We start from the raw sequence: 57,671 nt of genomic DNA, 5'->3' as shown, positions 1-57,671 counted from the left end.
CCAGCTTTCAGCATTACTGCCATCCAATCGTATGGCAGCGTTGAAATCATCAAAAGCATTATCCCAGTCGCCAAGTGCTGCGTAGGAGAGACCACGTCCATTATAAGGGGCAGGCGCATTGGGTTGGCGCGACATGGCTGCACCGAAATCGGCAATGGCCTGTTGCTGGTCACCGCGTGCCTGTTCGATAAGTGCGCGGTTATGCCAGGCACGTCCATCGGTTGTGCCGGCCTGAATGGCACTGTTGAAATCATTATAGGCAAGATCAAGCTTGCCACTCAAACGATAGACATTGCCGCGTCCGATCAAAGCAACATCATAATTTGGGTTGATTGCCAAAGCACGGTTATAATCGGCAATAGCAGCCGACATATTTCCCGTATTACGATAAATCAAAGCACGATTGGCATAGGCTTTATAGAAATTGGAGTCGAGCGCTATAGCGGACGTAAAATCGGCAATGGCTTCTTTGTTTCGACCTGCGCGCCCATAAGCCGAGCCGCGCACATTGTAACCGTCAGGGTCGCGTGGATTGGCTTTTATAACGGCTGTCAGAGAAGAGATATTCTCATGCGAGCCCTGGGCAACATCTTCAGGATCAAGAACACCGCTGGAAGACGTACAACCGGCCAAGGCGATAGCCGCAAAAAGAAAGACTGCTGATAGTTTCAATTTTTTCATCGGGCACGATCCTGATACAGACAATTCCACGGGGTCAAATGCGTCATGTCTGACGACTTGGATACAACAAAAAAGTGGAAATGCACGGCGCATCTCCACTTGAAGTCAGGCGAAATTCAGTTTCGCATAAATTGGTCTTTCCCGAAATAAATTAAACCATACGAGAGTAAACTCTACAAATCTGGCAAAAAATTTCAGCAAAATTCCGAATATCAATGAGCAGAACCGCGCCCGCTCACCAAACCTTCACGTTGTGCACGCTTACGTGCCAACTTACGAGCACGCCGAACAGCCTCGGCCTTTTCACGGGCACGCTTTTCCGACGGCTTTTCATAATGGCCGCGCATCTTCATTTCACGGAAGATGCCTTCACGTTGCATTTTCTTTTTGAGCGCACGGAGCGCCTGGTCAACATTATTATCGCGAACGAGTACTTGCACGTTTAATCCTGCTTTGTTTTTACTATCTCTGTTAAATGGGAATATCCCAAAACGACCAAGCCTTTTCAGGCAAGGTTTTAAATGATTGTGGTGCCAATACCATAAAAACGGTTCGCTTGTCTATATTGGTTTTCTAAAAGCTGTGTTTTTTAAAAAAATAGCTGTCTTTTTATTTCTCTATTCCCGCTTTTCGATAAAAACCGGCAAAACAACGCGAAAATGACGTTAAAATTGGCATCATTTCTATAATAATTTTTCCTGTAACAGACATTCAAATAAAAATTGTGACGGGGCTGACCAGATCTAGAATGAAAACAATGAAAATCGACTCGCTTCTACAGTTTTGGTTCGAGGAATGAATCGTTGAAAAATAATCGCCTTTGTTAAAAATTTATCCGGCAGCAATAGATCCGCCCACACTATATCCGGTCCAATAGAGTTGAAGCGGAAAAGGGATAAATCAGCAAGAAAAACCGCAAAATGGAAGAAAATATTGGCAAATGCCCGCTGTCACCGGATTGATCAAACCCTTTTTTGTCAATGATATTGCAATACGGAAAGCCATTTTAACATGTCGAGACAGAAGTGCTTGAACTTTGCAAGGCAGTAAAAGCACTGTTGCCGGAAGGGGCCTCGTTACTTTTCTTTCACGGGAAAAAGAAATGTCCCATTCAAATAAAAACAGGTCTGCCAGATATGCGCTGCTTAAAGTTACAAATCTGAGCTGGTCAAAATTACAAATATGTGCAGCTCAATGTGACGAATATGCACTGCGCAAGAATTACGAAGCCTTTGGCGGAACCATGGCAATTGTAATCCAGTCGGCAGTCAAAGCCGGTTTTTTCACATTTTCGATTTCAAGAGTGACAGCGTAATGAAAAACAATTCTGCCCGAGGGGCGAATTTCGGCATCACTTAAAACAAAATGGGCGCGAACTTTTGCACCGGTTTTGACGGGGCTCATCAAACGCACTTTGTCAAAACCGTAATTGATACCCATTGTTGTCCCCTCAAGCTCGGGGAGCGCCTCATAAGCCAAAGTCGATAGCAGCGAAAGGGTTAGAAAACCATGGGCAATTGTGCCGCCAAAGGGCGTTTCTTTGGCACGTTTTTCGTCAACATGAATCCATTGATGGTCATCGGTTGCATCGGCAAACTGGTTAATCATTTCCTGTGTGACAGTACGCCAATTCGAAACGCCTACTTCTTTGCCGATTGAAGCGGGAATATCGTCAACAGTCACTTTGCCGGGCATGAGTGTTTTTCCTTATCAATATTTTTTGCGGTCGCCTCTTATTGGCGAAAGACCGCTTATGTCATGAATTCAAGCTGCTTATACAGGGCAAATAATTTTCGCGCAAATTTTTGTTTGGAAAATGTGGAGCTTTGTTATTCTGCACTCTGCTCCTAACCCTCCGTTCTTTGTCGTCAATCAATGACGAGCCTTGCAATTCTTTAGCGTTGTTATTAGACCTTTGAAGAAAGGATTATGCGCTGAACGACTGGCAAAACCCGATGATAGAAATATTTTGTCGGGTTGATGAATGATCGTTTTTTACCGGAGAATTTTTTGAAATGACAAGCAATGTAGCCCTTATCGGTTTGGCCCGCGACCTCAAAAAACGCGAAGACAGTGGCAAGCCTATCCGTATAGGGCTTGTCGGTTGCGGGGAAATGGGAACCGACCTTTTAACAGGCGTCGCCCATATGGATGGTATAGAGGTTGCAGCGGTTTCAACACGCACACCCGAACGGGTGCTTGATGCGGCAAAAATTGCCTATGATGAAACGGGGCATGCAAAGGAAGTTTCCAACGCGTCGGAAATGACAGCAGCAATCGAAGAGGGAAAAATTGCCGCCACCGACGATCTTGATATGTTGCTAAAAAACGAGCTTGTAGATGTTATCGTCGACGCGACAGGCTATCCCGAGGCAGGAGCGGAAATCGGTTATAAAACGCTGCAAAATAACAAACACGTTGTTATGATGAATGTCGAGGCTGATGTCACAATTGGCCCTTATCTTAAACATGAAGCCGAAAAACGCGGCCTTATCTACACACTTGGAGCTGGTGACGAGCCGTCTTCCTGCATGGAGCTTATCGAATTTGTTTCGGCACTCGGGCATAATGTTGTTGCAGCCGGAAAGGGCAAAAACAACCCGCTCGATTTTGATGCAATTCCCGATCATTATGAAGAAGAGGCACAAAAACGCAATATGAATGTGCGTATGCTTGTCGAATTCATTGATGGTTCAAAAACCATGGTCGAAATGACGGCCATTGCCAATGCAACCGGCCTTGTTCCCGATTGCCCCGGCATGCATGGCCCGAAAGCCGACATAGATCGCCTGAACAAGGTGCTCATTCCTGAAAAAGATGGTGGCGTTTTATCAAAAGCCGGCGTTGTCGATTATTCGATCGGGCGGGGCGTTTCACCGGGGGTTTTCGTGGTTGCAGAAATGCGCCATCCGCGCGTTTGGGAACGTATGGAAGACCTGAAAATTGGTGAAGGGCCTTATTTCACGTTCCATCGTCCTTATCATCTCACAGCTATGGAAGTGCCGCTTACTTGCGCACGGGTCATGCTTTACGGAAAGGCCGATATGGTGCCGCTTGACCGGCCGGTTGCGGAAGTGTGTGCCGTTGCCAAAAAAGATTTGAAACCTGGTGACAAGCTCGATTTTATCGGACTTTATACCTATCGCGCATGGAATATGACAGTCGAGGATGCAAGGAAGCACGAGGCAATTCCCTGTGGTCTGCTTGAAGGGGCAACAGTTACCGCACCGATCAAGAAGAATGAATTGATTACTGCAAAAAATGTTGCAATCAATGAAGACCAGTGGATTGCACGCTTGCGCAAAAAACAGGATAAACTCATTTACGGCTGATCGGGATTTTTAAAAACCGGTCACTCATAATCGTTCCAATTGCGATCTTTATTGATCGAAAGTTGGAAATCGCAGGTTTTGTAATGGGGAAAGCCTCCTTTCGTTGCATTTTTTATTCTTCAGAACGGCAACGAGAGGCTTTTGCATCGTCCGGTAGGTCATATATTTTATGGATGTCATCCGGATAATGGCAGACGAATTTCAAAAACAGATCTGCAAAACGTGCGGCAAGTTGCGCATCAATATGCGATAAAGGGGCTGGTTCAAATATCCAAGCACGATTTATAAGCGCAAATGTATGAGTGCAAATGCGCTAAATTATCTCTCAAGAAAGGTGGAAGCTTATAATGCCGCCGCAAAAAAGACGATTGCGGCGGGTATTTCCGATCATCAATGTCAATTCGGAACGCGGGGTTTGCGCGGTTTGGTAAGCACATTCCAATAGAGCACAACGAAACCTAAAAAAGCCAGAATCCATAAAGTTCCGGCAAGGTGAAGTGTCGGCAGATTGTTATTGGCAATGCCGGCAAAAAGCCGCAGCCAGACCGATAGAAACAGTGCAAGGTAAACCAGCACAACAGGCCAGGAAACTGTAAGCGGGCGGCCTGCGTGACCAAGGCTTGCGCGTGTCATAACGGCCATTGTCATCATGCCGATACCACCGGCCATCCATAAATGTTGCACAGGTGCGCGCCCTCCCGGAATAATTCCGAATGTACCGAGCGCCAAAGCGATAAACCCTAATGGAATAAACAAAAAGCCGACATGAAGTACAAAAACCAGCGGTTCTTTCAAAGTTGCCAAACCACGCCAACGTTGCAGCCGGTAAAGATTCGCAATGCCACAAAGGCCGCACAATAGGGCGGTCAATTTTGTGTCGGGAAAGAGAATCCACAGAACGAGGCAGATAGCCGTAAAAACCATGATGGTCTGGTCAACGCGCCCGTGTGGAGCCGGTAGTTTTGTGTTCCCGCGTTTGGCAAGCCAATTACGTGTAAAACTTGGCACAATCCGTCCACCGATAATGGCAATAAGGAAAACCGCAATGGCAAGGGCAAGGCGAGCTCCATAACCGTCGGCAGCATAAACGCCATTGAAAGCTTCACAATCGAAAATCAGATTGGCGCAGAAAAGCAGAACAAGCAGAATAAGCACTTTGAGATTACGCCAGTTTTTTCCATATATAATTTCGCGCCCGATTGCGATGGTGAAAAGTAGCGGAAACAGCAAATCAAGACCGACTGTTACTGTTGCAGGCAGATCGGATGAAAGCACCATGGCAATGCGCCCGATAAGCCAGATGGATACGAGGCCCAAAAGCGGCCAGCCAACAATGGGCAATCGTCCGGTCCAATTGGGAACGGCAGTCATTAAAAAACCGGCAATGACAGCCCATAAATAACCGAAAAGAAAGCTGTGGGCATGCCAGGAAAACGGATCAATCCCGATTGCCAGAACATCTTTGCCGGAAAAAAGGAAAATCCAGATAAACAGGCTGAATACAGCCCAGATACTTGCAAACAGAAAAAACGGACGATAACCATAACTCAAAAGTGCCGGGCCTTGCCACGCTCTCATCTGTTCGGCTGAACTTGCCATGATTGTTCCTCTAAAAAAATGCCGCCTTGATGGCGGCATCTTAAGGTTTATTCCATGGCTTTGACAATGCTTTCGACCATTTTTTTGGCATCGCCAAAAAGCATCATGGTGTTGTCACGGAAAAACAGCTCGTTCTCAACGCCCGAATAGCCTGTTCCCATACCACGTTTCAGGAACAGAACTGTTCCTGCCTTCGACACATCGAGAATCGGCATGCCATAAATCGGCGAAGATGGATCCGATTTTGCGGCAGGGTTGGTCACGTCATTGGCACCAATGACAAAAGCAACATCTGCTTCGGCAAATTCGGAATTGATATCGTCAAGCTCGAAGACTTCGTCATAAGGCACATTGGCTTCGGCAAGCAGCACATTCATGTGACCGGGCATACGACCGGCAACCGGATGAATGGCATATTTGACTTCGACACCGTTTTCCTTGAGCTTGTCGGCCATTTCACGAAGTGCATGCTGGGCCTGCGCAACGGCCATACCATATCCCGGTACGATAATGACCTTGTTGGCGTTTTTCATAATGAATGCGGCGTCGTCTGCCGAACCCTGTTTGACAGGGCGGCGTTCAACTTCATTATTTCCGGCAGGGCCGGCACTTTCACCACCAAATCCGCCGAGGATCACGGAAATGAACGAGCGGTTCATGCCTTTACACATAATGTAGGAAAGAATAGCCCCCGATGAACCAACCAGTGCACCGGTGATGATCAAAGCCATATTTCCGAGAGTAAAACCGATACCTGCGGCAGCCCATCCCGAATAGGAATTGAGCATGGAAACAACAACCGGCATATCCGCGCCACCGATCGGCACAATCAGTGTGACACCGATAACGAGCGATAAAAGCACAATAAGCCAGAAAACCAGATGGCTTTCGGTTCCGACAAGTGCGGCGATGAGAACAACGATTGCCACTGCAAGAACAATATTGATCAAGTGACGGTTCGGCAAAATAATCGGTTTACCGGACATACGCCCGTCAAGTTTTAAAAACGCAATGATGGAACCGGTAAAGGTTATCGCACCGATTGCAACACCGATTGCCATTTCAACAAGTGCTCGCCCATGGATGGAGCCGATTTCGCCGATACCGAATGAATGCGGCGAATAAAGCGCACCGGCGGCCACCATAACGGCAGCGAGACCGACGAGTGAATGGAAAGAGGCAACAAGTTGCGGCATTGCTGTCATGGCAATGCGGCGGGCAATGACTGCACCGATAGCACCACCAATGGCAAGACCTATAATAATAAGGACAAGGCCACCAAAGCTTGGACGGGCAAGCAGCAATGTTGTGATGATGGCAACGGCCATGCCGACCATGCCATAGGCATTGCCTTTCCGGCTGGTTGTCGGATGGGAAAGTCCGCGCAGTGCCATGATGAACAGAACACCGGAGACGAGATAAAGGAAGGCTGCAAAATTAACACTCATAGGTTCAAGCCTCACTTATCTTTTTTCTTGTACATGGCAAGCATGCGCTGGGTAACGAGAAAGCCGCCGAAAATATTGACGCTTGCAAGTACCAGTGCGATGAAACCGAAAGTGCTTGCAAGACCTGAAGCCGAAAGGCCGACAGCAAGCAGCGCACCAACGACGATAACCGAAGAAATTGCATTGGTAACAGCCATGAGCGGTGTGTGGAGAGCCGGTGTGACGGCCCAGACAACATAATAGCCGACAAAAATTGCCAGTACGAAGATCGCAAACTGGAAAATGAACGGGTCAATAACACCGCCTGTCGCATTGTGGACGGCTTCAACGGCATTATTGGAAATTTGGCCGCCAGCTTCGCGCACAGCGGCAATGGCCTGATCGAGACCTTGAAGGGCTTTGTCGAGAGCCTCGTTAGACATTATTTGGCTCCTTTTTCATTTGGTTTTTTATCCGCTTTTGCGGCTGGTTCTTTAGATTTCGAGGATGTACGCTTTGCCGGTTTTTCGCCCTTTTCATCGGCTTTTTTTGCCGGAGCGGGTTTTTTATCGGCGTCTTTTTTTACCCCTTCTTCTGCAAAGCGGGGATGAACAACATGACCGTCGAAAGTGAGCAATGTGGCTTTCACGAGTTCGTCATTCCGGTCGATTGTAAATGCCTTCGTCTCCTTGTTTGTCATGATATCGACAAAGGCATAAAGATTGCGCGCATAAAGCTTTGAAGCGGTAGCGGCAATGCGGCCCGGAACATTGGTAAAGCCGATAATCTTCACCCCTTCGACTTCAACAACCTTATTGGCAACGGCGCCTTCGACATTGCCGCCTCTTTCAACGGCAAGATCAACCACCACCGAACCTTGGCGCATGGTTTTGAGCATTGCTTTTGTGATAAGGCGCGGTGCCGGACGACCGGGAATCAACGCGGTTGTAATGACGATATCCTGTTTGGCAATATGCTCGGCAGTCAAAGCCGCCTGTTTTTGCTGGTATTCCTTCGACATTTCCTTGGCATAGCCACCAGCAGTTTCAGCAGCTTTGAATTCATCATCCTCGACGGCGATAAATTTTGCACCGAGTGAAGCGACCTGCTCTTTTGCCGCAGGACGGACGTCATTTGCCGTAACAGATGCACCAAGACGCCGCGCAGTGGCAATGGCCTGAAGACCGGCAACACCGGCACCCATAACGAAAACCTTGGCAGCCGGAACGGTTCCCGCAGCTGTCATCATCATGGGGAGGGCGCGGTCATAATATTCGGCAGCATCAATCACTGCCTGATAACCGGCAAGATTTGCCTGTGATGACAGAACATCCATGACTTGCGCACGCGTAATGCGCGGCATGAATTCCATTGAAAAAGCATTCAGTCCGGCTTTGGCCATGGCCTTGACATCATCCTCGTGACCGAATGGATCAAGAATGCCGATAAGGTTGGCACCCTTTTTATAGAGGGATATTTCCTTGGCATCCGGACGGCGCAATTTCAAAATGATGTCGGCTTTATTTGCCTCGTTCGCACCAACGACTTTTGCACCGGCTTCCTTGTAGTCCTCGTCACTTATCAAGGACTGGAGACCGGCACCTTTCTCGACCGACACATTATAGCCGAGATTGATAAGCTTTTTGACAGTTTCCGGAGATGCGGCAACGCGCGTTTCCCCTTCGGCTGTTTCTTTGGCAACAAAAATTGTTTGACCCAAATGTTATCTCCTTGAGTTTCAGGGAAGACAGGCTGTCTATCGACAGTCTCTTCTCCCCACTTATTCACAATGCCGGATTATTTCAGAAAAATCGAAACGATTTAGTAGTAACGGTAAAACCACATTATTTCCAGTGCTTTTGCTAAAATTTCGTTTTTCACTTCTCTGACCGTGGATAGTTCAGGAAAAAACTTTTTCAAATGTGCCTGTCTTAACGAAAACCGGTCATTTGACAAAAGCTTGTTTTCCTTAAATATTGATCCGATAATATAAAAGGGAACACAAATGGCTGAACATTTAAAACCGCTTATTGCGGTACCTGCCGATTGCCCCGCTTTTGACGGTTATGTCTGGCATGGTGCACCTCAGCAATATCTTGAAGCCGCGTCGAAAGTGGCCGATGTTGCCCCCCTTATCGTGCCATCGCTTGGGGCCGGAGCCGATGTCCAGTCTATCCTTGCGGTGGTTGACGGTGTTCTCATCACCGGCGCAAAATCCAATGTAAATCCGGCACGTTATGGTGAAAAAGCAACCGCCGACCACGAACCGTTCGATTTTGCCCGAGACGAAACATCTTTTTTTCTCATTGATGCAGCAATCAGGCAAGGTTTGCCGCTTCTTGCCATTTGTCGCGGAATACAGGAACTCAATGTCGCTCTTGGAGGAACACTTTCACCGGCGCTACAAAAAATACCCGGAAAGCTCGATCATAGAGCCAATGATAAAAGTGACAGTGATAAAAAGTTTGCCATCAGGCAACCGGTTCGAGTGAACGAAAATACGGTGCTTGCAAAAATTGTAGGAACTGGCGAAATCATGGTGAATTCTGTTCACCAACAGGGAATCAACAAGCTGGCGCCACATCTTGTTGCCGAAGCAACAGCTCCCGATGGCACAATAGAAGCTGTCAGTGTGAAGGATGCAAAAGGCTTTGCACTTGGCGTCCAATGGCATCCCGAATATTGGGCAACAAGCGATATACCATCAAACAAGATATTTAAAGCATTCGGCGAGGCAGTGCATCAACATAAAGATCAGCGTCTTGAAAAAACCGTGCCGTGAAAAAACAGCTACCCTCAAAAAACAGGTGTCTTGAAAAAGCGTATTTCGGAAAAAGAGAAAACAGTTAAAAAACGAAACCCCGCTTATGATGTCAGAATGACAGGATATCAAAATTTAAAGTTTTCAGATTTTTCTCGGTACCATGCGACCGGTTGATTGGCGAATGCGCAATTCCGGTTTAATGAGATCATGGCCATTTTTGACTTCGATGCCGTTTAAAAGGTCAAGGAGAGCACGCGCTGCACGCCTTCCCACTTCCCTCTGACCGTTCCAGACTGTGGTGAGCGAGGGTGTGGCAATTTCGGCTTCCTCAAGATCATCATAGCCGGTCACAGAAATATCCCGCCCTGCAACAAGGCCGGCACGGGCAATTCCGTTCATCAAGCCGATTGCGGCAAGGTCATTGAAACAGACGGCAGCAGTCGGTTTATCTTTGAGAGCCAGAAATTGCGGTGCTATCTCGAAACCTGCCTGTTTTGTCCGAGGTCCTTCAAGGCGCCATTCCGGTTTGACCTCGAGTCCGGCAAGTTGCATGGCATGGCGATAGCCTTCATAACGGTCATGTCCGGTCGAGGTGTAATCTGTACCGCCAACCATAGCGATGCATTTATGCCCGAGAGAAATGAGATGGTTGGTGGCAAGAGAAATGCCGTAAGTATCGTCGCCGCGAAACACCGGTACGTCCACTCCTTCAACATGGCGCGCAACAAAGACAACAGGCAAACCGTTATTTTGTGCCATTTCAATGTCTTTTGCAGGGGTTCCGATTGCCGGTGACATGATAACGCCATCAGCTCCGAGCTGAAGAAGCGTTTCCAGAAAATTGCGTTGCTTGTCCAACTGGTCATAATGGTTGGAAAGGATGAAAGTTTGCCGTGAACGGTCGAGTTCCGTCTCGATCGAGCGCAATATTTCGGCAAAAAACGGATTCATAATGTCGTGGACAACAACCCCCACAATGCCGGAGCGCGATGTGCGCAAACTTGCTGCACGGCGGTTATAGATATAGCCGATATTACGGGCGTAATCCTTGATTTTTTCACGTGTATCATCTGCTACCAGCGGGCTGTCACGCAGTGCCAACGAAACTGTGGCTGTCGAAACATTTAACGCATCAGCAATCGTGGAAAGTTTAATTTTTTGCGCCAATGCTCATTATTCCTCGAAAATGAATTAAATTTTAGCGTTTAAACCGTCAAATCGGAAGAACGGGAATTTCCCCGATTGGTTCGAGAAAAGTCGCCAAGCTTCAGGAGTGATTGATAAACGTCTATTTTAAAGGAAACTATAGTCATTTTAAACTGTTTTGTTCAATGAACAATTCATTGGAATAAGGGAAAACAGTGTATTTTTTAAAATTCGCTTCGCCGTTTTATCGATTATTTAAAAGTCGATCATTTGAAAGAGGTGGAAAATTTTGTTTTTCCACCTCCCGATAATCAAGTGAAATTCGACTATTAGTTTTGTGCCAGCCGGTTTTTAAATAATGTCGGCATGTTCATCGGCCGGCATGTTCATCGGTATGTATCGGTTAAAAGTGATTGTTGCTGCTCAAGATTTTTATGGATTCTGTCCATGAGGGTCAGCAAAGTAAATTGCTCTTGTTCATCAAGACCACCGGTCACTTCCCGCTCGGTCTCTTCAAGTGCCCTTTCGATGAGGTCGACAATATTATGGCCGTCTTTCGTAAGAAAAATATGAAATTTGCGCTGGTCTTTGTGTGATCCACGTTTGGTAACAAAACCTTGTTCCTGAAGACGCGCTATCGTTTTTGTGACTGTAGGAAGTTTTACGCCCAAGCGTTTGGCCAGGCTTCCGGGCGATTGCCCGTCTTTCATCGCCAACAACAAAATTATTCTATCTTGACCGGCATATAAACCAAATTCATAAAGACGACGAGCCAATAAGGTCTTCATCATTCTTGCTGTTGATTGGACGATCTCTAACGCTGGTATCCGAGTTTTGTCTGGCATTATATCTTTGTCTCCCCGAAGACGTTTTTGGAAGAAATAACGATTCACTTGTCTAGTATATCAACCTGATTCGTTAATTTTCACAAAATGGTGAATTTATCTATAACATGTAAGGGCAACAAAATCTGTGTATAGCCAAATAAAAATAATTCGATAAGGATTAAAATAGTGAAAAAAGAAGATCAAATAATAGCAATTTTGCCTTTGGGTGCCCATGAATATCATGGTCCTCATTTGTCACCGACGACGGATGCTGTCATTGCCGGGGCTTTTGCTGAACGTCTTGCATCTTTGTTTCCAACCGCCCCGAAACGTTTGACTCCACTGGAGGTTGAATCTATCGGCTATTCAATCGAACATAAAGGTCGGCCGTTTACAAAAACATTGGAATATTCACAAGCTATTGACCGTTGGATTTCGATTGGTGCCGATTGTTATAAAAAGGGAATAAAAAAAATTCTCGTTCTCAACGCTCATGGTGGCAATTCGCCATTGATGAATATTGTCATCACCGAATTGCGTTGTCGCTTCAAAATGCTTGCTGTAGCGACCAGTTGGGGACGCTTCGGCCTGCCGGAAGGTTTGATGACGGTCGAGGAAAAAGCCCTTGATATTCATGCCGGCTTTATTGAAACGTCACTTATGCTTTATCTTGCGCCCGACACCGTCAATATGGAAAAAGCACAAAAATTTTCCAACTGGCAAAAAAAATTACAAGAAAAATTCAAATATCTCCGGGCTTATGGGCCATTTCCTTTCGGCTGGAAAATGGCGGATATCAATAGATTGGGTGCGGCCGGAAATGCACTTGCCGCAAATAGAGAGGCAGGAAAAGCGATATTCGATCACGCAATCGAAGGTTTTCGCGGCCTTGTTGAGGATATGTTCGCTTTTGATATTGACGAACTCTCCTAGAAAGCCTCTTTTCCAAAGCTAGAAATTGTTAGCGACATTGCTTATATCGACAACAGTAAAAATTCCCGTCATTTGAAAGGTCATGCTATGAGCGAGACTGAAAACACTCCCCGCAAAATTCCGGTAACTGTTCTGACCGGTTATCTGGGGGCAGGAAAGACAACGCTTCTCAACCGGATTCTGACAGAAAATCACGGCAAACATTACGCTGTCATTGTCAATGAATTCGGCGAGATCGGCATCGACAATGATCTGATTGTCGAATCCGACGAAGAAATTTACGAGATGAATAATGGTTGTATCTGCTGCACAGTGCGCGGCGACCTTGTCCGTGTTGTCGACGGTTTGATGCGACGTCCCGGCCGGTTTGACGGTATCATTATCGAAACCACCGGTCTTGCCGATCCGGTTCCTGTTGCACAGACATTTTTCATGGATGATGATGTCAGGGCAAAATCGCAACTCGATGCTGTTGTGGCGCTGGTCGACGCAAAACATTTGCCGTTAGAGTTGAAAGACAGTCGTGAAGCGGAAGACCAGATTGCTTTTGCCGATGTTGTCCTTTTGAACAAGACCGATCTTGTCAGCCCGCAGGAACTTGCCGATGTCGAAGCAACAATACGCGCAATCAATCCTTCTGCTGTTATCTTTCGCACCCAACGTTCCAATGTCGATTTGAACGAAGTGCTTGATCGCGGTGCATTCGATTTAAGCCGTGCGCTTGAAAATGACCCGCATTTTCTCGATCATGACGAGGAAGAGGAAGAGCATGTATGCGGGCCTGAATGCGACCATGATCACGATCATGACCATCACCACCATCATCATCATGACCACGAGCATCACCACCATGACGGGGACGAGCATGTCCATGGAGCAGCCCTTCATGATGTAACGGTGAAATCGGTTTCGTTACGTGCAGGCGAACTTGATCCGGGCAAGTTTTTCCCGTGGATCCAGCAGATTACCCAAACACAGGGGCCGGATATTTTGAGACTTAAAGGCATTATCGCATTCAAAGGCGATAAAGACCGTTATGTTGTGCAAGGTGTCCATATGATTTTGGAAGGCGACAGCCAGAGACCATGGAAAGAAGGCGAAAAGCATGAAAGCCGTCTGGTCTTTATCGGCCGTAAACTTGATGCCGAAAAGCTCAAAGCCGGTTTCGAGAAGTGTGCCTGAGTTTTGAGAGGAACCTATGCCGACAATTGCACATTGTGACCTCGACAGCTATTGCCTGTTGGCGGGGTTTTTGGATGACCAGCCGGTCTTTGTGACAGCAAATGGTGAAATTACCCTGCTTGGCGAAAAACAAAAAGTGGTCGAGGCACATGAAGGGATTGCCTCTGTTGCTTTATCAAGAGACAAGAAATCGATTATTACCGGCGGTGAAGATGGCCGGATTTGCCGGACAACCAGTGCTCTTCAGTGTAGCGAGCTTGCCCGCCATGAAAAAAAGTGGATCACCTCGGTTGCAGCCGGTCCCGACAATTCTTACGCCTTTGCTTTTTCACGCACGGCATGGGCTGATGGTGGCAAGGGGCTTCAGGAGTTCGATCACGAGCGTAGTGTTGAAGATCTTGCTTTCGCACCAAAGGGTCTAAGATTTGCTGTGGCACGATATAATGGTGTGACATTGCATTGGCTAGGTGCCGACACAAAGCCCACCGACCTTACATGGAAGGGCGCACATTTTGCCGTTACATTTTCGCCCGATGGCCGTTATGTCATTTCGTCGATGCAGGAAAATGCCTTGCATGGATGGCGGTTGAGTGACGAACAGCATTTGCGCATGAGCGGCTATCCGGCAAAGGTCAAGAGTTGGTCATGGAGTGCGAAAGGCAAATGGCTTGCGACTTCCGGCGCTCCGGCTGCCATTGTCTGGCCGTTTCAGGCGAAAGACGGCCCGATGGGAAAAGCACCCCTTGAACTTGGCACCCGTGCCGATGCCATGGTCACATGCGTGTGCTGCCATCCGGAAGAAGACATTGTTGCTGCCGGTTTTAATGACGGCATGATTTTGTTCATCCGCTTTGCCGATGCGAAAGAAGTACTTTTGCGCCGTCCCGGAAAAGGTGCCATTTCAACCATGGCCTGGGATGATAAGGGCTATCGGCTGGCATTCGGCTCAGAAAGCGGGGAAGCTGGTATTATCGATATTTCTGCCTAAGAGCCGGAGAATAAGTTTTTAATAAAAATAAAACCACCTGCTGCGCGCAGGTGGTTTTTTAATTGAAAGGCTTGAACCAATCAGCCCAAAGTCGGGTAATCGGTATAGCCTTTTTCATTGCCGCCATAGAGTGTTGTCTGGTCGACCTCGTTCCATGGAGCATGCTCTTTGATACGGCGGACAAGATCGGGATTGGCAATAAACGGACGGCCGAAAGACACAATATCGGCATAGCCCGACCCGACAGCTTTTTCAGCCATTTCGGCGGTATAGCCATTATTGACCATCCACGCGCCATTGCCACCGGCATCGCGATAGACGTGTTTCAAACGCTTATAGTCGAAGGCATAATCGGCTTCCGTATAATTGCGGTCGCCTCCTGTGGCACCTTCGATCAGGTGGATGAAAGCAAGCTCATAGGCTGCCAAAGCATCAACATAAAAATCGAAAAGCGGCTGCGGGTCCGGATCATGGGCATCATTGGCAGGTGTCACCGGAGAAATGCGGATACCTGTTCTGCCACCGCCGATTTCTTTTGCAACGGCTTCGGCAACAAGGAGCGGAAAACGGCAACGATTTTCAATCGAACCGCCGAATTCGTCGGTGCGGTGGTTCGATTCGGAGCGCAGGAACTGGTCAAGCAAATAGCCATTGGCCGAGTGAATTTCCACGCCGTCAAAACCGGCAATATCGACAGCATTGCGTGCGGCTTTACGATAATCGTCGATAATGCCGGGAATTTCGGATGCGTCCAATGCACGTGGTGTCGATGTTTGTACAAATTCACCCTGACCATTCTTGTCTTTAATATAGGTTCGGGCTTTTGCCTGAAGGGCGGAAGGGGCAACAGGCGGTTTGCCTGCAGGTTGCAATGAACTGTGGGAAATACGTCCCGTGTGCCAAAGCTGGGCAACAATTTTGCCGCCTTCTTCATGAACGGCATCGGTTACTTTTTTCCAGCCGGCAAGCTGGGCTTTTTCGTAAAGGCCCGGAACGTCGATATTGCCTTGTCCCTGTTGTGAAATGGCCGTACCTTCAGAGACGATAAGGCCGGCGGTCGAACGTTGACGATAATAGACAACATTCAAATCATTGGGTGTTGCATTGGGCGAGCGAGCGCGAGTCAACGGCGCCATGGCAATGCGGTTTTTTAAAACAAGGTCTCCTGCCTTGATCGGGTCAAAAAGTGATGTCATGAAAAGCCCCTTTCATAATGGCTGCAAATTTAAACATAAGGTGAACCGGCCCGATTAAAAAGGGCTTGATTAATTTTTATGAGGGGAAGAATTGCGGTTGCGTTCCGGTTTGCAATCCGTAATCTCTCCTTGAAATTGAAAGAATCTGGTAAATAGAATGACTACAATTGCGCAATCAATCTGCCAAACAATTGCTGGCGACATCAAGGCAAGTCAATCTCAGGTTGCTGCCGCCATCGGCCTCATTGACGAGGGGGCAACCATTCCCTTCATTGCCCGCTATCGCAAGGAAGTAACCGGTGGCCTTGATGATGGCCAATTGCGCCTGTTATCGGAACGGCTCATTTATCTTCGTGAAATGGAAGCACGTCGCGAAGCGATTATTCAAGCAATTCGCGAGCAGAACAAGCTTAGTCCGGAACTGGAAGAATCTTTAAGGAAAGCAAGCTCGAAGGCTGAATTGGAAGACCTTTATCTGCCGTTCAAGCCGAAGCGGCGTACCCGTGCCGAAATTGCCAAAGAAAACGGATTATTGCCGCTTGCGGAGGAAATTTTGAAAAACCGCAAGGAAGAGCCGGAGCTTCTTGCCAAAGATTATATCAATGACAAAATTTCCGATGTCAAAGCTGCTCTTGACGGTGCTCGCGATATTATTTCGGAAACCATGGCGGAAAATGCCGAACTCATCGGAAATTTACGTCACTATATGCAATCACATGCCTTTATCCATGCCAAGGTTGTTGCCGGTAAAGAGCAGGAAGGCGCGAAATTTTCCGATTATTTTGACCATAGCGAAAAATGGTCGACTGTGCCAAGCCATCGCGCACTGGCAATGTTTCGCGGGCGTAACGAAGAAATCCTGAATGTCGATATTGAAGTCGACGAGGATATTCCAAATGGCGAAAAACCGGTCATAAAGCTGATTAAACAGGCCTACAAAATCGGCAATCAGCTCCCCGGAGATATTTTTCTTGTGAGTGTCGCTGTATGGGCATGGCGGGTAAAGCTATCTTTACATCTTTCGCTTGACTTGATGCGCGATTTGCATGAGCGAGCCGATGAAGAAGCAATTTCTGTTTTTGCCCTTAATCTTAAAGCACTTTTATTGGCTGCACCGGCGGGTGAAAGGGCAACAATGGGGCTTGATCCGGGTATCCGCACCGGTGTCAAGGTTGCAGTGGTCGATAAAACCGGAAAACTCAAGGAAACCGCAACCATCTATCCATTCCCGCCGAAAAATGATGTTCGCGGTGCAGAGGCGGTGCTTGCCGCTCTCATTAAAAAACATCAGGTTGATCTCATCGCTATCGGCAACGGGACAGCAAGCCGCGAGACAGAAAAACTTGTTGGCGATTTGTTGAAACAGATGCCAGCACCCCGTCCGACAAAAGTCATTGTTTCGGAAGCCGGTGCTTCTGTCTATTCGGCTTCCGAACTTGCGGCCAACGAATTTCCCGATCTTGATGTGTCACTGCGCGGGGCAGTTTCAATCGCCCGGCGTTTGCAGGATCCGCTTGCCGAATTGGTTAAAATCGAACCGAAATCTATCGGTGTCGGGCAATATCAGCATGATGTCGACCAGTTCGAGTTGATGCGGGCGTTAGACGGTGTTGTCGAAGATGCGGTGAATGCCGTTGGCGTTGACCTTAACACCGCTTCGGCCTCTCTGCTTGCCCGTGTTTCGGGAGTGGGTGCATCATTGGCCGATGCAATTGTTGCTTATCGCGATGAAAATGGCCCGTTCAAAAATCGTAACGGGTTGAAGTCGGTACCACGCCTCGGTGCAAAAACATTCGAGCAATGCGCAGGTTTCTTGCGTATCCGGAATGGCGACGAACCGCTTGATGCTTCGGCAGTGCATCCTGAGGCCTATAGTGTTGCACGAAAAATTGTCGCCGCGTGTGGCTGTGACTTGCGGTCATTGATGGGCGATAGCGCTGCTTTGAAAAAACTTGACCCGAAAACATTTATTGACGAGCGGTTCGGCCTGCCGACCATTAAAGATATTTTGAGCGAATTGGAAAAACCCGGACGTGATCCGCGGCCGGAATTCAAAACCGCAACTTTTGCCGAAGGTGTTGACGAAATTTCGGACCTCAAACCGGGGATGAAGCTTGAAGGAACCGTGACCAATGTCGCGAATTTTGGAGCATTTGTCGATATAGGCGTGCATCAGGACGGGCTTGTCCATATTTCGCAACTTGCCGACTCTTATGTGAGTGATCCGCATAAAGTGGTGAAAGCCGGAGATATTGTTTCTGTGACAGTGCTTGATGTTGATCCAGCACGCAAACGCATCTCGTTAAGTATGAAAAAACAACCCGACAATCCGGATAGTCGCGCAAAAGCAGCGTCTTCGGAAAATTCGGGACGCAATCAATCGCGTAATATGAAAAATAAAAAGCCGGTTTCCGAAGAGGGTAGTTTCGGTTCGGCTCTTGCAGAAGCATTGCGCAAACGCCATTAAAATTGCGCAAATGCTATCAAACGTCGAGAGGCAAAGAGGGCAGGCGAGGAAGTTTGCAAGATGCTCTCTTTGCCGAACTTTGAATAAACGCGATTTGACAGAAATTACCTGTTTCGAAAAGAGCAATAAACCAGTATCGGCCAAGGCTTTTCATGATTGGACAAGGCCTTGCACCCAATCATCATCGGGAAGGGCTGTGCTTTCCGGCTTTTGTGCCGAGAGGCATTTGTCTTGTTTATCAGAGCTTGTGAAGGTCTCCGTTAATCAAAACGTTTTCATGTTAAAGGTTTGAAAGCGACAATCGGGATAAACGCAAAAGAAACCGGAAAGGCGGATAGGCACGCGCTAAAGCGTGTCTTCGGGCGCGCTTGTATGCGTCCCGAAACTTTTCAGACCGTGATGAAAACGGTCATAGTTTCAGGAAAAGACGAATTTCAATTTGTAAAGTCGGCGTTTTGTTCTTTTGCCCGTTTTGTTGCATTCCGATAGCAAAACATTATGGGCAATCGTGAGCAAATACGAGTGCAATAAAAACAAAAAGCCGGTTTAACCGGCCTTTTATTTTTAACCAATTTGTTTTCCGTTTATTTCTTTTGGGGCTTAGCCGCTTTTTGGCTGTCCAATTGCTTATAGGCTTCTGTCAATTCCGATTGCATGGGAGCGCAGTTTTTGGTGTGGGCAATATCCTGTAACACGCCGTTACGATTGCGCAATGCATCGATTTCCACTCTTTCCGGCGATTTCGGATCCATGAAAAACCACGCAGGAAAGAAGAAAATACCGGCTGCCCCCAATGCAACATTCTTTCCTTGTGCATTTGTGCGCTCATGGATGACTGCTTTAATCTGGCGCTCATTGGCGTGGAATTCACGAGAAATACCCGCACAATCCATGACACTGTCGTTCGGATTGGTCAAAGCGACCGGATGGGCATCGCGTCCGCCACAGCCGGAAAGCAGCATGGAAGCGGCAATTAAAGTGGCAATTGGAGCCACAGACACAAATTTTGTTATCCGGCTTTTAGTATCTTTCATCATTCTTCCTCCCCTTTTCCAAGTGAAATGGCTAACGTTTCGAGTGGTCAAGCTTGCGGGCCAACCGGTCACCGCAGGATTGCACAACCAGATTCATGACAATCAGAACACCGATAACGATGTTCATAATCTCCGGATTATAGCGCTGGTAACCATAGCGGATAGCCATATCACCAAGGCCGCCACCTCCCAGAAAACCGGCAAGCGACGTTGCACTGATAATTGAAATAACCATCACAGTAAAGCCGGTCACAAGGCTTGAAAATGATTCCGGTACGATGACATTGGTAACAATTTGCATCCGTGAAGCGCCCATCGAGCGGATAGCTTCGACGAGTCCCTTGTCAACCCCGCGAAATGACAGTTCTGCCAAACGCGCATAGAGCGGTGTCGCCGATAATATCAGCACAAAGATAACCGATCTGATGCCGACACCGGTTCCAACAACAATGCGCGTTACAGGAAGAAGATAGAAAGCAAAAATGATGAACGGAATGGCGCGCACACAATTGACAAGGAAGCTCAGTAACCTGTTGAGATTTTCCTTTGGAAACAGGCTTCCCTTTGCGGTCATATAAAGGATAAGGCCGATCGGCAGTCCCAGAATGAGCGCCATAAGAGAAGAACTCACCGTCATGATGATGGTGTCTATAATTGCTTTCGGCAATTCTTTTGAAAGTACATCATACATAACCGAGAACCTCGCAATAGCGGCCATGCTTGATAAGCCAGGAAACCGCCTTGTCAAGTTTGTCTTTGTCTTTTGCCGGAAGGCCTAAAAAGAAACGGCCGACCGGTTCACCCTGAATCGTATCAATGCCGCCGTGAAGAATGCGCGGGATCAATCCGCTTTCATATTCTATCAAATGCAGGAATGGCTCTCTTGCCACGTCACCGGCAATATTGAGCTCGATAACGGCTTCATCCCCTTCGGGCTTCAACCTTTTGGCAAATTCGGCCGGTAATTGCGGTGTCACAATGCGCAGCATCGCAATGGTGGTGTCATCTTGCGGAGAGGCAAAAATATCTCTTACCCGACCTTCTTCGACAATTTTTCCCTTGTTCAGCACAACAACCCTGTTGGCAATGGAGCTTACAACTTCCATTTCGTGGGTAATCAGAACGACGGTGAGGTTGAGCCTTTTATTGATATCGGCAATCAATTCAAGAATGGATTGGGTTGTTTCCGGATCGAGTGCCGAGGTTGCCTCGTCGGATAGGAGCACTTTCGGATTTGCCGCCAATGCTCTGGCAATGCCGACGCGCTGTTTTTGCCCACCGGAAAGCTCGGCCGGAAAATGCAGCTCTTTACCTTTGAGGCTCACAAGCTCGATAAGTTCCATCGCCCGTTCGCGGCGTTTTTCCTTCGGAACACCGGCAAGCTTTAGCGGCAATGCGATATTGTCGATCACACGTTTCGATGACAACAGGTTGAAATGCTGGAAAATCATGCTGATGCGTTGACGATAGGGCGCCCATTCGCTTTCGCTCAAATGCGAAACGTCATGGCCTTCAAAGAAGATTTGTCCTTCATCAATACGTTCAAGACCATTGAGACAGCGGATAAGCGTGGATTTACCGGCGCCGCTGCGCCCGATAATTCCAAGAATTTCGCCTTTTTCAATATCGAGTGACAAATGGTCAACGGCCGCCGTTTGGGAAAAACGGCGGCTGATATTTTTAAGTGATATGATTGGTTCGGATGCTGAACCCATGTTTGAATTTACCATAATGGCTGGGCAGTTACGCCAAACACTTCCTTGATTTTTGCGCGAACCGGTTCCGAATTATAGGCAGCAACGAGTTTTTTCACCCATGGCTCGTCTTTATCGGCGGTACGTACGACAATAATATTGTTATAGGGGTTGTTTTCGGACTTTTCCCAGGCAATCGCATCTTTATCGGGTTTGAGGCCAGTGGTCAAAGCCCAGTTGGTATTGACAATGGCAATGTCGAAATCATCAATGGCACGACCGAGCATACCGGCATCAAGCTCGCGAATTTCGAGTTTTTTGGGGTTTTCGACAATATCAAGTTTGGAGGCAAGAACATTCTTCGGGTCTTTGAGCTTGATAAAACCCATATCGTTCAAAAGCCGCAAGGCGCGACCGCCATTTGACGGGTCATTGGGAACGCCGACGACAGCACCGTCACGAAGGTCTTTCAAGTCTTTGATTTTGTGGGAATAGACACCCATCGGGAAAAGCACTGTATAGCCTACGACCGAAAGCTTGTATCCGCGCTGTTCGACTTGTGCGTCGAGATAGGGCTTATGCTGGAATGAATTTGCGTCAATATCACCGGCATTGACCGCTTCATTTGGCAAGGCATAATCGGAGAAAAAAACAAGATCAATGTTTAGGCCCTGTTTTTTGGCTTCCTGAGCGGCAACCTTCCAGACTTCCGATTCTTCACCTTCCATTGTTCCAAGCTTGATACTTGTTTTATCTTCGGCATGAGCGAGAACCGGTGCAAAAGCTGAAACACTTGCAAAAGCGGCAAAAGAAAAAGCAAGCCCGAGAACTGTACGTCTTTTGATTTTATCAAGAAACATTATTGAAACCCTTCATGTTAATTTTCAGAATGTTTCATCTCAAAACATAGGCTGAAAAATTTCCGTTCATTCATTGGTTTTAAAAATTCTGAATGCCGGTTCTAACAGGGCCCAAGATTTTCTAACCAATATGCCGATCAGTTTTACCGGAAGTGGTATAAAAACCAAGCAACATTTTCAATAGATATCAGTTATGTAGCAGGATGATTTTTTTATAAAAAGCCAAATAAATGGAAATAATTTTTTCGTATATCAGCGAGAGCGCTTGCCTTTATGGAAAAGTTGGGGTAGCAGCCAGCACAAAATCGAGAAGAAAATCAACATCATTAATGCGACGCCCATGCGGATGAAGTCAAAATTCGTTGCGTCTTCAGGAATAAAAAGTGCGGTGATATAACCGGCACAATCTAGTATAGCCTGTGCAACAGCACGTATCATTTTTGCCTCCACATATTACCGGAAGATAGACCGGTATTTCTGCATGGTTTTCTTTATTTTGTTTTATATACAATCATGAATGTTGCAAAGATAAAAAACTATCTTTTGGTAAAAAAGGCCGATTCGCCGCCTTTTTGTTATTTAAAATGGTTTTAGATTATCTTTCAAATGCAATTCATTCCTGAAAACGTAGTTTCACTGCAATTTTTTCTCCATCTTCGTCAGTTTTCATGAGTCGCTGGAATCTTGCGATATGTGTTCCTGTCCGAAATCTGCCATTCAATCACGAGACCGTATGTGTGCTTAAAAACGCTTCCATAGAAGCCGAAAAAATTGCGGCCAAGTGCTTTATTAGTTTTTTAGGCTTTTAGCTTCTGCAGGATTCATGACGGTGCTCATTCCTGTTTTATGTTTGAAACCGAAGTAAATAGCTCTCATTATCGAATGATAATTTAGTCTTAAAAAACACCCCTGCGAGAAGTCTCGACAGGGGCATTTTCCTTTTCAAAACGGCTTTAAAGCTCGCAAAGTCAAAATATTGCTTTAGCTGACAAGCGTTTATGCTTTGGCTTTTTTAGGTGTAATCAGATTGCGGGCGATCAGAAGTTCGGCAATCTGCACCGCATTAAGCGCTGCACCTTTGCGCAAATTATCGGCAACAACCCAGAAAGACAGGCCATTTTCAACCGTGATATCCTCGCGGATACGGCTGACAAAGGTGTCATCTTCTCCGGCTGATTCATAAGGTGTCATATAGCCGCCATCCTCATGCTTGTCGACAACCTGACAGCCTGGAGCGTTACGCAGGATTTCGCGTGCTTCATCGGCACTGATGGGTTTTTCAAACTCGACATTGACTGCCTCGCCATGGCCGATGAAAACCGGAACACGAACGGCAGTAGCCGTAAGCTTGATTTTCGGGTCGAGCATTTTCTTGGTTTCGGCAACCATTTTCCATTCTTCTTTGGTGTAGCCGTCTTCCATGAATACGTCGATATGGGGAATAACGTTGAAAGCAATACGCTTGGTGAATTTGCGCACCGTAATAGGGTCTGCCACAAAAACCGCGCGCGATTGCTCGAAAAGCTCGTCCATTCCGGCCTTTCCGGCACCCGAAACCGATTGATAGGTTGCAACCACAACACGCTTGATGGTTGCGGCATCGTGCAACGGCTTTAGAGCAACCAGAAGCTGGGCTGTCGAACAGTTCGGATTGGCAATAATATTATGTGTTTTGAAGCCGTCGATTGCATCCGGATTGACTTCCGGAACAATGAGCGGAACATCAATATCGTAACGCCAGGCCGAAGAATTATCGATAACGACAGCGCCGGCCGCGCCGATTTTCGGTGCCCATTCTTTGGAAACATTGCCACCGGCCGACATCAGGCAAATATCTGTGTCGGAAAAATCGTAATTATCAAGAACTTTGACCTTCAGTGTTTTGTCACCGAAGGAAACTTCTGTTCCCAATGACCGATGCGAGGCGAGTGGTACAACTTCATCAGCCGGAAAACCGCGCTCTTCGAGAATATTGAGCATTTCTCGTCCAACATTTCCCGTGGCACCTACAACAGCAACCTTAAAACCCATTTAATCAGAACTCCTGTCTCTCTCCGTGTTTTGTGAAGAAGCCCGGCGGCCGTCAGGCTTACCCCCCGGGCCGCACCCGGGAGAGAGCAGGTTGGCCAAGGGACGTCAGATAATTTTCTTTGTCGTTTTTTTGTGGCCAATAATTGTCAAGGATGCGCAGCAGTCATCAAAGCCGCAATTGCAGCTCGAAAACCGATCGATATGGAACCGAGAAAAGTCCATTGTTAAACTCCTTGATCGCATTGGTTTTAGCTTATTTTCAACCTCTGTCAAGAAACACAATAATAATCGGTTATTTTTTCATGTTGAATTTTTTTGGGCTCGACAAGTTCCATAAGAAAAATAGGTCATTTTATCAGAATTAAGGACAAAATTTTTCTCCTCAACAAAGCTTGAATTTCACGCAATTGAAAGAGGAAGTTTTGAGCAGCAAAAACTTTCGGCATTTTCAATGCCTATAAAATCGGGTGTTCAATATCCAATTGCAATAGAGCCCTTTAGAAATGCACAAAAAGCGGTGTTTTCCCACCGCTTTTCGGGACTGATCTTCATTCAAAGAACAAATTGATAAATGTTTTTGGCAGCATTCGAGCTTGACCGGTTTTAATCCGGTCAAGTTTTATTCACGAAAGTCTATTCATTAATCCTGTCAGGAAAGCCGGTTTCAAGCAACCATCGTTTTGAACTTTTGCAAAATGGCATCACCCATTTCACTGGTGGAAACTTTTTTCATGCCTTCCGAATAAATGTCGGCTGTGCGTACACCATCATCAAGAACGGCAGAAATCGCTTTTTCCAACCGGTCGGCTTCCGCACCCATGAGGAAAGAATAGCGCAGGCACATAGCAAGTGACGCTATCATTGCGATAGGATTGGCAATGCCTTTTCCGGCAATGTCGGGAGCAGAGCCATGAACCGGTTCGTAAAGCGCATGGCGTTTACCGGTTTTCTTGTCTTCTTCGCCCAGAGAGGCAGAAGGCAACATGCCGAGCGACCCTGTAAGCATGGCTGCAATATCGGAGAAAATATCGCCGAATAGATTATCGGTTACAATAACATCGAACTGCTTGGGCGCGCGCACCAATTGCATGCCGCCGGAATCGGCCAGCATATGTTCAAGCGTTACATCCTTATAGTCTTTGTCGTGCACTTCCGTAACGACCTCGTTCCAGAGAATGCCGGTTTTCATGACATTGTGTTTTTCAAGAGAAGTCACTTTGTTTCTGCGGGTGCGGGCAAGGTCGAAAGCAACTCTTGCAATGCGGTCGATCTCGTAAGTATCGTAAATCTGAGTATCGATTGCGCGTTTTTGCCCATGGCCGAGGTCGATAATTTCTTTCGGTTCGCCAAAATAGACGCCACCTGTCAACTCGCGTACAATCAATATATCAAGCCCGTCAACAAGCTCACGTTTGAGCGACGAGGCAGACGCAAGCGAGGGGTAGCAAATGGCCGGTCGCAAATTGGCAAACAGGCCGAGATCTTTACGCAGCCGCAACAATCCCGCTTCGGGTCTTACCTCATAAGGAACCTTTGCCCATTTCGGGCCCCCAACAGCACCAAAAAGCACAGCATCGGCTGCCAAAGCCCGTTTCATATCTTCTTCCGAAATGGCCCTGCCATAAGCATCATAAGCCGATCCGCCAACAAGCCCTTCTTCACACTCGAAATCAAGCCCGAGTTCTTTATCCATATAAGCAATGATTTTTTTAACTTCGGCCATCGACTCAACGCCGATTCCATCTCCGGGAAGAAGAAAGAGTTTTCTGGAAGCCATGATGATTGTGCCCTCTCAAATAATCAAAACAATCGGACAACAAAATTCCAAACGTCCTAACAATATCGTTCTTTATAACAATATAAAGGATCACCCGCATGAATTGGAATAATGTGACCATAATTTCCGTTATAGCATGGTCTTTGGAAAGCGAAACAAGGTTTTGGAAAATTATATTTCGTTTTCTTCCAACGGGCGCGCTTCGGATGCAAGCATAATCGGTATACCGTCACGAATGGGAAAGGCGAGCCGCGCCTTTTTGGAAACGAGTTCCTGCCTTTCTTTGTCAAAGTGAAGCTCTCCGCCCGTTACCGGACAGACCAGAAGTTCGAGCATTTTCGGGTCGGTAGTATATTTGACCATCAATCCACGTCCAATCCTTCAAACCGCTAACGGCTAACGACGTTCAATTGAGCGGTTTATCATCGCCATTGTGTTCCATGAGCGAGCGTTCTGTCAAAGCAACGAGGGTCGCAGCACGGGCAACAATATCGGGTGCTTCAAGAAGTGCCTGCTTTTCGGCAGTGCCGAAAGGCGCCATGATAGCGAGCGCATTGACAAGCGATTCTGTCGGTGCCTGCATGATCGAATCCCAATCGGCTTCCATTTGGTGGGCATCAAGAAATTTTTCAAAAGTATCAAGAAGCTCTTCCCGATTGATTTTATCGCCTGCATCCGGTTGCTCGACGAGGTCACTTTCATCAATCGTAATTTTGGCAATCCGGTAAGGTTTGTCACTTGCAATTTCTTTTTCAAGTTTGAAACGACAAACACCTTGTAAGCCGATCATCAGCCGACCATCTCCCGTTTCGGCAAAACTTGTAATGCGGCCGATACAGCCGGTTTTATAAAGCTCCGGCTTTTCCGGATTCTTTGGTTCCGGTTCCGGCTGGATAATGCCGATCAACCGGTTACCTTTTATTGCATCTTCAACAAGTTCAAGATAACGCGGCTCGAAAACATTAAGCGGCAAATAGCCATTCGGTAAAAGCAGAACCCCTTCGAGCGGAAACAGACCGATTTCGTCGGGCAGGTCTTTCACCTGAATATAGTGGGCATTTCCAGCTTTCATTGTCTTTTATCGTCCAGAGCCATAACAGGTTACAAAATCTTGAGGAGATATATTTCTATCGTCCCGATAGTGGTGAAATCTTGAGGGGAGCATAAAAGCACATCATCAAGAAAACAATAATGATGACAGTTTTCTACGCGCGGTCAATGTCGCCGGATCCATTGCGCCCCAGGCTTCAAAAAACTGCAATAATTGCTTTCTTGCGCCGTCATCATTCCACGTTCTATCCGCTTTCATGATACCGAGCAGCAAATCGGCTGCTTCATCCCGTTTGTTTTCAGCATTATAAACAAGAGCAAGATCATAGGCCGCCTGATAATCTTTCGGATTTTCGGCAATGCGTTTTTTCAATGCCGTCGGGTCGCCCAATTTTGCGGTTTCCTCTTTAAGGGCAATTTTCGCTTCGACAGCGCGAATGGCAGGGTCAGACTTTTTGGCATCCGGCACAGCTTTGAGAATGCCTTTTGCCTGATCAAGTTCACCATGTTCGACAAGCATATCGGCAAAAGCGGCAATAACCGTGACGTTATCGGGTGCCTGTTTCAGAATTTGCGCATAAAAAGTGGCAGCCCCCGTCACATCGCCACTTTTGCGCAATTCATTGGCTGTCTCCAAAGCTTCGTCAATTGCTGCTTCTTTTTCGTTACCCGTTAGTTTTGCAACAAATTTCTTGACTTCGCTTTCCGGCACTGCCCCCATAAAACCGTCAACTGGGTGGCCATCAACAAAAGCAATGACCGCAGGTACAGAGCGTATTCCCATCTGGCCGGGAATGGCCGGATGTTTGTCAATGTCAAGTTTGACGAGTTTGACAGCGCCTTTCGCCGCCTTAACAACTTTTTCAAGAACAGGCCCCAATTGCTTGCACGGGTTACACCATGTTGCCCAAAAATCAACGATAACAGGTTGTTTTTTTGATTCGACAAGAACATCCTTTGAAAAATCGGCCGTTGTTGTATCCTTGATGACAGAATTATCTGCCCCGCCTGTTTGATTGGCCAAATTTACATTTGCATTCATTTGCCCGCCTTGTGGCGCAAAAGGATTGTCACTCATTATCAAGTCCTGTTTCTTACGAAATGTCTATTCGTTTCTATTCTCAAAATCGTGCCTTTGGGTACGAATTTCAACCCTCTTCCTCTGAAACCTGAATAATAAGCGGTTCGTGATTCGTGGCGCGAACAAATTTTACAAGATCTTCTCGCGCAATCGATGTGGTCGCCTCGTTGGTCATCGGGTGGCAATTGATAACGGGGTGATCATAAAGGGCCTTATCAAGAATAAATGTCACATGATTTTCTTTGTCATTTATCAGGCCGAAAACGCTGACAGCCCCCGGATAAAGGCCGAGATATTCGGAAAGTTTTTCAGGGCTGCCAAAGGAAAGGCGCCCCGATGCACCGATTTTATCATGAAGATGTTTAAGATCGACAACCGAATGGGCGCCGAGTGTCACCAGAAAATAATGCCCCTTCTTATCTTTCAGAAACAGATTCTTGGTATGGGCGCCGGGAATATTTTGTTTAATATTTTCACCTTCTTTGACGGTAAAGACCGCCGGATGGGTTGTTGTTTTGACATGAATGCCAAGTGTTTTTAGAAAATCCAATAATTCCTGTTTTCCTGCTGGCATTTTTAGTCCTTTATTTTGTTTTTTTGGGCATTCTGTTTTAAATCGTCATGTTAATTTATGGCATGAAATTTTTATGTCGGCATTTTATTTGATGCTCGAATTGAAATAGTTTTCCTTCCTTTAAGGAGATTATCCGATGACTGCAACATTATGGGTGGCTTTTGGCGGTGTACTGGGCACAGTTTTACGTTACTGGTTATCGCTCCTCATGGTTCCGGTCAGTAAAAATCTGCCATGGGGAACAATTCTTATCAATATTGTCGGGTCTTTTGTGATCGCGTTTTTTGGCGTTATCACTCTTGCAGAGGCAAAATGGCCGGTGAGCGAGAACATCCGGCTCTTTGTCATGGTGGGGATTTGCGGCGGCTTTACAACCTTTTCTTCCTTCAGCTTGCAAAGCTTCGAACTTTTGAAAAAAGGCGCAGTCGGTGAGGCCTTTTTCAATATTATTGTTTCTGTCGTCTTTTGTCTTTTCGCGACAGCTTTGGGATTTTATCTTGGCAGCAAGATCAATCATTAGAAAATTACAAAAACAAAACGGCTTTACAGTGATTATCACAATTAATTGTCATAAACATATAGGCTAAATATTCCGACTTAGTCGGGGGAAATGATTTTTTGAGGATGACTTCACTTTGAAGATCGGCTAGAACCGGTGCCATGTCAGGGAGGGGTAAATTAACCTTTCCCATCTTTTTGCGGGAGAGTGTAAAAATACAGTCAACCGTGTTTTGGCCGCCGAAGGGGAAAACAGCCCGTAATCTCTCAGGCACAAGGAACCGTAAAAAGATCAAGACAGCTCTGGAAAGTCGGGTTTATCCCGCGCCGAAGGTGTAAGTGGAGGGAAGAGCTTTCCACAAGTCTCTCAGGCTCAAGACAGAGGGGTGTGAAATAGATACATTGTGTATCTATTGGCGCAACCTCGGAGCAATTTATGGGCAACTCTCAAGAAGACCTTAAAACTTTGCCGCTTTTTCATATGCATGAAAAAGCCGGAGCCAAATTCGGCAATTTTGCCGGATGGAACATGCCGCTCACTTACCCGCTCGGTGTTATGAAAGAGCATTTGCATACACGTGCCCATGCGGGTCTGTTCGATATTTCTCATATGAAACTGATACTGGTTGAAGGAAATGGTGCAGCCGACTTTTTGTCAAAAGCTCTGCCGCTTGACGCCGAAGCACTACAAATCGGCCAGTCACGTTATAACTATCTTTTGAATGAAGAGGCGGGCATCCTTGACGATCTCATTGTCACCCGCCTTGGCGAGAAACGTTTCATGGTTGTTGCCAATGCCGGTAATGCGAACGCCGACATTGCCGAACTTCAAAAACGCTCCCACGGGTTTGACTGCACTATCGAACCGCTTGAACGCGTGTTTTTGGCGTTACAAGGGCCAGAAGCTGCCGATGTCATCAAAAAAGCAGGTTTACCGGGAAATGAACTTCAGTTCATGCATGGTTTCGAGCCGAAGAAAAACTGGTTTATGACACGTTCGGGCTATACCGGCGAAGATGGATTTGAAATCGGCCTACCGGTTAATGAAGCTCAAGCACTTGCCGAAAAACTGTTGAGCGACCCGCGCGTGACATGGATCGGCCTTGCCGCACGTGACAGTCTGCGACTTGAAGCGGGTTTGTGCCTCCACGGCAATGACATCACCGCAAAAACCAATCCGGTCGAAGCGGCAATTACCTGGGCTGTCACCAAACCGGTGCGTGAAAAGGGTGAATTTTTCGGTGCCAAGGCTTTTCTTGAAGCGTTGAAAAATGGTGCAACACGCCGCCGCGTCGGTTTGATGCCGGAAACACGCCAGCCGGTGCGCGCCGGTGCAGAAATTTTTGACAAGTCGGGCAAACTTGTCGGTCACGTTACATCAGGCGGTTTCGGACCATCATTCAATGGTCCGGTTGCAATGGGTTATGTTGCAATCGACCTAGCAAAAGCCGGAACCGAACTTGAAACAGAAGTTCGCGGTAAGAAAATACCGCTTGTTGTCCACACACTTCCCTTTGTCGAACATCGTTATTTTAAAGGATAAAACACATGGTTAAACTGTATTTCACCGAAGATCATGAATGGATCAGTCTTGATGGTGATCTTGCAACGGTCGGCATCACAAACCATGCTCAGGAGCAGCTTGGCGACCTTGTTTTCGTCGAATTGCCGGAAGTCGGCAGCACTGTCAAAAAGGGCGACTCTGTTGCTGTTGTCGAATCGGTCAAGGCTGCATCCGATGTTTTTTCACCGGTTGATGGCACAATTAGCGAAGTCAACGAAGCTTTGAGCGATGATCCGGCACTCGTTAACCAGAAGGCAGAAAAAGAAGGCTGGTTGTGGAAGATGAAAATTTCCGACGCAAGCCAGCTTGATAACCTGATGGATGAAGCCGGCTATATCGCAATGATTGGATAATAAAATGCAGGAACTTCCATTTTCATCACGTCATATCGGGCCGCGGCCCGAAGAGGCAAAGGCAATGCTGCATAAATTGGGGCTCGGTTCTCTTGAGGAACTGGTCGAGCAGGCAGTGCCGAACGCAATCAGGCTTCAACACCCGCTTCAATTGCCAAAAGCTGTAAGTGAAGGGGCAGCTCTTCATGAGCTCCACAACATGATGGAACAGAACCGCCTCCATAAAAGCTTTATCGGACAGGGCTATTATGGCACTTTTGTTCCCTCTGTTATTTTACGCAATCTTTTTGAAAATCCGGCCTGGTACACTGCCTATACTCCCTATCAGGCAGAAATCAGTCAGGGGCGGCTTGAAATGTTGTTCAATTTCCAGACTCTCGTCTGCGAATTGACAGGCTTGCCGATTGCGGCAGCCTCGCTTCTTGATGAGGCGACATCACTTGCCGAAGCAAACGCCGTTGCGGTGCGCTTTTCGCGCAATAAAAAAACCGCGATTTCTGTGTTTGGCGAACTTCACCCGCAAACTTTGGCGGTAGCCCAGACAAGGGCTGAAACGCAAGGTTACGAGATCGGGTTAGAGAGCGAGATTACCGACAAGACAGCGGCAATCGTTTTGCCATGGCCCGATACAAAGGGGCGTTTTATCGATCATAGCGATGTTATCAAAAAGGCCAAAGCAAAAGGTGCATTGGTTATCGTTGTCGCTGATCCTCTGGCTTTGACAATCATGGAAGCGCCTGCCCTTTGGGGAGCCGATATGGTTGTGGGCTCGATGCAGCGTTTCGGCGTTCCAATGGGATTTGGCGGTCCACATGCCGGTTATCTGGCGGTATCCGAAGCCCTGACACGTATGATTCCGGGGCGCATTGTCGGACAGTCGATTGATACCAAAGGGCGGGTTGCCTATCGTCTTGCTTTGCAGACACGTGAACAGCATATCCGCCGCGACAAAGCAACGTCAAATATTTGTACTGCTCAGGCACTCCTTGCCAATATGGCAACAGCTTTTGCTGTCTGGCATGGTCCGGAAGGTTTGCAGGCAATTGCCAATCGCGTTCATGATCTTGCCAGCCGGTTCGGTGACAGTGTCAAAGATGCGGGCTTTTCTCTTGCCGGTGAGCATTATTTCGATTGTGTAACCGTGAATGTTTCCGGCAAAGCGGATGAACTGCAACAAAAAGCGGAAAGTGATGGCCGTCTCATACGCGTTATCGACAAGGATACCGTTTCGATCAATTTTGATGAACTTTCCGATGAAGAAGACGCAAAAGCACTTGCCAAGCTTTTCGGTGCAACGCTTAGTGATAAAGCCCCGTCGAAACTCTTGGGCAAAAAACGCGATGGTTCTTTTTTAAGCCAGCCGTTTTTCCATGCTGTGCAATCGGAAACCGAAATGATGCGCTTTTTGCGCCGCCTTGCCGACAAGGATCTGGCACTTGACCGCGCTATGATTCCGCTCGGCTCCTGCACCATGAAATTGAATGCGGCTGCCGAGATGATGCCTTTGAGCTGGCCGAAGGTTGCAAATCTTCATCCCTTTGCTCCGAAGGCCGATAGTCGCGGCTATCAGCAACTTATTTCCGAACTTGAAAAATGGTTGTGTGAAATTACCGGCTTCAGTGCCATTTCATTCCAGCCCAATTCCGGCGCACAAGGTGAATATACCGGTCTTCTTGCTATTCGCCGCTATCATGACAAAAATGGCGAACATAATCGCAATATCTGTCTTATTCCGGCTTCTGCCCATGGCACAAATCCGGCTTCGGCCCATATGGCCGGTATGGAAGTGGTTGTGGTCGATTGTCTGGGTGACGGTGACGTTGATGTCGAGGATTTGCGCAAAAAAGCCGTCGAACACAAAGACAATCTTGCTGCTTTGATGATTACCTATCCGTCAACCCACGGGGTCTATGAAGAAAGTATCAAAGAGATTTGCAAGATTATTCATGAGAATGGCGGGCAAGTCTATTTTGACGGTGCAAATCTTAATGCGCTGGTTGCTCTTGCCCGTCCGGCTGATGTTGGCGCGGATGTCTGCCACATGAATTTGCATAAAACTTTTGCCATTCCCCATGGCGGTGGTGGTCCGGGTGTCGGACCGATCGGTGTTTCAAAACATCTTCAACCTTTCGTTCCCGGTCACGCACTGTTTTCGACAAGCCATGCCGTTTCGGCAGCACCTTTCGGCAGCGCTTCAATTCTCACAATCACATGGATGTATATCCGTATGATGGGCGCCGAAGGGCTGAAACTTGCGACCGAAAACGCAATTTTGAATGCAAACTACATTGCAGAACAGCTTTCTGTGTCCTATCCGATTCTTTATAAAGGAAAAAGAGGGCGTGTTGCGCATGAATGTATTGTCGATACGCGTGTCCTCAAGGATAATTACGGCATCACTGTCGACGATGTGGCCAAACGTCTGATCGATTATGGCTTTCATGCTCCGACGATGTCGTTTCCGGTTCCCGGAACATTGATGATCGAGCCGACAGAATCCGAACCGAAATCGGAAATTGACAGGCTGTGCAACGCCCTTCTTGCCATTTCCGAAGAAGCCAAAAAAGTGGGTGAGGGTGTCTGGCCGAAGGATGATAATCCGCTCGTCAATGCGCCGCATGTTCTGGTCGATACCATTGATGACAATTGGTCACATGCTTATTCGCGCAAAATTGCGGCACTTCCCGATCCTGCTCAGGATCCGGCAGATAAATATTGGCCGCCGGTTTCACGCATTGATAATGTGGCCGGTGACAGGCACCTCATTTGTTCCTGTCCGCCACTTTCCAATTATCGTTAAAAAAAACCGGCTTCGGCCGGTTTTTTATTCGGTTTTTTATTCTACAGGCTTTTGGGGCGCCATCTTCGGCGCTGCCGCAATGATGTAGAACACTCGTTGAAATAGCCGAATCGGGAAGATGAAAGCAACGGGCTTTTCTCCTCGTCTATCTCTGTTTATTTTTCATAAAATTTCCGGACGTTCCGGAAGAGATGAAGAGTAAAGTTTTAAAAGATAACGGGCAGGTCAAGCACTGAAAAAGAGTAAGCAAGCGGAATACATCCCAAACAAACGTCCGAAACGGAAAAACCGGATAACCGGACGGAACAGGAAATCCGAAGCGAATAGCCCCCTAAAGGCGAAACGCTTAAACCCCAAAATGCAATTCATGAGCCAGAAAAGCTCAACCGGATAGAGCGCACATAAAAAGCTGCAACAATTTCTTCTTTTGGAAGAAGGCTGTTGCAGCGCATTTTTTAGTCAATTTCTCGACAAATTATTGATACCGGCTGATGTCCAGTCCTGTCGGGTCAATTTCGGGCTTGTTGCCGCTGATAATATCGGCAATCAGATGGCCGCTTCCGGTCGACATTGTCCAACCCAAAGTACCATGTCCGGAATTGATAAACAGGTTTTCATATTTTGTTTTACCGATAATCGGAACACTATCGGGCGTCACCGGCCGTAACCCCGACCAGAGCTGAGGCTTGAAGTCTTTATCATAGGAGCCGGAAAACATCATTTCCAAAGCTTCTTGCAAGGTTTTCAAACGCGGTTCACTGAGCTTAATTTCATAGCCTGAAACTTCTGCCATGCCGCCGACGCGGATACGGTTACCCAGTCTTGTAACAGCAACTTTGTAAATATCGTCAATAACAGTTGAAACCGGCGCTTTCGCCTCGTCGGTAATCGGCACGGTGATGGAATAGCCTTTCACGGGATAGATTGGCGCATGAAGTCCAAGATCACGAATAAGAAAAGGCGTAAAAGACCCCATCGAGACGAGATAGGCATCGGCACTCATCACGCCGCGTGACGTTTCAACGCCGGTAATTTTACCGCCTTCAACATGAAGTTTGTTGATTACTGTATTATAGGAAAATTCAACCCCTTTATCGGCCGCGAGCTTTGCAAGTTTGGTTGTAAACATCTGGCAATCGCCGGTTTCATCTTCAGGCGTTTGTAATCCACCAACGATTTTATCTTTTAACGGCGCCAATCCGGGTTCTGCGGCAACGCAACCGGCACTATCGAGCATCTTATAAGCAATGCCATCGGCTTTGAGAACTTCGACATCCTTGTTTGCCGCTTCAAGCTGGTGGGGATCGCGGAAAAGCTGGATTGTGCCCTTCATGCGTTCGTCGTAATGGATAGATGTTTCTTCGCGTAATTCCTGAAGGCATTTGGCGGCATAGTCGGAGACGCGCACCATCAGGGATTTGTTTTTCTTGTACCGGTTTTCATTGCAATTGATAAACATTGCAAAGAGCCACTTCATCTGGTCGAGGCTGAAAGTCGGGTGAATAATAAGTGGCGGATTGGCCTGCCGCATCATTTTCAATGCTTTGAGGGTGAGCCCCGGTTGTGCCCAGGGGGTTGTATATCCGAAAGAAACCTGACCGGCATTGGCAAAGCTTGTTTCCAATGCAGGCCCTTCTTCGCGATCAATGACCGTGACTTCATGGCCTGCTTTGTTGAGATACCAAGCCGAGGTTACACCAACGACACCACTTCCCAGAACAAGCACTTTCATTTTTTATTTCCCTCGCGGTTTTTCACATAGATGCGCTCGTAACGATGACCGAGCGATGTTAGAATTTCATAAGGAATTGTGCCGGCATCGCGTGCGACATCGTCAAGCGATTGGTGTTTGCCGATCAATTCGACAAGATCACCGGCTTTTGGTGCATTTTCACCAAGATGGGTGGTGTCGAGTGTAATTGAATCCATTGAAACGCGGCCAATAATCGGCACGCGCTCTCCTTTGAAATAAACCGAACCTTTATTGCCGAGTGACCTTAGCCAACCATCGGCATAGCCCACCGATATTGTTGTGATCGTGCTTGGCCGTCCGGTTATAAATGTTCCGCCGTAGCCGATTGCCGAACCAGCGGGAACATGGCGTGTCTGGATGACATGGGCATCAAGACTGACAACCGGTTTGATTGCCGTCGGGCTTTTGCCGAGCGGGTCTACACCGTAAAGGGCAATTCCGGGACGAACCATGTTGAAATGATAATCGGTGTTCAAGAAAATTCCACCCGAAGCAGCAAGTGCAACTTTTGAAGCCGGAAGTTTTTCAAGGGCCTTCTTCATTGCTTCAAGCTGGGCAGGATTGGCAGGGCTATTTTCCTCGTCGCTTTTCGCCAAATGGCTGATGACCAATTTTATATCCGCGTCGTTAAAAATCGACGGGTCGGCGACAAGGCGGTAAAGCTCGCTATTATCAAGCCCCAAGCGGCACATGCCGGTGTCAATCTGGATGATTGCGGGTAAACGCTTTGCTTTACTCGCGCATAATCTTTGCCAGTCAAGAATAGCGTCCCATGAATTCAGAACCGGTATGATTCCGGCTTCTGCCGTTAATTTTTCAGCCCCCGGTAAAATGCCATTCAAAACAGCAATGGAAGCATCTGTCGGCAATTGATCTTTGAGCCGGAATGCCTCGACAAGTTCTGCTACAAAGAAAAACCGGCATCCTGCTTCATAAAGCACAGGCGCTATTTTTTTTGCACCAAGGCCATAGGAGTCAGCTTTGACAACGGCAGCACTTTGTGCCGGAGCAACCATTTTTTTTATCGTGTTGTAATTTTCGACAATGGCATCAAGATCGATTGTGAGAATTGCCCCATAGGCTAATGTTGGAATTTTATTGTTGTTTTGAATTTCACCCATTTCGTTATTTCCCAGATAAATCCGTTCGCAAATCCGGATGTCCGCATTGTTTCCCCGTCATTGTTCCCATGGCTTTTTGCCATTTCAGATTGTGTATCATATGTGAAGAGCATTCGAATGTTGTATCTATTTTTGAAATATTATAGATATTTATCGTTGAATATTGAGCGTAAATCCGACAAATTGAAATATTATGCAAAACCTTGATGCAATAGATCGTAATATCATCCGCCTGTTGCGCCGTGACGGGCGCATGAGCAATGCAAATCTTGCAGCCGAAGTCGGGCTTTCCCCCTCGGCATGTTTGAGGCGTGTAAAATTATTGGAAGAAAGCGGCGTTATTCGCGGGTTTACCGCCATATTGGGAAGTGTTGAAGGAGAAGACCGGCTTATTGCCATTATCCAGATTACACTTGAAAAACAGACCGAAGAATATTTGAACCGCTTCGAGGCGGCCGTGCGCCGCCATCCGGAAATCAAGGAATGCTATTTGATGACAGGGGACGCTGATTATTGGCTGCGCGCGGAAGCAGAAAATGCCGCCGCTTATGAAACCATTCACAAGGAAATATTATCACGTCTTCCCGGTGTTGCGCGCATCCATTCGGCCTTTTCCATCCGCTCTGTTCTGATGCAGCGGTGAGGGGGCTGCCGTTTGTTTAGGTTTATTGGCTTTTTGACAAATAAAAGCATTTGTTCGATGAAGATCAGTATTGGCCGCAGCCCCTTTTTTAATACGTTAAAAATCGGCCTGTTTTGCCTGAATTGACCTTGTGGGTCTTGGACAAAATCTGGCACAAAATATCATAAAAGACGTTCTGCAATAGGGGCGCGATGTTTTATATTTTTTGAAATCCGCTTGCCACCAACACCGGTAGATCATCTGTTTTTAACAGAGCAAAAGCATTGAAAAAGCCGGGCATTTTGCCCGGCTTATCGAATAGTCCATTATATTGCTTTTTTAAAGTTTCGGTTTTGACGGCCTGAAATCATAAAGGACCTCATGGGTGAGGTCGGCAATTTTCTTCTTGCCGCAAAGCGCCATGGAAATATCAAGCTCGTTCCGGATAATTTCCAAGGCTTTGGTGACGCCGGGTTTACCCAAAGCACCAAGCCCGTAGAGGAACGGACGGCCGATAAATGTGCCTTTGGCACCAAGCGCCAAAGCCTTCAACACATCCTGACCGGAACGGATACCACCATCAACATGGATTTCTATCATATCTCCGACAGCATCAACAATTTCAGGCAAAACAGAAATGGTTGAAGGAGCACCGTCAAGCTGGCGGCCACCGTGGTTTGAAACCAGAATGGCATCGGCACCGGTTTTGACAGCCATTTTGGCGTCTTCTACATCAAGAATGCCTTTCAGAATGAGCTTGCCACCCCAAATTTTCTTGATCCATTCAACATCGTTCCAGTTAAGCTTCGGGTCGAATTGCGAGGCTGTCCACAAACTCAACGAAGACAAATCCGTTACGTTTTTGGCGTGTCCCGCAATATTGCGGAATGTTCTTCTATTGGTCTGCAACATCTCCATGCACCATTTCGGGCATGTCATCATTTGCCAGAGATTTTTCAAAGTGAATTTTGGCGGGGCAGACAGGTTGTTGCGCAAATCCTTATGGCGTTGTCCTAAAATCTGCAAATCCAGCGTCAGAACCAATGCCCCGCATTTGGCTGCTTTTGCACGATTGATAAGGTCGGCGATAAAGTCGCGATCTTTCATGACATAAAGCTGGAACCAGAACGGTTTTTTGGTCACCGATGCGACATCTTCAATCGAGCAAATGCTCATTGTCGACAATGTGAAAGGAACGCCGAATTCTTCGGCAGCCTGCGCTGCCAACATTTCTCCATTGGCGTGTTGCATTCCTGTCAAACCGGTTGGCGATAAAGCAACCGGCATGGAAACTTTCTGGCCGATCATTTCGCTTTCAAGTGAACGATTGGTCATATCGACCAGAACACGCTGGCGCAGCTTTATTTTTTTGAAGTCTTCTTCATTGGCGCGATAAGTGCTTTCTGTCCATGCTCCGGAATCGGCATAGTCAAAAAACATCTTGGGTACGCGACGTTTGGCAAGTTTTTTAAGATCGTTGATCTCAAGTATTTTACGCATTTCAAATTCCGTTTATTCTTATTGTGTTATGTGTAGTATTCTTCAGCCACAATAAAAAGTGTTTTCTTTAAAATCGCTAAATTGTGACAAACAAGCATGGTATTTTTTTAAGCTTCGCAAGATTTGCCGCGCTTAAAATAGCATGAACCGATTTGCCAGAAGTGAGCTTTTTTTAAAAATATAACGGCGGGTTTCATCAGTGGCAATGACTGCACCCTGCAAGATCTTCCAGAATCGGACAGTCCGGCCTGTCATCACCATGGCAGTGATGGACAAGGTGGTCGAGTGTATTAATCATTACCTGTAGGGAATCCATTTTTTCCTGCAAAGCCTTGATATGGGAAAGTGCGAGTTTTTTAACCTCGCTTGAAGCACGGCTATGATCTTTCCATAATCCGAGGAGCACGCGGATATCTTCGGAAGAAAAACCGAGCAGTCGCGAGCGACGGATGAAGCGCAAGGTTTGAATATCGTCATCGGTATAAACGCGATAGCCGTTTTCGCTACGATGGGCTGGTGAAATAAGTCCGGTTTCCTCATAATGGCGGATCATTTTTGCACTAAGACCCGATTGTTTTGCTGCTTCACCAATATTCATTTTTCTCGTCCAATCCGGATTTTATAGAAACGCGTTTCCGGTTTTTTGTTTATTGTCGTTATTGCATATAATTGTTGTTTTAAGACCAACAAGATGTCTTCTTGCAAGCATCACTTCGCTCAATCTTGAGAGAGAATCGTCCCATCAAGGGATTGTTATAGGAGTTATATATTGAAATGGCCTTGCTTGCTGGTGGATAAATTGAGCTTACAGTCGAATAGGCTTGACCTTTCTTTATCAATCCTCAACTAGAACGTTAACTTGAAAATTACCCTTCAATGTTCGTGCATAATGTTGTGCTGATGGAGAAAGCCGATGGAGACCTATAAAACGCATAAAAAATCGGGTGATCTCGTTTTCGAGATGAATGACCACCCGCATGCGCCTGTCGCGTTTTTGGCCGCTCTCCAACATTTATTGGCAATTATTGTGCCGATCATTACGCCGGGCTTTATCATTTGTAGTGCTGCCGGTGTTTCGCCGGAAGATACAGCCATGGTTTTATCCATGTCGCTGATCATTTCCGGCGTTGCTACTTTTGTACAATGTAAAAAAATCGGCCCCTTCGGTGCCGGTTTGCTGATTGTGCAAGGAACCAGTTTCAATTTTGTCGGGCCTCTTTCGGCCGGTTCTGCTGCCATGGTTGCAAGCGGTATTCCGGCAAACGAAGTGATGTCGGCCGTCTTCGGTGTGGTGATTGCCGGTTCTTTTATCGAAATGTCGGTTTCGCGCATTCTCCCCTTTATCAGCCGTATGATTACGCCGCTTGTCACCGGCATTGTGGTGTTGTTGATTGGCCTTACCCTAATTAAAGAGGGGCTTATCAGTATGGGGGGCGGTTATGCATCACTAGGAGAGAAGGGAAGTTTTGCCAGTTTACAAAATCTCGCTTTGTCATGCACAGTCTTTGCGCTGATTATTCTTTTAAACCGTGTGACGATCACGTGGGTGCGCTCCAGTGCTATTATTCTTGCCCTTGCTGTCGGTTATGTCATGGCGGGTTTTATGGGCAGGCTCGATTTTTCCGGTTTTGAACATTCCGCACTTTTTGCTTTGCCAAGGCCGCTCCATTTCGGACTGTCTTTTTCGTGGTCGCTTTTTATTCCGCTCATCATGATCTATCTTGTTACCTCTCTTGAAGCGGTTGGCGACATTACAGCAACAAGCAAAATTTCAAGCGAACCTGTTTCGGGGCCATTATGGATGAAGAGGATAAAGGGCGGTGTGCTTGTCAATGGAGCCAATTCTCTTCTTGCCGGTTTCTTCAATACATTTCCAAGTTCCGTTTTTGCGCAAAATAACGGTATTATCCAGTTGACCGGCGTTGCAAGCCGCTATGTCGGCTTGTGGATTGCTGCCATTCTTGTTGTTCTTGGTCTTTTTCCGAAGATTGCCGCCCTCATACAAGCAATGCCGGAACCGGTTCTTGGCGGTGCTGCCATGATCATGTTCGGCTCGGTTGCCGCTTCCGGAATCAACATCCTTTCGTCAATCAAGCTTGACCGGCGGGCACTTCTTATCATTGCAATTGCCTTGAGCGTTGGCGTTGGTGTTCCACAAGTACCGGCTTTTGTGAGCCATCTTCCGGCATTTATCGCCGATATTATGAAATCCGGCCTTGCTGCCGGTGGTATTACGGCAATCATCCTCAATCTGCTTTTGCCTGAACAGCAACAGATCGACGACGAATAGGATTTTCTTTCAATAAACCGGCAGGTGAAAAGACAATTTGAAGCCGGAAAAGTTTTGAAGCGACAATAATTTCCGCGGCTCAATATCCGCGTAAAAGCAGAAAATAATCATTCCCGATGCGCGTCGAAGTGCGATAAAAATCAAAACTCGGAAACGAAAAAAAGCAGCATAAGCATGAGATTTGCAAATGCTGCTTTTGTCTTTGAAAAAGCTAGTTTGATCGTCACAGCTTCTGGGTCATGACAGTAACGAGCGCTTCCTTATAGCTCATCGTTGTCAATTCATCGATAATACGGACAAAATGTTCGGTTTTGCTATGCGCATCAAGCGCGTTTTTGTCTTTCCATGTTTCGATGAAAACCATGTGACCGGTATCGCCTTGAACTTCAAATAGTTCGTAGGAAATACAGCCTTTTTCCTTACGGGATTTTTCGACGAGTTCTTTGAACAGACTTTCCGTCTTTTCAACAAATTCGGGCTTGATATAGAAATGTGCAATAACCTTTATCATGATGTTTTCTCCAAGGTTCGAGCAATGTTTTCAAGCCCCCATTCGAGAAGCTTGTCGGCCTGTTTTTGCGAGGCCGCTTCGCTGTAACACCGCAATTCCGGCGCGTTGCCGGAAAGGCGGAAATGCACAATATCACCATTGTCCATAATGACACGTAAACCGTCAATCATATCCCAATGTTTGATTGTTCCGAGCGGATGGAAAAAATGTATGCGTGTTGCAGCATCTTCAAGATCATGCAGAATTTCTTTGGCTTTCTCCGTGTCGATATTGGAAAGCCGGTTGCTGGCAGTAAAACGTTTGGGAAGTCCGCTCGAAAGTGCCTGAACGGATGAGCCGCGCAATTGCGCAAACCCCAACAAAGCGAGAATGGGCAGCATTGCATCGCGTGTTGCCAATTTCTTCAATTCGCAGGTTTCGCTTGAAATATCGCTTCCCAGAAGAACGCCACCATTGGCTTCAAAACCGACAATCGTATGATAACCGTCGTTTAACGCCTGTTTCATGCCGGCAATAACATAGGGCGAGCCGACAGAGGTGCGGTAGACATGTTCGAAAAAATGGCTTGTCTCGACGGCCGAGGTGGAGGTGACGGGGGTGACCACAGCATCGGCAAAAAGATATTTTGCGGTGAGCATTCCGACCACATCACCTTTTATAAATATCCCGTCAGAACCGGCAATTAACGGCCGGTCTGCGTCGCCATCGGTCGACACCAGTGCATCAAGCCCGTATTGGCGAACTGCATCAAGAGCGAGCTTGCGGTCGAAATCGCGTAATGCTTCGGTGTCGACAGGAACAAAATGGTCGGCCCGACCGATTGCAACAGTCTTGGCGCCGAGAGCTGATAAAACTTCAACGAGAAAATCGCGAACAATGGAACTGTGCTGATAGACGCCGATTTTCATGTCCTGAAGTGCCGATTTCGGCAAAATGGAAAGGCAGCGTTTCCGGTAAAGTTCAAGAACATCCGGAACGACAGGAGGGGATTGATAGTTCTCGGCAAGGTGATAGGGCGTGTCATTTCCTGAAAGTCCGTCTTTGCCAGCTTTATCAAGTTCGCCGACAATAGCACACTCGTCTTGCTTGGTTATTTCTCCATCGGGACGATAGAATTTCAACCCGTTGCGGTCGTCGGGAATGTGACTTCCTGTAACCATAATTGCCGGATAGCGAAAGTTGAGCGAATAAAGCGCAAGGGCAGGGGTTGGCACTTCACCGGCATTGACAACAGAATAACCCTGATCTTTGATTGTTTTAATGACAACGTTTTTGATATGCGGGCTTGACGAGCGCAAATCATAGCCGACAATCACACTTGCTTCTTTATTGATCTTGCCGATTTTTTCCAAATGTCGCAAAAACGCGTAAGCGTAGCGCATGATAATATCATCGGTTAAATCGCTCACCAGACCGCGCAAGCCGCTTGTTCCGAATTTGAGTTGTTCTGTCATAATATGGTTTTGTTCCCGAACGGCCTTCCGATTTTCTATATGTGGTCACAATAGCCGTTTTGTCTATCGGTTTTGAAGCAATTATTTTGCATAACCAACAGACTATCTACAACTGTCATTTGACGAAAACAAATTTGTTATTATAAAGAAACTTCGCTTTATGATGTTGGCAGATCAACCGTTTGGCATTATATCATGCCTGAATTTGTCAAGTTTATCTGCTAAAGTTTATTAAGGAAGAATTCCGATGACTACGCCTGTCGACAATGCAGCCTCGAATGCGACTGCCACGCCGTCTTCATTCCCGATACCGGCAAATGTTTTTGCTTTAACTGTGCAGGATGTCAAACATTATACTGATAGGCTTTTCCGTTTCCGCCTGAACCGGCCGGATAGTTTCCGTTTCCGGTCGGGCGAGTTTGTGATGATCGGCTTACCCAATGCCGAAAAACCGGTCTTCCGCGCCTATTCTATTGCAAGCCCGTTCTGGAGCGAGCAATTGGAATTTTTTTCCATCAAGGTTCCAAATGGCCCGTTGACCGAGCATTTGCAAAAAATCAAAGTGGGCGACACCGTGCTGATGCGCAAAAAAGCCACCGGCACTCTGGTGCTGGACGCGCTTTTGCCGGGTAAGCGGCTTTATCTCTTCTCGACAGGAACAGGTGTTGCACCTTTTGCAAGCCTTATTCGTGATCCGGAAACTTATGAAAAATTCGAAGAAGTTATTCTTATCCAGACAACGCGGCTTGTTGCCGAACTCGATTATGCGCGCGAACTTGTTGCGGACTTAAGAAATGATCCTCTTATTGGCGAATTTTCCAGTCAGTTGAAATTCTATCCGATGACCACACGCGAGCAATCCGAGCATATGGGGAGAATTACCGACACAATGCGCAGTGGCGAGTTTTTCAAGCGTACCGGTTTGAAAAAGCTTGATCCTGAAACCGATCGCGCGATGATTTGCGGCTCGATGGCAATGCTCAAAGATTGTGCAGCTATGTGTCGTGATTTCGGCCTTGTCGAAGGCGCAAATAACGCCCCCGCTACCTATGTGGTTGAACGCGCTTTCGTCGATTGACAAAAGAGTAAAACTGTTTTTGGACAGGCTCGAAGGCTCGAAGGCTCGAAGGCTCGAAGGCTCGAAGGCTCGAAGGCTCGAAGGCTCGAAGGCTCGAAGGCTCGAAGGCTTTCCGTTATTGGCAATTCCGGTTGGTTTTTGCAGGGCTTTTATATTTTTTTGCCAAGCCCTTATATCTCAAGGGGCTTGACCGGTTGTTTTCCCACCGGTTTTTCAGGCAGCCAACTTTGATGCGTTCTTTGCAAGTTCGGTAATGGCTTTAAAATCACCGGCATCAATCAGTTTTTTCGGTGCAACCCACGAACCGCCAATGCAAACAACATTGGGCAATTTCAGCCAATCTGCGGCGTTATTTTGCGAAATACCGCCTGTCGGGCAAAATTTGACCTCGGCAAAGGGGGAAGCCAGCGATTTCACGAAATCAATGCCGCCCGCCGCCGTGGCAGGGAAAAATTTCAAACATTGGTAGCCTTCTTCGAGTGCGCCCATCAATTCGCTTGGTGTGACTGCTCCGGGAAGGAGCGGTATATCGCTATCCTCGGCAGCGTCGATGAGTTCGCCGGTTAGTCCCGGGCTCACAATAAATTTTGCCCCCGCACTTTCAGCCGATACATATTGATCGCTGTTCAAAATCGTACCAGCACCGACAATGGCATCAGGCACATCTTCCGAGACTGCATGGATGGCATCAAGCGCTGCGGGAGTGCGCAATGTGATTTCGATCGCTTTCAGTCCCCCTTCGACAAGGGCGCGTGCAACCGGCACTGCATCTCCCAACCGTTCAATAACAAGAACCGGAATAACACTTTGTCCAAGCAGAATAGGTAAAAGACGTTCGGTCTTCTGAGACATTATCGTTCTCCAAAAAGCTTTTTTAATTCTTATAAGCGTAAGGCAAGCTTTAGAAAAGAGTGTTCAGACAAGTTTCCTATCGGCTTTGACAAAAATACTTAAAGTTAAAGCGATACCGGATAAAACACGTGAAACCGGATGAACACATAAAAAGCACGGATTGAAATGATCGATTTCCTGAAAAGTAGGACAAGTGCCAATATATCAGCTTTCTGCAAACGGCCATTTATCCCGAAACCACAATATGAAATATCACCCTTCGCTTAAAAGAGGGTCGCAGAAATTGTCGGCACCGGTTTTCTCTTGCGTGATGCTTGTAATGGGGGGACAGGGCGCTATCTAATTTTTTCAAAGAAGCGGGAGTTTCACAAAACGGAGACGACGATGATTGACCCTAAACAGATTTTTAAAGATTTGCTGAACCCCGACAATTCCGCTTCACCTGATAATACCGCTTCCAAAGACAATGCAAACAAACCGGCCTCCTCGACACCATCTTCGACCTTCTCGGTCGTCGATCTCTTAGGCGGACTTTTTGGTGGCAACGAAAAAGGCAATATTCTTGAAGGTTTGATAAAAGGCGGCGGCTTGGCAGCAATTGCCAGTGTTGCTTTCAATGCATTGAAAAACTTCGAGAAACATGACTCCAATGCCAATTCCAAAGTGGATATGACAGAAATCGGTCAAACCGGCGCCGATCATAATGGCGATTTTGCCCTGACATTGGTTCGGGCAATGATTACGGCTGCCAAAGCCGACGGCCATGTTGATGACAAGGAGCGCGCGCTGATACAAAACAAGATTGCGAGTTCCGGAATTGACCAGAAAACGGCTTCCTTTTTGATGGATGAATTGAACAAGCCGGTTGATCTCGACAATCTCGTCAGCAATGTGAATAGTGACGAACAAAAGACCGAACTTTATGTGGCTTCTCGCATGACACTTGATCCGGAAAAGCCGGATAATCGCCAATATCTTGATAATCTTATGGATAAACTCGGACTTCCAAAAGATCTTGAACAACATATCGAACAAGCGATTGTAAGCTTTTTACGCTAGTTTTCTTGTCCTTCTCATTATCGGTTGCCGTGAGCAAAAAACTTTAAAGCAAAGGCGAGGCTAAAAATATTGCCGTCAAAAATATCGCATTCTGCTCATGAAGCAGAATGCATGGAAATGGCTTCGTCTCTTTTTTACTCCCTCCCTTTTGAATGGCCGGAAATAAACTTAATGATTTTCGCTGTAAGGGCACGAATGCCTATCCGAGGTTCAGAGATTTTCGGGGCTGAAAAATCGGAACTGTTTTTTAAAGTAGAGGTTTGATCGGGCATTTCGTTTCGATTTGTCCGGTTTTTCCTTGAAACTTGCGGTTACATGTCGGCATTTTCTTTGTTGAATTGGCGGGCGTGTTTCACAAGTTGGAAGCGCCGGTTTTTGTTTTTTCTTGTTCATAGGTTTTGAACCATTCGACCAGATAGTCGATGAACATGCGCACTTTTGCCGGTAAATAGCGCTTTTGCGGATAGACAATGTAAAGGCCTGCGCCGTCTGTCATAAAATCATCAAGAACAGTTTTGATAAGGCCGTTCCGTAATTCTTCTTCGGCTATAAAACGCGGAATTTTGGCAAAGCCTATACCGGCAATGGCAGCACGTTTTGTAATGACCGGACCGTTTGCCGCCATGCGTCCGGAAACGGCAACCGAGAAGGTGCTGCCTTTTTTATCCTTGAACACCCAGTGGTCGGAATTGAGGCTGTTCCGGTCGACAAGACAGGGAAGCGATTTCAAATCGCGCGGTGTTTCCGGAACAATAGTGTTTTTCAGGAGTTCGGGAGAGGCGACAATAACCGAACGTATATCCATAAGTTTTCGTTGAATGAGGGAGGAATCCGGCATGTCGGTAATGCGGATTGCGAGATCAAAACCTTCATTGACCAAATCGACGAACCGGTCATCAAGGCTGATATCAAGGTAAATATCCGGATAAGCTGACAGAAAATCGATGAGTGATTGACCAATCGGCGCATCGGCAAAGGTGCGCGATGTTCCGATTTTTATGCGCCCGCGTCGGGTCTTGCTGGAATCGGTAATTGTGTCATTGAGATCGTCAAGTTCCTTAATGATCTCTAAAGCACGAAGATAATAAGCATGGCCCGCTTCGGTCAAAGATAATTGGCGGGTCGTCCGGTTCAAAAGGACAGCGCCCAATTCGTCTTCAAGTTCATGAACATGTTTTGAAAGGAGCGCTTTCGATTTGTGTGTCTTGCGTGCGGCAGCCGAGAAACCGCCGGCTTCGACCACTTCTATAAAACCCCGTATTCTCGTTAATAGTCCCAAGAGTTTTACCCCTTTCCGAAAGGTTCGCCTAAAAGCTGTTTCCTTTTTAAAAAACTTGGAGGCGCTCTTTCAATAACAGAAACATTTGGCTTTTAACAACGGCCGGTTTCTTCGAAAAACAAGCTCTGTTTTTCCGAGCCCTGTTTTCTTTGTCACCGCCGCCGGTTTTGTGTTGCAAATAACAGAATGGTCAATATTGCAACGACTTGAATAAAATTGCGTGAAAAGCGAAAAAAAATATTGAAAGGGGACTCGGTTGCGCTTATATGCATCTTTGCCCAAAGTCGCACGTGCCTGTGGGTGTCCGCCGGTCCTCGAATGGTGAGAAAAACCGGTACGGTACCTGGACCTAACCGCTCCAGTCATTCTTACGGCCAACCGGAAGAATGGGGACATCTTGAAGCAACGACGGTGCGGGCCTTTCTGGTGTCTTTCGGCTGTCCAAAAGTCGAAATTACTGAAGAGGCACACCTCATTGCCTTCCGTGCGGATGCGGTTTTCGTTATTCCAATCAAAAGGCAGACAAAGCGGAGCAATGCGTTAGCGCGCTGTTCCATCGCAGCAAGTTTTATGGAGTTTTTTCCGGTACCTCCAATAACCGGTTGAAACGAATATAGACCTTGCACTTTGTCCATGGGCTGATCGTGACTGATGCCACGAGAAGCAAGATGTAGGAAACCCGAAAGGTTTCCTAAGGAGAACCGAAATGGCAACTCAACGTATTCGTGATTTCCTCGCAACACGACGCCCTGAAGGCCCGTGCATGATTCTGGATCTTGATGTGGTGCGTGAAAACTATGAAGGCTTTGTCAAAGCACTTCCCCAATCACGCATTTTTTATGCAGTAAAAGCTAATCCGGCACCGGAAATACTACGTTTGTTGGTGTCGCTTGGTTCGTCTTTCGATACAGCCACTGTCGCCGAAATCGAAATGGTGCTTGATGCCGGTGCAACACCGGATCGTATTTCTTTCGGCAACACCATCAAGAAAGAGCGCGATATTGCCCGCGCTTATGAATTGGGTGTTTCACTTTATGCAGTCGACTGTGTCGAGGAAGTTGAAAAAGTTGCCCGTGCTGCCCCCGGTGCACGTGTTTTCTGTCGCGTTTTGACAGATGGTGAAGGTGCCGAATGGCCGCTTTCACGCAAATTCGGTTGTGTTCCGGAAATGGCTGTTTCGGTTTTGCGCCGTGCCCATGAATTGGGATTGAATGCTTATGGCGTTTCTTTCCATGTCGGTTCACAGCAGACAAATCTGAAGGCTTGGGATCGTGCTTTGGCAGATGCTTCCAAAGTTTTCAGAACACTGGCCAAGGAAGGCATTGTATTGAAACTTGTCAATATGGGCGGTGGTTTCCCGACACGTTATTTGAAAGACGTGCCATCAGCACAGGCTTATGGCTTGGCAATTTTTGATAGCCTTTCAAAACATTTCGGCAATCGTATTCCTGAAACAATCATCGAACCGGGTCGCGGTATGGTCGGCAATGCCGGTGTTATCCGTTCGGAAGTTGTACTGGTTTCCAAAAAATCGGACAATGACAAGTTGCGTTGGGTTTATCTTGATGTCGGTAAATTCAACGGCCTTGCCGAGACAATGGATGAAGCTATCCGTTATCCGATTGAAACAGCCAAGGACAATGATGAAAAAGTGCCTTGTGTGCTTGCCGGACCAACCTGTGATTCCGCCGATGTCATGTATGAAAAAACACCTTATCCTTTGCCGATTTCGCTCACCGTCGGTGATGAAATCCTGATTGAAGGAACCGGTGCTTATACGACAACCTATGCTTCTGTAGCTTTTAACGGTTTCGAGCCGATCCGGTCTTATGTCATCTGATAGGTCAAAACCCGATTTAAGCAGCAATTTACGCCCGTAGTTTTCTGCGGGCGTTTTTTTATCATTCGGCTTTAATCCTGCTCATGTAAGATGTTTGAAAGTAGGATGTCATTTTAGAGAAAAGATCTTGATGATGATCATCAAGCGAAGGATTACAAATTTTTCCAATCCTTGTTTAAAATCGAAAAAAGCCCTTCTATTTTCTTGTCCATGAGGTTTTTTACGTGAAGACATTTCCGGAGCAGGGTCTCAGACTGACTGACCAAAAAGCGATAATAGTCGTGAGAGAGGATGACAGTTTTTGGAAGAGGCAGGTAGTCGCAGTCAAGTGCAACATGCTGCGCTATTTTTTAATGACGGACTTTCTTGTCCGCATGTGTGGCCAAGTGAAAAATTCAAAAAGAATTTTCTGATTCAAGTTCCGATTGCGAAAAAACGGATTATCTATTTTTTGCGGTTCATTTTTCCGGCAATTGCCGCATTCAAAATGGCAAGCGCCGTTTTTTTGGTGAGTCGAACAGCAGTTTCGTCGGAACCTTGGTCTTCGACCGCGACATTTTCAATCAATGCTTTGTCTTTTGCCTTGATTTTCTGGTCTTTTGTCAGGCCTGCCAATTTTGTCGGGACATTGGCGGCTTTCCGTAAATTCAACAAATGGCGGATAAAGCCGTTAAAACCACCTTTTATATTGAGGCGCTCGGCAAGTGTTGCAATTCTATTGCCGATGGCCGATTGGTTATAGGCCATGACATAGGGCAAAAGCACACCTGCTGTCATGCCGAAATGGGTCTGGTAACGGTTCCCTATCGACCGCGCGAGAGCACTGGTAATGCCTGAACCTTTTTTTGCTGCAAGCGCGCCGGTGAGCGAGGCCGACAACAGGGCAATTTGCGCTTCATTATTTGAAGGGTCACTCACTGCTTTCGGTAAGTGATTAAAGATCAAACGGACTGTTTCGAGTGTCAGGGCATCCGAAACAGGATTGAATGTCGGGATGCACCAGCTATCAATTGCATTTGTCAGCGCATTCATGCCGGCGCCCGAAATGAAGCTTGCCGGAGCAGTTCCTGTCAAACCCGGATCGGCAACAACAAATGTCGGTGTTAAACGTTTGTCATAAAACGTAAAACCGGTATTCTTTGCATTATCTATCAAATAGGCATTATCACTGATTTCTGCTCCGCTTCCGGCAAGAGTCGGCAGTGCGATCAGTGGCGGAAGCGCTGTGTAAATGGAGGGAACTTCAAGTGTTTTGACATTGGCGCCTTGAGCACAAAAGAGGCGGGTCATTTTGGCAAGATCCATTGTAGCGCCACCGCCAAAGGCGAGGATCGCATTAAAACCGCCACTCAAATAAAGGCGCACCGTCAATTCCAATGTTTCGCGCGTTGCTGTTCCATCAAGTGAAGAAAATACACCGAATGGCAATTTCAGTTTATCGATACGTTTGAGCAGTTTTTTCAATGCCGGTGATTGGCTAAGGCCACGATCTGTCAAAACCATTATGGCTTCAACGCCGGTTTTCTCGAAAACAGTGCCAAGTGCTGCAAGACTTTTGGGCGCTAGCAGAATATCGGTTGGAAATGTCCATTCAGCGGTAATAGTCATAAATTATATTTACGCGAGAAGAATAAAAAAAGCAAAACCCTAGATCGGGTTTTGCCTTTTTTCCAATGTTTCCTGCACTAATGGCCGCCGACTGCGCCACTTGATGTCTTCGGCTTTTTCACAGCAAAGACCAGAAGTGTCAAAATTGCGAAGAGGAGGGTTAGAATAAAGAAGGCGTCAATAAAAGCCATGACCGTCGCTTGTTGGCGAACAATATTATAAAGCTGCATCAAAGCCGAATCTTTTGGGTTCAAGCCTGCCATATCAAGTCGGCTCGCCAAAGAGTTCAACAGGTTGACTGCCTGCTGGTTTCCCCATTGAACGCTTTCGGACAGTCGCTCATAATGAAAATCGGTGCGACGCATGATAATGGTGTTGATAATTGCAAGCCCAACCGCACCACCAAGATTGCGGGTGAGGTTGAAAAGACCGGAGGCATTTTTGAGCTTTTCGGCCGAAAGTGTGCCAAGTGCGATATTGTTGATTGGCACCATACATAAAATGAGCGAGCCGCCTCGCAAAATTTGCGGCCAGAACAGTTCCCAGAAATCCCAGTCGGCTGTCATTCCGGTCACAAGCCATGTGCCCCAGCCAAAACCGGCAAAACCGAGCCCCATCATTAGACGCGGGTCAAGCTTGGTCGAGAGAAAACCGGCAAGGGGGGCGGAAAAAAACATCATCAAACCGGAAACAAACATTGTTTCGCCGATCATCAAGGCGTCATAGCCGCGAATTTCCCCAAGATAGAGCGGATAAAGATAGGTAAGCCCGTAAAGCCCGATCCCCATAACGAAAGAAAAGATCGAACCGAGTGCAAAATTCAGATTTACAAAGGCTTTGAGATCGACAATCGGGTTTTTCGCTGTGAGTACACGCCAGAAAAACAGAACAGCAGAAACACCCATAACAATTGTAAAACGGAAGATCATTTCGTCTTCCATCCAGTCATTGCGCGGACCTTCTTCAAGCACATATTCAAGGGAGCCGAGAAAGGTCGCCATGGTAATCAGACCGAACCAGTCGAAGGATTGGAAAAGCGAGCTGTCACCTTTATCAAAGTCGATAAGTTTCCATGAGGCAATGGTTACGAGAATACCGAAGGGTACATTGACAAGAAACAGCCAATGCCATGAAAAAGCATGGCTCAGATAACCGCCAACTGTCGGTCCAATTGTGGGGGCAAGTGTTGCCACCAGTCCGATAATGGGAGAAACAATCGGCTGTTTTGAAGGCGGGAAAATGGTGAAGGCTGCCGCGAACACACTCGGAATCATGCCTCCACCGATAAAGCCCTGAAGGGCACGGTAGGCAATCATCTGTTCAATCGAGCCGGCCGTTGCACAAAGAGCCGAAGCAATGGTGAAACCGGCGGCCGAAATTGTAAAAAGCACCCGCGTCGACAAAAGCCGCCCCAAAAATCCCGATAGCGGGATCATGATAACCTCGGCAATGAGATAGGATGTCTGCACCCAGGCTATTTCATCCGAGCTTGCCGAAAGTCCTGCCTGTATTTCCGACAAGGAGGCAGAAACAATCTGGATGTCGAGGATTGCCATGAACATGCCGAAAACCATGGCCACGAAGGCCACGATTTTTTTCGGCTCAATATGCTCTTCCATGTGGGGGAGACTGGCAGCGGTCATCAAAACCTCACTTTGTCGCCAATGATTTTGCACCTTCCGGTTTTGTGCGCATGTCGACACTGACAACCACGCTCATGCCGGCACGAATGCGCCCTGTTGCCAGAATATTTTCAGGTATCGAAATTCTGACCGGAACACGCTGGACAATTTTGGTAAAATTGCCGGTGGCATTTTGTGGTGGCAAAAGTGAAAAAACAGCGCCTGATGCAGGCGACAATGAAACGACCGTGCCTTCAAAGCTTTCACCATCAAGCCCGTCGACAGAGATGCGCACTTTTTCACCGCCATAGATCGAAGGAAGCTGGGTTTCTTTATAATTGGCGTCAATATAAAGCGCATTGACAGGAACGAGCGCAGCCAAACGCTGTCCATTGACAACATAATCACCTTTTTTACCGGCAAGATTTCCCAAAACGCCATCAAAAGGCGCGCGCAAAATGGTAAAATCGAGGTCGCGACGGGCTTTGTCGCGTGCGAGTTCAAGGCTTCTCGTTTCGCTGACCGCCTCGTCATGCTGCGCTTCGAGAACCGTAATATTGGCAGCCGCCGCAGCAATTTGTGCATTGGCGCGCGTAACATTGGCAACGGCCTGATCATATGCCGATTGGGCGTTATCGACAGCCGATTTTGCAACGAAACTCCCGACATTCAGTTCTTTTGCACGTTTTAATGTAATATCGGCATTGACGGCGACTGCATTGGCCGCGTCTTTTTGTGCATTGGCTTCGTCAAGCGAGGTTTTCGAAGCGGCAATTTGAGCTTCGATACGTGCGAGTGTGCGGCTTTGTGTTTGAAGTTTTGCTTCTGCTTCGTCATAGGCAATTTTATAATCGCCATCATCAAGACGAAACAACACATCGCCTTTTTTGACATAATGGTTGGTTTCAACCGGAATGTCATTGATATAGCCGTTAACTTTCGGGGCAATCGAGGCAATATCACCCTGAACATAGGCGTCATCTGTCGTGACGAGGAAACGCCATTCGGTAAGCCACTTAAACCCTAGCCACAAAACTACAATGGCAACGATAATGGCGATAACAATGGCAATTTTTTTATGCGGACGTTGTTTGGTCGGCATTGTCTTGGACGTGCTGTTCGAAAATTCTGGCATGGTACAAGTTTCCAGATATGATGAAGGAATGCGGTGTTTATCGAAAACGGTTAAAACCGTCAATCAAATGGACGAAGCGAAAACGCATTACCCCCGTTCGAGGTTGCACTTGGTGCATAATCCCTGAATTTCAATGGTTGTTGTACGGGGAGAAAAGCCTTCTTTTTGTGTCATTTTTAGAATGTCACCCGCAAGAACCGGACTTTCGATCTCGGTTACCCGATTACATTTTTCACAGATGATAAAAACCGTAAGCCCGTGTTTTTGATGTTCTGGGTGCGAGCAGGCCATAAAGGCATTGACACTTTCAAGCTTGTGAACCCGTTTTTCCGAAATAAGTTTTTGAAGTGCGCGATAGACTTGCAAAGGCGCGCGAAAGCCTTCGCCACGTAGCCGGTCGAGTATCGTATAGGCACTTAACGGAGCCCGCTCTTTTTCCAGAACCGAAAGCACCAGTGTCTGGTTGCGGGTGAGCTTACCGGTCATGGGAAAATTCCCTGATTAAAGCGGTAATGAGGCGACTTGCAATGAACAGGATAAATAGTGCAACAACAACACTCGGCCCCGAACGGCTGTCAAACCTGATCGAGGCGTAAAGTCCGAGAACCGTTCCGACCATACCGATTAAAGAGGCAAAAACGGCCATTTGTTCGGGTGTCGATGAAAAACGCCGGGCAGTGGCGGCAGGAATAATAAGGAGTGCGGTAATTAAAAGTATGCCGATAATATTGATGGCAACCGCAATGACAATGGCCATAAGCAGCATGAAGATGAAGCGGGCGCGTTCCGGTTTCATATTTTCTGCCTTTGCCATGTCGATATTGATGGTCAGTGCGAGAAGCGGCCGCCATAAAAGACAAAGAGCGATAAGAATGACCGCGCATCCAATCCATACCGTCAACACATCGGTTCGGGATACGGCCAAAATATCTCCGAACAAATAGCTATTGATATCAATATTGGTCCAGGTCATGAAGCCGATCAGAATAAGCCCGATGGCGAGCGTTGCATGGGCAAGAATGCCGAGAAGCGAATCGCCCGAAAGTTTTTCCTTTGCCTGAAGAATAAAGAGTGCAATGGAAACAATGACTGCAACAAGAAAAACACCAAGCACCGTATCAATATTGAAAAGCAATGCAAAAGCCACACCGAGCAAAGCTGAATGGGCCATGGTGTCGCCAAAATAGGCAAGCTTCTGCCAGACGATAAAACAGCCGAGTGGGCCTGCCATCAATGCCACGCCAATTCCTGCCAAAAATGCTCTTACAAGATAGTCGTCAACCATTGTCGTTGGCTCCGATATTTCTTGTCGGCTTGTTGTCCGAAGTGCTGATAACAGCACCATGAATATTATGCCGGTGGTTATGATGATGCTCGTAAAGTGCCAGACCATTTTCCGGTATAGTGCCAATCAGACGCCCGTAAGCTTCGCTTTGGGCAACCTCGGTCGGTGCCCCGCTGCAGCATATATGGCCGTTCAAGCAAATCACGCGATCGGTTGCAGCCATGACAATATGTAGATCATGGGAAATGAGGAGAATGCCGCAATCAAGTTTGGTACGCAGGCTCGCAATCAACCCGTAAAGTTCGGTTTCTCCATTATAGTCAACCCCTTGCAAAGGTTCGTCGAGAACGAGAAGATCAGGCTTTCTCGCAATCGAGCGGGCAAGCAGAACGCGCTGCAATTCTCCTCCCGACAGATCGGCGACATTGGCATTGATCAGATCGTCAACGCCGGTTTCGGATAAGACCGATTTTAACCCGTTGGCATCAAGCCTGGCTGTCAATGTCATGAAACGGCGCACAGTCAGTGGTAGAGAGGGGTCGATCACCAATCTTTGCGGCACATAGCCAATGCGCAAGCCTGCTTTTCTGGTCACAGTGCCCGCGGATGGTTTTAAAATCCCCAGTGCCATTTTCGCTGTGGTCGATTTTCCCGAACCGTTAGGACCAATCAATGTAACAATTTCACCACGATAAATATCAAGATCAATATCATGGACAAGCCAGTGACCATTGCGTTCAATGCCTGCCTTGGTGAGCGACAGCAGCCATTCTTTATCCATTATTTTATCCTTCGCTGCCACTTTGGCACGTTCAGTTCTGACCTCTCGAGGTCCGGATCACGTTCCGATGCAAAATTTGCCCTCTTCAAGGCTGTCATTTGACCCGATATACACCAAAGGTTGATAGGCAAAATCCTTGAATTTTCTCAACATCAGGCTTAATACAAAATTGTAATGTAATAAAGTAACAAATGTAATAAAGTAACATTTGCAGGATGAAATTGTTTCGGTCTCTTTTTTATGCGCTATTTGCTTGTTCGCTGATTTTTTTGTCAGGAGTTAGCGCGCAAGCGTCGTCGGTGCCGCAAGTGGTGGTTTCCATCAAGCCGCTCCATTCTTTGGTCGCAGCGGTTATGGGCAAACTCGGCACGCCAGCTTTGATTGTAAAACAGGCCGGTTCCGAGCATGGCTATGCACTTAAACCGTCAGATGCAAAAATATTGTCGGAAGCCGATATTATCTTCATAGCAAATCCGGATATGGAGCTTTTTCTTACCAAACCGATCGAAAATCTTGGTGTCAAAGACCGGATGATTGCGCTCTCGGCAGCTCCTGGAGTTGAACTCCTCCCGATCAGAGAGGGTGGCTTGTTTGAAGACCATGGTGATGACCATAATCATGGGGGTGATACGGCTCATGCCATGGATTTTCATTTCTGGCTTGATCCTGAAAATGCCCGAAAGGTCGTCGCTTATGTGGCCGATGTTTTGGCAAAGAAAGATCCCGATCACGCAGAGATCTACCATAATAATGCAAATGCATATGATAAAGTGATTGTCGAAACCGAGCAGAACATAAAACAGTCTCTTGCACCGGTTAGTGACGAGAACTTTATCGTCTTTCATGACGCCTATCAATATTTTGAACATCGCTTCGGTCTTCATGCCATAGGTTCGGTCGCTCTTGATCCAGAACGCCAACCAGGTGCGCAACGGATAAGCGCAATCAAGAACACCATTTTGCAACAAAAAGCGGTGTGTGTTTTCGCCGAACCACAATATCCAAATAAACTGGTCGATATTGTCATCGAAAATACGCCCGCCAAAGTCGGCATGCTTGATCCTCTTGGTCAGTCTTTGCCTGAGGGGGCAGGGCTTTATCCCGAGTTGATTGCAAACCTCGCTGACAATCTGGTCAAATGCCTCACACGCAAATAATAATGATGTGGGTTGACCAGAGAATCGATGTTTTGCACGATTAATCGGAGCGGCAGATTTGGCCAGCCGGTTTATTCGTTATTAAAGGGCAGATAAATAAGCTCACCGCATTCATATCTTACCTATCAATTGCCCGAACAACGCTGGTTGCAGTTTAAATAGGTTGGTCAGCACGTTTTACGACAGTTTCGAATTTCGAACCGATATCAATCGGGATAGAAAACGATGACAGCGTATTGATGCTGTGTTTCGGCGGCAGGATTTTCGAAATCAATACCGGAAAGACTATAGCCTATATAAAAGCTCTGCCTTTATTCGCATCCGAAAACTGAAGGGATTTTATTTCCGTCGGACTGATTCTTGAATGACAATCGGTGATTCTTGAGAATCACACATTGATTCTGCCAAAAACTCCCTATTTTTCTAAAAAACTAAAATTTTCGGGAATTTTCGTCCTTGAAAATGCCCTTTTGGAACATTTGAACTTCATTTTCATTATAACCCGCAGCTAAAATTCGGTTCCTCTGGGCGAATTTTTACGGTGCAATTGTGAGTTGACACACGCGAAGATTGAATCGACAAAAAAAAGGAAAAAAAGTTCATTTTTTTTAGAGAAGGCTGTTGACTCTGGGGGAAAGAGAGGTCTATATGAGCGCCACAACGAGGGCGGTACGCCGCTGGCGACAGTGAGTTGCGCTCTTGGAAAGAACGGATAAATTAGCGGTTAGCGAGCTTCGGAAGATGTGAGCTAAGTCTTTGAAAAGAAGGCAGAAAGAGTTAGTTTATCGAGTTTAAAAACGGTAGGAATACTGTTCGATCTTTGACAAAAGAAGATAGAAGAAAGAGAAACGTGGGCGGCATAGTTC

General features: G+C 47.0%; 52 protein-coding genes and 1 riboswitch (1 of these 53 running past the window's edge). Of the genes, 17 read left to right on the top strand and 35 right to left on the bottom strand.

All coding sequences use genetic code 11. The features are described from left to right. The 3 genes from H3S82_RS10780 to H3S82_RS10770 all read right to left on the bottom strand — a co-directional run. Positions 1-681 carry the 5' portion of a tetratricopeptide repeat protein gene (locus H3S82_RS10780; RefSeq protein ID WP_078040050.1) on the bottom strand. It extends 129 nt beyond the left edge of the window, so 681 of the gene's 810 nt are visible here — the first part of the coding sequence; it begins with the start codon at positions 679-681; the stop codon falls past the left edge of the window. A 212-nt stretch (positions 682-893) separates the two neighbouring features. Next, positions 894-1,121: a 30S ribosomal protein S21 gene (gene rpsU, locus H3S82_RS10775; RefSeq protein ID WP_077972783.1), complete on the bottom strand. Its 228-nt coding sequence runs from the start codon at positions 1,119-1,121 to the stop codon at positions 894-896. 781 nt (positions 1,122-1,902) lie between these two features. Next, a complete protein-coding gene (locus tag H3S82_RS10770; protein ID WP_077972782.1) occupies positions 1,903-2,376 on the bottom strand; it encodes a MaoC family dehydratase in 474 nt (157 codons plus the stop codon). Positions 2,377-2,696: 320 nt separating this feature from the next. Here H3S82_RS10770 and H3S82_RS10765 point away from each other — a divergent pair, with 320 nt between their 5' ends. Beyond that, entirely contained in the window at positions 2,697-4,013 is a 1,317-nt protein-coding gene (locus H3S82_RS10765) for an NAD(P)H-dependent oxidoreductase (protein WP_198233520.1), read from the top strand. Positions 4,014-4,409: 396 nt separating this feature from the next. Here the strand turns inward: H3S82_RS10765 and H3S82_RS10760 are convergent, their stop codons facing one another. The 4 genes from H3S82_RS10760 to H3S82_RS10745 are packed head-to-tail and all read right to left on the bottom strand — an operon-like array spanning position 4,410 to position 8,759. Continuing rightward, entirely contained in the window at positions 4,410-5,612 is a 1,203-nt protein-coding gene (locus tag H3S82_RS10760; protein WP_198233519.1) for an NnrS family protein, read from the bottom strand. 47 nt (positions 5,613-5,659) lie between these two features. Further along, positions 5,660-7,060 (bottom strand): NAD(P)(+) transhydrogenase (Re/Si-specific) subunit beta, encoded by a 1,401-nt coding sequence (locus H3S82_RS10755; RefSeq protein ID WP_198237158.1) that lies wholly within the window; start codon positions 7,058-7,060, stop codon positions 5,660-5,662. Between the two features lie 11 nt (positions 7,061-7,071). Then, entirely contained in the window at positions 7,072-7,482 is a 411-nt protein-coding gene (locus tag H3S82_RS10750; RefSeq protein WP_077972772.1) for a proton-translocating transhydrogenase family protein, read from the bottom strand. Beyond that, positions 7,482-8,759 carry a Re/Si-specific NAD(P)(+) transhydrogenase subunit alpha gene (locus H3S82_RS10745; RefSeq protein WP_198233002.1) on the bottom strand — a complete coding sequence of 426 codons (1,278 nt, stop codon included), beginning with the start codon at positions 8,757-8,759 and terminating at the stop codon, positions 7,482-7,484. Before H3S82_RS10745 ends, H3S82_RS10750 begins: the two co-directional genes overlap by 1 nt. A gap of 285 nt (positions 8,760-9,044) precedes the next feature. Between H3S82_RS10745 and H3S82_RS10740 the strand changes: the two genes are divergently transcribed. Beyond that, the gene (locus tag H3S82_RS10740; RefSeq protein WP_198233003.1) at positions 9,045-9,821 is read left to right on the top strand and encodes a gamma-glutamyl-gamma-aminobutyrate hydrolase family protein; all 777 of its coding nucleotides are present in this window, start codon (positions 9,045-9,047) and stop codon (positions 9,819-9,821) included. Between the two features lie 123 nt (positions 9,822-9,944). Here H3S82_RS10740 and H3S82_RS10735 read toward each other — a convergent pair whose 3' ends face one another. Both H3S82_RS10735 and H3S82_RS10730 read right to left on the bottom strand, forming a co-directional pair. After that, positions 9,945-10,970: a LacI family DNA-binding transcriptional regulator gene (locus H3S82_RS10735; protein ID WP_077972766.1), complete on the bottom strand. Its 1,026-nt coding sequence runs from the start codon at positions 10,968-10,970 to the stop codon at positions 9,945-9,947. Positions 10,971-11,335: 365 nt separating this feature from the next. Continuing rightward, the gene (locus tag H3S82_RS10730) at positions 11,336-11,794 is read right to left on the bottom strand and encodes a MarR family winged helix-turn-helix transcriptional regulator (RefSeq protein ID WP_077972764.1); all 459 of its coding nucleotides are present in this window, start codon (positions 11,792-11,794) and stop codon (positions 11,336-11,338) included. Between the two features lie 168 nt (positions 11,795-11,962). On the opposite strand from H3S82_RS10730, the gene H3S82_RS10725 reads away from it, so the two are divergent. The 3 genes from H3S82_RS10725 to H3S82_RS10715 all read left to right on the top strand — a co-directional run bounded on the left by H3S82_RS10725 (position 11,963) and on the right by H3S82_RS10715 (position 14,879). Next, positions 11,963-12,709, top strand: coding sequence for a creatininase family protein (locus H3S82_RS10725; protein WP_198233004.1), 747 nt, complete (start codon positions 11,963-11,965; stop codon positions 12,707-12,709). A gap of 87 nt (positions 12,710-12,796) precedes the next feature. After that, the gene (locus H3S82_RS10720; RefSeq protein WP_077972754.1) at positions 12,797-13,891 is read left to right on the top strand and encodes a GTP-binding protein; all 1,095 of its coding nucleotides are present in this window, start codon (positions 12,797-12,799) and stop codon (positions 13,889-13,891) included. Positions 13,892-13,907: 16 nt separating this feature from the next. Beyond that, positions 13,908-14,879: a WD40 repeat domain-containing protein gene (locus H3S82_RS10715; RefSeq protein WP_198233005.1), complete on the top strand. Its 972-nt coding sequence runs from the start codon at positions 13,908-13,910 to the stop codon at positions 14,877-14,879. Positions 14,880-14,959: 80 nt separating this feature from the next. Here H3S82_RS10715 and H3S82_RS10710 read toward each other — a convergent pair whose 3' ends face one another. After that, positions 14,960-16,075 (bottom strand): alkene reductase, encoded by a 1,116-nt coding sequence (locus tag H3S82_RS10710; protein WP_198233006.1) that lies wholly within the window; start codon positions 16,073-16,075, stop codon positions 14,960-14,962. A gap of 157 nt (positions 16,076-16,232) precedes the next feature. Here H3S82_RS10710 and H3S82_RS10705 point away from each other — a divergent pair, with 157 nt between their 5' ends. Further along, the gene (locus H3S82_RS10705) at positions 16,233-18,542 is read left to right on the top strand and encodes a Tex family protein (protein ID WP_198233007.1); all 2,310 of its coding nucleotides are present in this window, start codon (positions 16,233-16,235) and stop codon (positions 18,540-18,542) included. A 584-nt stretch (positions 18,543-19,126) separates the two neighbouring features. Here H3S82_RS10705 and H3S82_RS10700 read toward each other — a convergent pair. The 11 genes from H3S82_RS10700 to H3S82_RS10650 form a co-directional block, all read right to left on the bottom strand. Next, the gene (locus tag H3S82_RS10700) at positions 19,127-19,579 is read right to left on the bottom strand and encodes a hypothetical protein (protein ID WP_198233008.1); all 453 of its coding nucleotides are present in this window, start codon (positions 19,577-19,579) and stop codon (positions 19,127-19,129) included. Positions 19,580-19,607: 28 nt separating this feature from the next. Next, positions 19,608-20,267: a methionine ABC transporter permease gene (locus H3S82_RS10695; protein ID WP_198225891.1), complete on the bottom strand. Its 660-nt coding sequence runs from the start codon at positions 20,265-20,267 to the stop codon at positions 19,608-19,610. Further along, a complete protein-coding gene (locus H3S82_RS10690) occupies positions 20,260-21,291 on the bottom strand; it encodes a methionine ABC transporter ATP-binding protein (RefSeq protein WP_198233009.1) in 1,032 nt (343 codons plus the stop codon). Before H3S82_RS10690 ends, H3S82_RS10695 begins: the two co-directional genes overlap by 8 nt. Before the next feature lie 8 nt (positions 21,292-21,299). After that, positions 21,300-22,130, bottom strand: a complete 831-nt coding sequence (locus tag H3S82_RS10685) for a MetQ/NlpA family ABC transporter substrate-binding protein (protein ID WP_198233010.1) — start codon at positions 22,128-22,130, stop codon at positions 21,300-21,302. 252 nt (positions 22,131-22,382) lie between these two features. Next, positions 22,383-22,568, bottom strand: a complete 186-nt coding sequence (locus H3S82_RS10680) for a hypothetical protein (RefSeq protein WP_198233011.1) — start codon at positions 22,566-22,568, stop codon at positions 22,383-22,385. 558 nt (positions 22,569-23,126) lie between these two features. Further along, the gene (locus H3S82_RS10675) at positions 23,127-24,161 is read right to left on the bottom strand and encodes an aspartate-semialdehyde dehydrogenase (protein ID WP_198233012.1); all 1,035 of its coding nucleotides are present in this window, start codon (positions 24,159-24,161) and stop codon (positions 23,127-23,129) included. A 664-nt stretch (positions 24,162-24,825) separates the two neighbouring features. Beyond that, complete coding sequence (gene leuB / locus H3S82_RS10670; protein ID WP_198233013.1) at positions 24,826-25,938, bottom strand: 3-isopropylmalate dehydrogenase; 1,113 nt, start codon at positions 25,936-25,938, stop codon at positions 24,826-24,828. 171 nt (positions 25,939-26,109) lie between these two features. Next, positions 26,110-26,301 carry a Trm112 family protein gene (locus tag H3S82_RS10665; protein ID WP_078040030.1) on the bottom strand — a complete coding sequence of 64 codons (192 nt, stop codon included), beginning with the start codon at positions 26,299-26,301 and terminating at the stop codon, positions 26,110-26,112. Between the two features lie 43 nt (positions 26,302-26,344). Continuing rightward, the gene (locus tag H3S82_RS10660) at positions 26,345-27,010 is read right to left on the bottom strand and encodes an LON peptidase substrate-binding domain-containing protein (protein WP_198233014.1); all 666 of its coding nucleotides are present in this window, start codon (positions 27,008-27,010) and stop codon (positions 26,345-26,347) included. 105 nt (positions 27,011-27,115) lie between these two features. Continuing rightward, positions 27,116-28,066: a thioredoxin gene (gene trxA, locus H3S82_RS10655; protein ID WP_078040028.1), complete on the bottom strand. Its 951-nt coding sequence runs from the start codon at positions 28,064-28,066 to the stop codon at positions 27,116-27,118. A 70-nt stretch (positions 28,067-28,136) separates the two neighbouring features. Next, the gene (locus H3S82_RS10650; protein WP_198233015.1) at positions 28,137-28,643 is read right to left on the bottom strand and encodes a prolyl-tRNA synthetase associated domain-containing protein; all 507 of its coding nucleotides are present in this window, start codon (positions 28,641-28,643) and stop codon (positions 28,137-28,139) included. A 136-nt stretch (positions 28,644-28,779) separates the two neighbouring features. Here H3S82_RS10650 and crcB point away from each other — a divergent pair, with 136 nt between their 5' ends. The 4 genes from crcB to gcvP all read left to right on the top strand — a co-directional run bounded on the left by crcB (position 28,780) and on the right by gcvP (position 33,858). Beyond that, positions 28,780-29,163: a fluoride efflux transporter CrcB gene (gene crcB, locus H3S82_RS10645; protein WP_198233016.1), complete on the top strand. Its 384-nt coding sequence runs from the start codon at positions 28,780-28,782 to the stop codon at positions 29,161-29,163. Between the two features lie 271 nt (positions 29,164-29,434). Beyond that, a riboswitch (glycine riboswitch) is annotated at positions 29,435-29,533 on the top strand. A gap of 44 nt (positions 29,534-29,577) precedes the next feature. Further along, positions 29,578-30,684, top strand: coding sequence for a glycine cleavage system aminomethyltransferase GcvT (gcvT, locus tag H3S82_RS10640; protein ID WP_198233017.1), 1,107 nt, complete (start codon positions 29,578-29,580; stop codon positions 30,682-30,684). 5 nt (positions 30,685-30,689) lie between these two features. Then, positions 30,690-31,058: a glycine cleavage system protein GcvH gene (gene gcvH / locus H3S82_RS10635; RefSeq protein WP_198233018.1), complete on the top strand. Its 369-nt coding sequence runs from the start codon at positions 30,690-30,692 to the stop codon at positions 31,056-31,058. Between the two features lie 4 nt (positions 31,059-31,062). Beyond that, positions 31,063-33,858 carry an aminomethyl-transferring glycine dehydrogenase gene (gene gcvP, locus H3S82_RS10630; protein ID WP_198233019.1) on the top strand — a complete coding sequence of 932 codons (2,796 nt, stop codon included), beginning with the start codon at positions 31,063-31,065 and terminating at the stop codon, positions 33,856-33,858. Between the two features lie 475 nt (positions 33,859-34,333). Here gcvP and H3S82_RS10625 read toward each other — a convergent pair whose 3' ends face one another. Continuing rightward, positions 34,334-35,590, bottom strand: coding sequence for a D-amino acid dehydrogenase (locus H3S82_RS10625; RefSeq protein ID WP_198233020.1), 1,257 nt, complete (start codon positions 35,588-35,590; stop codon positions 34,334-34,336). After that, entirely contained in the window at positions 35,587-36,732 is a 1,146-nt protein-coding gene (gene alr, locus H3S82_RS10620; RefSeq protein ID WP_198233021.1) for an alanine racemase, read from the bottom strand. Before alr ends, H3S82_RS10625 begins: the two co-directional genes overlap by 4 nt. A 193-nt stretch (positions 36,733-36,925) precedes the next feature. Between alr and H3S82_RS10615 the strand changes: the two genes are divergently transcribed. Then, on the top strand, positions 36,926-37,375 hold the full coding sequence (locus tag H3S82_RS10615) for an Lrp/AsnC family transcriptional regulator (protein ID WP_198225900.1): 450 nt from the start codon (positions 36,926-36,928) through the stop codon (positions 37,373-37,375). Positions 37,376-37,693: 318 nt separating this feature from the next. On the opposite strand, the gene H3S82_RS10610 is transcribed toward H3S82_RS10615, so the two are convergent. Beyond that, the gene (locus tag H3S82_RS10610) at positions 37,694-38,854 is read right to left on the bottom strand and encodes an alpha-hydroxy acid oxidase (RefSeq protein ID WP_198233022.1); all 1,161 of its coding nucleotides are present in this window, start codon (positions 38,852-38,854) and stop codon (positions 37,694-37,696) included. A 196-nt stretch (positions 38,855-39,050) separates the two neighbouring features. Continuing rightward, on the bottom strand, positions 39,051-39,452 hold the full coding sequence (gene cueR, locus H3S82_RS10605) for a Cu(I)-responsive transcriptional regulator (protein ID WP_198233023.1): 402 nt from the start codon (positions 39,450-39,452) through the stop codon (positions 39,051-39,053). A gap of 315 nt (positions 39,453-39,767) precedes the next feature. On the opposite strand from cueR, the gene H3S82_RS10600 reads away from it, so the two are divergent. Continuing rightward, positions 39,768-41,144 (top strand): nucleobase:cation symporter-2 family protein, encoded by a 1,377-nt coding sequence (locus H3S82_RS10600; protein WP_198233024.1) that lies wholly within the window; start codon positions 39,768-39,770, stop codon positions 41,142-41,144. 223 nt (positions 41,145-41,367) lie between these two features. Here the strand turns inward: H3S82_RS10600 and H3S82_RS10595 are convergent, their stop codons facing one another. Together H3S82_RS10595 and H3S82_RS10590 are read right to left on the bottom strand one after the other, a co-directional pair. Continuing rightward, on the bottom strand, positions 41,368-41,655 hold the full coding sequence (locus tag H3S82_RS10595) for a putative quinol monooxygenase (protein ID WP_078040019.1): 288 nt from the start codon (positions 41,653-41,655) through the stop codon (positions 41,368-41,370). Next, a complete protein-coding gene (locus tag H3S82_RS10590) occupies positions 41,652-43,109 on the bottom strand; it encodes a phosphomannomutase (protein WP_198233025.1) in 1,458 nt (485 codons plus the stop codon). Before H3S82_RS10590 ends, H3S82_RS10595 begins: the two co-directional genes overlap by 4 nt. A gap of 247 nt (positions 43,110-43,356) precedes the next feature. Between H3S82_RS10590 and H3S82_RS10585 the strand changes: the two genes are divergently transcribed. Beyond that, complete coding sequence (locus H3S82_RS10585) at positions 43,357-44,187, top strand: ferredoxin--NADP reductase (RefSeq protein WP_198233026.1); 831 nt, start codon at positions 43,357-43,359, stop codon at positions 44,185-44,187. Positions 44,188-44,400: 213 nt separating this feature from the next. On the opposite strand, the gene H3S82_RS10580 is transcribed toward H3S82_RS10585, so the two are convergent. Further along, positions 44,401-45,039 carry a 2-dehydro-3-deoxy-phosphogluconate aldolase gene (locus H3S82_RS10580; RefSeq protein WP_198225906.1) on the bottom strand — a complete coding sequence of 213 codons (639 nt, stop codon included), beginning with the start codon at positions 45,037-45,039 and terminating at the stop codon, positions 44,401-44,403. A 384-nt stretch (positions 45,040-45,423) separates the two neighbouring features. Here H3S82_RS10580 and H3S82_RS10575 point away from each other — a divergent pair, with 384 nt between their 5' ends. Next, positions 45,424-46,098, top strand: a complete 675-nt coding sequence (locus H3S82_RS10575) for a tellurite resistance TerB family protein (protein WP_198233027.1) — start codon at positions 45,424-45,426, stop codon at positions 46,096-46,098. A 352-nt stretch (positions 46,099-46,450) separates the two neighbouring features. Here H3S82_RS10575 and H3S82_RS10570 read toward each other — a convergent pair whose 3' ends face one another. After that, on the bottom strand, positions 46,451-47,377 hold the full coding sequence (locus H3S82_RS10570; protein WP_198233028.1) for a LysR family transcriptional regulator: 927 nt from the start codon (positions 47,375-47,377) through the stop codon (positions 46,451-46,453). 318 nt (positions 47,378-47,695) lie between these two features. Between H3S82_RS10570 and H3S82_RS10565 the strand changes: the two genes are divergently transcribed. Continuing rightward, the gene (locus H3S82_RS10565) at positions 47,696-47,983 is read left to right on the top strand and encodes a hypothetical protein (protein ID WP_149867481.1); all 288 of its coding nucleotides are present in this window, start codon (positions 47,696-47,698) and stop codon (positions 47,981-47,983) included. Between the two features lie 100 nt (positions 47,984-48,083). Next, the gene (locus H3S82_RS10560) at positions 48,084-49,217 is read left to right on the top strand and encodes a type III PLP-dependent enzyme (RefSeq protein ID WP_198233029.1); all 1,134 of its coding nucleotides are present in this window, start codon (positions 48,084-48,086) and stop codon (positions 49,215-49,217) included. A gap of 444 nt (positions 49,218-49,661) precedes the next feature. Here the strand turns inward: H3S82_RS10560 and H3S82_RS10555 are convergent, their stop codons facing one another. The 6 genes from H3S82_RS10555 to H3S82_RS10530 form a co-directional block, all read right to left on the bottom strand. After that, positions 49,662-50,825 carry an iron-containing alcohol dehydrogenase gene (locus tag H3S82_RS10555; RefSeq protein ID WP_198233030.1) on the bottom strand — a complete coding sequence of 388 codons (1,164 nt, stop codon included), beginning with the start codon at positions 50,823-50,825 and terminating at the stop codon, positions 49,662-49,664. 77 nt (positions 50,826-50,902) lie between these two features. Next, positions 50,903-52,468: a DHA2 family efflux MFS transporter permease subunit gene (locus H3S82_RS10550; protein ID WP_198233031.1), complete on the bottom strand. Its 1,566-nt coding sequence runs from the start codon at positions 52,466-52,468 to the stop codon at positions 50,903-50,905. Positions 52,469-52,475: 7 nt separating this feature from the next. Then, entirely contained in the window at positions 52,476-53,582 is a 1,107-nt protein-coding gene (locus tag H3S82_RS10545) for an HlyD family secretion protein (RefSeq protein WP_198233032.1), read from the bottom strand. A gap of 87 nt (positions 53,583-53,669) precedes the next feature. Continuing rightward, positions 53,670-54,068 (bottom strand): Fur family transcriptional regulator, encoded by a 399-nt coding sequence (locus H3S82_RS10540; RefSeq protein WP_198233033.1) that lies wholly within the window; start codon positions 54,066-54,068, stop codon positions 53,670-53,672. After that, positions 54,058-54,867 carry an iron chelate uptake ABC transporter family permease subunit gene (locus H3S82_RS10535; RefSeq protein ID WP_198233034.1) on the bottom strand — a complete coding sequence of 270 codons (810 nt, stop codon included), beginning with the start codon at positions 54,865-54,867 and terminating at the stop codon, positions 54,058-54,060. The genes H3S82_RS10540 and H3S82_RS10535 overlap by 11 nt, the downstream gene beginning before the upstream one ends. Beyond that, entirely contained in the window at positions 54,860-55,648 is a 789-nt protein-coding gene (locus H3S82_RS10530) for a metal ABC transporter ATP-binding protein (RefSeq protein WP_198233035.1), read from the bottom strand. Before H3S82_RS10530 ends, H3S82_RS10535 begins: the two co-directional genes overlap by 8 nt. Before the next feature lie 215 nt (positions 55,649-55,863). Between H3S82_RS10530 and H3S82_RS10525 the strand changes: the two genes are divergently transcribed. Next, positions 55,864-56,805 carry a zinc ABC transporter substrate-binding protein gene (locus H3S82_RS10525; protein ID WP_198233036.1) on the top strand — a complete coding sequence of 314 codons (942 nt, stop codon included), beginning with the start codon at positions 55,864-55,866 and terminating at the stop codon, positions 56,803-56,805. Positions 56,806-57,671: the final 866 nt, after the last annotated feature.

The organism is Bartonella sp. M0192, from assembly GCF_016102305.1.
Lineage (GTDB): Bacteria > Pseudomonadota > Alphaproteobacteria > Rhizobiales > Rhizobiaceae > Bartonella > Bartonella apihabitans.
This window is presented reverse-complemented; position numbering and strand designations above follow the sequence as displayed.

Bases quoted from the DNA above. Each gene is read 5' to 3' on its own strand.
- H3S82_RS10770 (WP_077972782.1), bottom strand. From the start codon at position 2,376: ATGCCCGGCAAAGTGACTGTTGACGATATTCCCGCTTCAATCGGCAAA.
- H3S82_RS10765 (WP_198233520.1), top strand. From the start codon at position 2,697: ATGACAAGCAATGTAGCCCTTATCGGTTTGGCCCGCGACCTCAAAAAA.
- H3S82_RS10760 (WP_198233519.1), bottom strand. From the start codon at position 5,612: ATGGCAAGTTCAGCCGAACAGATGAGAGCGTGGCAAGGCCCGGCACTT.
- H3S82_RS10755 (WP_198237158.1), bottom strand. From the start codon at position 7,060: ATGAGTGTTAATTTTGCAGCCTTCCTTTATCTCGTCTCCGGTGTTCTG.
- H3S82_RS10750 (WP_077972772.1), bottom strand. From the start codon at position 7,482: ATGTCTAACGAGGCTCTCGACAAAGCCCTTCAAGGTCTCGATCAGGCC.
- H3S82_RS10740 (WP_198233003.1), top strand. From the start codon at position 9,045: ATGGCTGAACATTTAAAACCGCTTATTGCGGTACCTGCCGATTGCCCC.
- H3S82_RS10730 (WP_077972764.1), bottom strand. From the start codon at position 11,794: ATGCCAGACAAAACTCGGATACCAGCGTTAGAGATCGTCCAATCAACA.
- H3S82_RS10720 (WP_077972754.1), top strand. From the start codon at position 12,797: ATGAGCGAGACTGAAAACACTCCCCGCAAAATTCCGGTAACTGTTCTG.
- H3S82_RS10715 (WP_198233005.1), top strand. From the start codon at position 13,908: ATGCCGACAATTGCACATTGTGACCTCGACAGCTATTGCCTGTTGGCG.
- H3S82_RS10710 (WP_198233006.1), bottom strand. From the start codon at position 16,075: ATGACATCACTTTTTGACCCGATCAAGGCAGGAGACCTTGTTTTAAAA.
- H3S82_RS10705 (WP_198233007.1), top strand. From the start codon at position 16,233: ATGACTACAATTGCGCAATCAATCTGCCAAACAATTGCTGGCGACATC.
- H3S82_RS10700 (WP_198233008.1), bottom strand. From the start codon at position 19,579: ATGATGAAAGATACTAAAAGCCGGATAACAAAATTTGTGTCTGTGGCT.
- H3S82_RS10695 (WP_198225891.1), bottom strand. From the start codon at position 20,267: ATGTATGATGTACTTTCAAAAGAATTGCCGAAAGCAATTATAGACACC.
- H3S82_RS10690 (WP_198233009.1), bottom strand. From the start codon at position 21,291: ATGGGTTCAGCATCCGAACCAATCATATCACTTAAAAATATCAGCCGC.
- H3S82_RS10685 (WP_198233010.1), bottom strand. From the start codon at position 22,130: ATGTTTCTTGATAAAATCAAAAGACGTACAGTTCTCGGGCTTGCTTTT.
- H3S82_RS10680 (WP_198233011.1), bottom strand. From the start codon at position 22,568: ATGATACGTGCTGTTGCACAGGCTATACTAGATTGTGCCGGTTATATC.
- H3S82_RS10675 (WP_198233012.1), bottom strand. From the start codon at position 24,161: ATGGGTTTTAAGGTTGCTGTTGTAGGTGCCACGGGAAATGTTGGACGA.
- leuB (WP_198233013.1), bottom strand. From the start codon at position 25,938: ATGGCTTCCAGAAAACTCTTTCTTCTTCCCGGAGATGGAATCGGCGTT.
- H3S82_RS10665 (WP_078040030.1), bottom strand. From the start codon at position 26,301: ATGGTCAAATATACTACCGACCCGAAAATGCTCGAACTTCTGGTCTGT.
- H3S82_RS10660 (WP_198233014.1), bottom strand. From the start codon at position 27,010: ATGAAAGCTGGAAATGCCCACTATATTCAGGTGAAAGACCTGCCCGAC.
- trxA (WP_078040028.1), bottom strand. From the start codon at position 28,066: ATGAGTGACAATCCTTTTGCGCCACAAGGCGGGCAAATGAATGCAAAT.
- H3S82_RS10650 (WP_198233015.1), bottom strand. From the start codon at position 28,643: ATGCCAGCAGGAAAACAGGAATTATTGGATTTTCTAAAAACACTTGGC.
- crcB (WP_198233016.1), top strand. From the start codon at position 28,780: ATGACTGCAACATTATGGGTGGCTTTTGGCGGTGTACTGGGCACAGTT.
- gcvT (WP_198233017.1), top strand. From the start codon at position 29,578: ATGGGCAACTCTCAAGAAGACCTTAAAACTTTGCCGCTTTTTCATATG.
- gcvH (WP_198233018.1), top strand. From the start codon at position 30,690: ATGGTTAAACTGTATTTCACCGAAGATCATGAATGGATCAGTCTTGAT.
- gcvP (WP_198233019.1), top strand. From the start codon at position 31,063: ATGCAGGAACTTCCATTTTCATCACGTCATATCGGGCCGCGGCCCGAA.
- H3S82_RS10625 (WP_198233020.1), bottom strand. From the start codon at position 35,590: ATGAAAGTGCTTGTTCTGGGAAGTGGTGTCGTTGGTGTAACCTCGGCT.
- alr (WP_198233021.1), bottom strand. From the start codon at position 36,732: ATGGGTGAAATTCAAAACAACAATAAAATTCCAACATTAGCCTATGGG.
- H3S82_RS10615 (WP_198225900.1), top strand. From the start codon at position 36,926: ATGCAAAACCTTGATGCAATAGATCGTAATATCATCCGCCTGTTGCGC.
- H3S82_RS10610 (WP_198233022.1), bottom strand. From the start codon at position 38,854: ATGCGTAAAATACTTGAGATCAACGATCTTAAAAAACTTGCCAAACGT.
- cueR (WP_198233023.1), bottom strand. From the start codon at position 39,452: ATGAATATTGGTGAAGCAGCAAAACAATCGGGTCTTAGTGCAAAAATG.
- H3S82_RS10600 (WP_198233024.1), top strand. From the start codon at position 39,768: ATGGAGACCTATAAAACGCATAAAAAATCGGGTGATCTCGTTTTCGAG.
- H3S82_RS10595 (WP_078040019.1), bottom strand. From the start codon at position 41,655: ATGATAAAGGTTATTGCACATTTCTATATCAAGCCCGAATTTGTTGAA.
- H3S82_RS10590 (WP_198233025.1), bottom strand. From the start codon at position 43,109: ATGACAGAACAACTCAAATTCGGAACAAGCGGCTTGCGCGGTCTGGTG.
- H3S82_RS10585 (WP_198233026.1), top strand. From the start codon at position 43,357: ATGACTACGCCTGTCGACAATGCAGCCTCGAATGCGACTGCCACGCCG.
- H3S82_RS10580 (WP_198225906.1), bottom strand. From the start codon at position 45,039: ATGTCTCAGAAGACCGAACGTCTTTTACCTATTCTGCTTGGACAAAGT.
- H3S82_RS10575 (WP_198233027.1), top strand. From the start codon at position 45,424: ATGATTGACCCTAAACAGATTTTTAAAGATTTGCTGAACCCCGACAAT.
- H3S82_RS10565 (WP_149867481.1), top strand. From the start codon at position 47,696: ATGGTGAGAAAAACCGGTACGGTACCTGGACCTAACCGCTCCAGTCAT.
- H3S82_RS10560 (WP_198233029.1), top strand. From the start codon at position 48,084: ATGGCAACTCAACGTATTCGTGATTTCCTCGCAACACGACGCCCTGAA.
- H3S82_RS10555 (WP_198233030.1), bottom strand. From the start codon at position 50,825: ATGACTATTACCGCTGAATGGACATTTCCAACCGATATTCTGCTAGCG.
- H3S82_RS10550 (WP_198233031.1), bottom strand. From the start codon at position 52,468: ATGACCGCTGCCAGTCTCCCCCACATGGAAGAGCATATTGAGCCGAAA.
- H3S82_RS10545 (WP_198233032.1), bottom strand. From the start codon at position 53,582: ATGCCAGAATTTTCGAACAGCACGTCCAAGACAATGCCGACCAAACAA.
- H3S82_RS10540 (WP_198233033.1), bottom strand. From the start codon at position 54,068: ATGACCGGTAAGCTCACCCGCAACCAGACACTGGTGCTTTCGGTTCTG.
- H3S82_RS10535 (WP_198233034.1), bottom strand. From the start codon at position 54,867: ATGGTTGACGACTATCTTGTAAGAGCATTTTTGGCAGGAATTGGCGTG.
- H3S82_RS10530 (WP_198233035.1), bottom strand. From the start codon at position 55,648: ATGGATAAAGAATGGCTGCTGTCGCTCACCAAGGCAGGCATTGAACGC.
- H3S82_RS10525 (WP_198233036.1), top strand. From the start codon at position 55,864: ATGAAATTGTTTCGGTCTCTTTTTTATGCGCTATTTGCTTGTTCGCTG.